The organism is Stenotrophomonas sp. LMG 10879, assembly GCF_002750935.1.
Lineage (GTDB): Bacteria > Pseudomonadota > Gammaproteobacteria > Xanthomonadales > Xanthomonadaceae > Stenotrophomonas > Stenotrophomonas lactitubi_B.
This window is the reverse complement of the sequence record NZ_PEJT01000009.1, coordinates 56,515-107,895: the sequence shown is the minus strand read 5'-3', so window position 1 is coordinate 107,895 and position 51,381 is coordinate 56,515. Positions and strand designations below refer to the sequence as shown.

The window sequence follows — 51,381 nt, the reverse complement described above, 5'->3', positions numbered from 1 at the left end:
ATGGCGAGGACGATGCCAACCCGGGCACCGAGCCGTTCCAGTCGCGCAAGCTGTACCAGGCGATCCGTGGCAATGGCGGCACCACCCGCTTGGTGATGCTGCCGAACGAGCCGCACTGGTACACCGCGCTGGAATCGAATGAACAGCTGGTCTATGAAATGCTCAACTGGTTCGACACTTACGTGAAGAACGCGAAGTAATCCGGCAAGGCCGCCCTCCGGGGCGGCCTTTCTGTTTCAGGCGTCGTGTAGCGCCCAGCGATGCCCGGTTGCTTCTACAGGATGACCGCATGCTCCACAGAACCTGCTTTCCAAGGAGCCTCATGAACGCGTGGTTTCTCGTTGTCGTGGCCCTGTGTCCCGCCGCCATGGCTACTGCAGCCGATGTGCCCATGCGCATCGATGTGGCCTACGAATGGTCCGGCTGGGGAGGTGTTTCGGAGCACTGGCGCATCGAGCGCGATGTACGTGGAATCACCACGCGTGTTCGTGTCACAGATTCGGCGGGAAACCAGGAATTGCCCAAGCAGGTATTGCCGGCCGCTGCCGTCGAAGCGTTCGAGGCGGCTATTGGTGCTGCCCCGCTGTCCAAGGAGGCCGCGATCAGTCTGATTGCCGCCCGCCTTGATCGCGCCGCGATGCTGGAGTTGGATCCGAAACTGAGGTCAGTGCCTCCAGCATCGTGCACATTCGCCGATCAGCAGGCGTGGGCCCGTCGGACGCTGACTGTCCAAGGGCTGCACCAGCGGGTGCGGCAGCACTTCAAGGGGGAAGGCGTGGCGTGGACTGACGATTATCCGGTGATGTCGGTGACAGTGCGCCGCCAAGGCAAGCCTGATGTGCTGTTCCTGTCGAGATCGCAGAAGGCGCTGATGCTGCCATGGAAGCACGTGCCAACTGGGCAGGTGAATCAGCAGACCCTGGCGCTCGCGCCGGATCAGTGGCGCCCCGCGCTGAGTGACGCGTTGACCCTATTGCTGCCAGAAGGGGAGGCAACGCGTGCCCGCTTCAGAAGCACCTGGCTGCAGCATCGCTTGAAGCAGGAGCTTGCGCTGGAGGCATTGAAGTGCACGACCGGGCCATGAACAGGGGACTTGAACTGCGATGGCACAGCCGGCGCCAGTATCCCCCTGTGGGTGTTGCGTAACCATCTGTGATGCAGGCATGGACCGGCCACAAAGCTGCGGTACGCTGCGCATCTGATGTCCGCTACGGGTTCGCTCCATGAAGGCCTTCATCCTCGCCGTATCGCTGTCGATGTCCGTTGTTCCGGTCGCTGCATTCGCCCAGCCGCTGCCGGCTGAGCTGGCAGCGTTGGGCATCACCCCCGGCATGCCCTATACCAAGGCCAAGCGACTGCTTGATGCCGCAGGGTGGCAGGCGAGCGCGCCACGCGATGCGCCCGAAGTACTGGAGGGTTTCCCGGAAGTGGGTTGCCAGAAGGGCGGCAACAACTGCAGCAGTACTTTCGCCAAGGACGGGCAGCAGGTCGCTCTGCAGGTGGGAACCACATTGGCGGGTCAGCCCTTCGTGCAGGGCGGCCGCTGAGCGAGATCCGCGCTCATCCCAGCGGCAGGTTATCCAGTGCGCGCGACATCCGATCGTGCAGGTCGCGCACGCGTTCGGCCTTGGCGTCCACACGTCGCTCATCGCCGAAGCTGCGCACATAGGCGCATGCGGCGAAACCGGCACTTTCCCTTTCGTATTCGGCAATCCAGGCCAGGCGGTCGGGGTTGCTGGCCTGCTCGGCCGACCAGGCCGCCACCGGTGGACGGATACGCGCGATGATGCCAAGCCGCCACGGCTTCGGTGTCAGCCGCGCACGGAAGCAATGCTGCAGCGTGCACATGCGTGCATACAACGTGTCGGTACCCAGAGCCTTGAAGAAGGCATGCACCTGCGCATCCTGTGGTTCGAACGTGGCATGCATCGCCAGCACGCGCAGCCCGGCCGGGGTGCGGTAGGCGCGCAGGTGCCAGTCGGGGTGGTGTTCGACGAACGCCTGCACACGCTGCAGCGCGATGCCTTCGGCGCCGCCGGACCGGGCCAGCCGGCGCTTGCGCCGCTGTGACATGATCTGGTTGACCACCACCATCGCGATGCCGCCGGACGCCAGGCCGATATTGAAATTGCCCAGGGCCCCGCCGATCAGTGCACCGGCTGCCAGCAGCCCCAGTGCGCCGAGCAGCGGCAATGCGCAGCCTGATGGAGTGGGCACGTGGTCGATGTCGGCAAACAGGACATCGGGGGTGTTCAGGCACAACGCGCCGTAGCTGTTGCGGGTGACGATGACATCATCCCTGCGCTGCACGATCTGCTCGCGGATCGGGATGCCCTCGACACCGTAGTTGGTTCGTCGCTCGCGACGCGGCACGGACTGGCCGCTGAGGATGTCATCGAGCGCTTCGCGTGCACGCGCATCGGCGTGGGCCTGTGCGGCATCCTGGTCGTCGTCGGACCAGCCGAATCGGCGTACCACCACCGGCCGGCCCTTGTACCTGTCCTGCAGGCGGGCTTCGGCCCAGTAGGCTGGAACGATCATCATCCTGTCTTCCCCTTGCGTCCATGGCAGCCGGTCGCCGCGAGTCTGGCACAGCAGGGCAGGGCGTTGCACGATACGGCAGCGCATGCGCCGCCACGGTGATAGATTGCGCGCTTCGCGTGCACTCCACCAAGGACGGAGCCATGTTCGTGTCGTTGCGTCGCCTGCTAGCCCTGGCCCTCGGCGGGGTGGTCGGCACCACCCAGGCGGCGGTGCCGGGACCTGAAATCCTGACCTCCGACGCCACCCGCTTCTACGCGCTGTACGAGGCGGCAGGTGGCAAGCCCAGCGTGGCCCAGTTGGGGCAGTATCTGGCACAGGGCACGCCGAGCCTGGCCCAGTTCGCGAAGCTGCGCCGGGTGACCGCCGAGCGCATGGCCGAGGCGATGGCGCGCGAGCCTGCGGTGTATGCCAATGGACGGGCCTGTCTGGCGGAGTTGCCGGCGGTGCGGCAGCGACTGGTGCAGGTGTTCGCCAATCTGCAGGCGATCTACCCGCAGGCGAAGTTCCCGCCCGTGGCGATCGTGGTGGGGCGCGGCAAGCCAGTAGGCATGACGTACCCGGACGGGGTGGTGATCGGCCTGGAAGCGCTGTGCGCGGCCGACTTCATGAACGCCAATGCGCAGGACCGCTTTGTGCACGTGATCGCGCACGAGTACGTGCATATCCAGCAGACCGGCGTGAGCGAGTACGAAGCGGGCGACCCGCAGGCGACGGTGCTGCGCGAGTCGCTGGGCGAGGGGATCGCCGAGTTCATCGCCGAGCTGATTTCCGGCAATGTCGGCAATGGTCGCCACGCTGGATGGACGCGGGGCAGGGAAGTGCATATCGAAAGCGCGTTCGCGCTGGATATGGACAGCACCGATCTGAAGCCCTGGTTGTACAACTACACGCCGGGTTCGCAGGAGCCCTACGACCTCGGTTACTGGGTGGGCTATCGCATCGCCAAGGCGTATTACCTGCAGGCCGACAACAAACGCGATGCTGTGCGTGCGCTGATCCAGCAGGACAGCCCGAAGGCGATCCTGCAGGCCAGTGGCTGGACGCCGGGTATGTGGATGCCGGCCAAGGTGACCGGTGTAGCGGCAAGGGCGGCTGCATCGGCAAAGTGACCCTTCGCAGACCGCGCTAGACTGCCCGTGTCGACAGCGGAGGATGCTCATGCGCAGGATGGTTTCAATGGTGTGGCTACCGGCTGGCCTGCTCATGGCAACGCTGGCCACGCCAGGGATGGTGCAGGCGGCCAGCACTCCGCTGCTGACCAGGCCGGTCGAGCAGGTGCAACCGGACGAGGTGCGTTTCATGCAGCAGCGCCTGTCCGACTGGCCACAACTGCAGAAGTACCGCGCGGCCAATGCCGCTTTACCCGCGCCACGGGCCGGCCAGTCACGCGTGGTGTTTTTTGGCGATTCGATCACCGAAGGGTGGGGCGCGGACGGCAGCAGCACCTTCTTCCCGGGCAAGGGCTACATCAATCGTGGCATCAGCGGGCAGACCACCGCGCAGATGCTGGTGCGCTTTTCGCAGGATGTGCTGGCGCTGCGCCCGAGCGTGGTGGTGATTCTGGCCGGCACCAATGACATCGCCGGCAACACCGGGCCGGCCACGCAGGCGATGATCGAGGACAACCTGCAGGCCATGCTGGACCTGGCGAAGGCGCATGGCATCGCGGTGGTGCTGGCGTCGGTGCTGCCTGTCAGCGAGTACCCGTGGATGCCGGGCATCACGCCTGCGCCCAAGGTGCGTGCATTGAATGCTGCGCTGAAGCGCCATGCCGACGCACGGGGTCTGGTCTATCTGGACTATTACGCAGCGATGACCAACCGTGCCGGTGGACTGGATGCGCAGTTGGCATCCGATGGCGTGCACCCGACGGCGAAGGGCTATGAACTGATGGCACCGCTGGCCGAGGCAGCGATCACCCATGCCCTCAAGGATGGGCAACCGAAAGCCGATAATTGAGGTCGAAAAGGTCAATTGTTGGCGTAATCGGCCTGGAGGATGATGCTTGGCCGCTACAGAATATCCAGCTTCGAATTGGTAAAAGCGATGGCCGGTGTTTCCACCACAGTGATAGAAGCAGTGGCAACCGCAGTTTTCAAACGCGGTCCTTCGCTTGTGACCGAGATTTATTCGGCACCAGGCGACAACCTTCAACGATTCGAAAGTGCTGACGAACTCTGCAGTTATGCGGAGTCACTTCGGCATGTGAGAGGAGGGACACTGTTTGTTGGTGTTCAGTACCCTGAGATGGGAGGCGTGGTCAGTACCCGGGAATATGAGCTGACCAAGGGCCCAGACAGCGGGAAGCCGCGCTCGCACGCGGGAGGTTGGGGGTTGATACATGTGCTTCTGCCCGTCAGCCGGGATGCCAGCAGCACTGCAAGGATTTACGTCATTTCCGAGCGTTCTGCCCTTGGGAGGGAGCGAGGTGGCGTGCGCTTCAGTCCGGTGAGGGATTGGAACTGGAAGGCAATTGAGTCGCACGCGCGAAGATTGAAGCGCGTTCTGAAGGAAGCTGTTTGAGGGCTTGCCACTGTGGGTGCCTGCCAGCGGGCATTATTTTTCGAATGACAGGGTGGCCAGCAGCCACTCACAGAACCGCATCACCAGCGGATCGCGGGCGCTGTCCTCGTGCAGCAACCAGCTCCAGCGCGGTCCGCGCACATAGGCCTCATCCAGCGGCTGCAGCAGACCCTGCGCGCGCGCCGGTGCGGCCAGCAGTTCGCTGACCAGTGCGATCCCCAGGCCCTGGCAGGCGGCATCCAGCAGTTGTCCTGGCTCGGAGAAATTCAGGCCTTCGCGTTGCTGGCCGACGTCGGCGCCGCCCTGCACCTGCCACTGGCTCCAGTCCATTTCGCGCTCGCCGTGAAGCGTGCTGCGCTCGGCAACAGGGAGCGCCAGCACGCTGGGGTGGCAGGCCGGATACAGCCGGTCCTGCAGCAGCACGCGATGCTCGCAATGCGCCTGTGCCTGCAGATCATCGCGAACGCTGATGTCCAGTGTCTGCGCGGTCATGTCCGGCGCCTCTTCGCTGGTCAGCAACCACAGATCGGCCTGTGGCTGCTGGCGGCGGAAGTCGCCCAGCCGCGGTACCAGCCAGTGGCGCGCGAAGGCGGGGCTGGTGTTGACGATCAGTTGATTCGGCTTGCGGTACTGATCGAGCCGACGGATGCCACTGGCCAGTTGCCGCAGCAGCGACTGCGTGGTTTCCAGCAGGTCGATGCCGGCATCAGTGAGGGTTACGCTGCGGCCCTGGCGGAAGAATAGCGGCTGTTCCAGGGAGTCCTCCAGCCCGCGGATCTGCTGGCTGATGGCCGACTGGCTCAGGTGCAGTTCCTCGGCGGCACGATGGAAGCTGCCGAGCCGGGCGGCAGCCTCGAAGCCGCGCAGGGCATTCAGCGGGGGCCAATGCTTGAGCATGATCGATAAGTCTGACTGATCGTATTTCCCCAGAATCTATCGTTTGTTCTCATCCAACAGCAAGGGCAACATGGATCTGTCGCGCATCAGCCGGTGCGCCTGAACCGATCAGCTGGACTTCTTGGTCCACCTCTGGAGCCTGTCATGTCTACCCGTCGCCATTTCATCACCCAACTCGCCGCTACCGCCGGCCTGGGCGGCCTGGCCGCGCTGGGTCTGGCCGGACTGCCCGCCCGCGCCCGTGCCGCTGCGCCGGCCGGGTGGCAGATGCCCGATGAGCACGGTCCGCAGGAGCGGGTCTTCCTGGCCTTCGCTGCACAGCCGCGGGTATGGGGCGCGCAGGCCGATGCAGTGAACAATGCCGTCGCCCGGCTGGCGCGCACCATCGCCCGCCATCAGCCGGTCAGCGTGCTGTGCCGTCCTGCACAGCGCCGGCAGGCGCAGGAACGCTGCGGCAGTGACAACATCGAATTCCTCGACGTGCCGCTGGACGATATCTGGGTGCGTGACTACGGCGGCTGTTTCGTTACCGATGGCAAGGGCGAGCTGGGCCTGGTCGACTTCAACTTCAATGGCTGGGGCGGCAAGCAGAGTGCGCGCAACGACGGTGCAGTAGCACCGTGGCTGGCGCAGATGACCGGCGCGACGCTGCTGGAAAGCGATCTGGTGGGCGAGGGCGGTGGCATCGAAGTCGATGGCCACGGCACCGCGATCCTGACCGAAAGCTGCTGGGTGAACCGCAACCGCAATCCGGGCTGGTCACGCGCGGATATCGAAGCGGAGTTGAAGCACCACCTGGGCCTGCGCAAGGTGATCTGGTTGCCCGGCATCGCTGGCGAAGACATCACCGATGCGCACGTGGATTTCTACGCACGCTTCGTGCGCCCCGGCGTGGTGATCGCCAACCTGGACAACGACACCGAATCGTACGATTACGATCTGACCCGCGAGCATCTGCAGATCCTGCGCGAGGCTACCGATGCCGACGGTCGCAGGCTGCAGGTGCATACGCTGCCGCCGCCGTTGGGCGGGCGCGACAATGTGCACACCCGCGACAATGACGATCTTGCCCGCGGCTACATCAATTACCTGCCGATCAACGGTGCGGTGATCGCACCGCAGTTTGGTGACGCGAAGGCCGATGGTTACTGCCGTGAACTGCTGGAAGACCTGTATCCCGGTCGCACCATCGAGCAGGTGGATATCGATGCGATTGCCGGCGGTGGCGGCGGCATCCACTGCGTGACCAAGAACATGCCGCGGGTGTAGTGCACCGACGCGGCGGCGCTGCGATACAGTGTCTGCCGAGCCGGCCGCGCATGGTGGCCGCCACGGACGACGAGGCAGGGAATGCAGAACGGAATCGGCAGCAGGCTGCGCTTGGCCGGCGTGGCCACGGTACTGATGCTTGCAGGTCAAGCGAGCGCCATCGCTGCACCTGCAGCGTCAGCGGTTACACGTGAAGCGGTGGATGGCGTTTCCCTGAGCGAATGGACCGCCCGTTGGTGGCGCTGGGCCAATGCGCAGAGGGTGGCGCCCTACATGGATCCCGACGGCCGCCTGTGCGAACTGGGCCAGGAGGGACCGGTCTGGAACCTGGCAGGGACCAATGGCCGCTTCCAGCCACGCAGGCAGTGCGTAGTGCCCGAGGGCAGACACCTGTTGCTGCCCATCATCAACATGGCCAGCTACCAGACCGGGGAAGACGTAACCTGCGAGGAGTTGCAGGCCGGCGCGGCGATCAATAACGACTATCTGGTCAGCGCTGTGGTGCTGCTGGACGGGCAGCCGCTGGGTGACATGCGCCTGCACCGCGTGAAGAGCGAAGGTTGCTTCCGCCTGGATCCGGACGACGACGATTCGCGATTGGCGGCAGCCGATGGCTACTGGCTGATGCTCAAGCCACTGACGCCCGGTCGGCACACCGTGAGCGTCGGCGCCAACTACGGCGCGCCCGAAGGTGGCGCGTACAGTCAGATGCGGCAGACGTTCGAGTATGTGCTGCATGTGGGCGGCCGCACGCAGATCACCCTCGTGACTCACACGATGCTGGAGGCGTCCGCTCCCTGATCTGCGCGCCCGGGGTCAATCATGGTCCTGCTTCAACGCCAGATCGGCAGCCAGCAGTGCCTCGGCTGCCGCACTCAGGGCCGGCGAGGGCGGAGCAACCACGCCGATCGATTCCATCATCTGCGGCATGCCGACGAACTGCCGGGCACGGCGGTCGTAGATGCCGGTGATCAGCAGTGCACGCGTCGCGGTTTTCTGCTCCGGGCCGATCAGCACGCGCTGCTCCATGATGCCGCGCGTGCCGACCCAGCCGACCAGCCGCGTTTCCAGGGTGAAGCGCTGGAACGGCTTCAGCTCGCGCCGGAACTGGATGGTGCCGGCGCCAACGATCGGCGCCCACTTCTCACGCAGCGCCACCTTGCCCAGCCCCATGCGCAGGATCAGGTCCAGCCGGCCCAGGTCGAAGATGTTCCAGTAGCGGCCGTTGGTCATGTGCAGGTTGCTGTCCAGGTCGTTGGGCAGCACCCGGAACGACAGGCGAGAGACCCCGAATGGCGCGTCCAGCTTCGGTCGGAACAGGCTGCACAGCAGCAGGTGGAGCAGGCGGAACCAGAGATTCATGGTTATGACGACTGTTATAGAACGGTCGATACGCTAGTCTATGACGACTGTCTTAGCAAGGAGCCTGCCGTGAGCCCGCGATCATCCGATGCCCCCCAGCGTGTGATCGATGCCGCGGCGCAGATGCTCGCGCGGGTGGGCCTCAATGCCACCAGCATCCGCGAAGTAACCAAGCTGGCCGAAGCGCCGCTGGGGTCCACCTATCACCACTTCCCGGGCGGCAAACAGGAACTGCTGGCACGGGCCACCACCATGGCCGGCGACAAGGTGGAGGCACTGCTGATCGAGCTGTTGAAGGGCGGTGCAGTACAGGGGTTGCAGCAGTTCCTGGCGCTGTGGCGCGAGCGCCTGCTGCGCACCGGTTTTCGCGCCGGCTGCCCGGTGCTGGCGGCGGCTGTCGAGGAGCCGGTGGAGGCTACGCCGAGCCAGCCGCGTGCGGCGGCCGCTGAAGTGTTCGTGCGCTGGCAGGGGCACTTGGCTGCTGCCTTCATTGCCGATGGTCACGAACCTGCTGCAGCGAACGGGCTGGCCAGCCTGGTGATCGCCAGCGTGGAAGGGGCGGTTGCGATGAGCCGCGCGATGCAGGACATCGCCCCGTTCGACCGGGTGGCGGCGCAGTTGTTGAAGGCGGCTGCACCGCCTGCTTGAGAGGCCCGCGGACTACTTGAAGAACATGTAGACCAACCCTGCAAACATGGGCACCAGCACAGCGATAGTCGATGCGACCAGCCAGCGCGCATAGCGGCTGGCCGCATCGGCACCTTGCCTTTTCAGTGCCCAAGCGTGCAGGGGCAAGACCAGTAGGGCCTGCAGGAACAAGGCCGCCACCGCGGCAAGCCAGAGCGCAAATACGCCCAGGCAGCCGTCACTCAAGCAATAAGTGCCGAACCACGAGCCCCAGCCTGCCAAGCCGATCATCGGCAGGAACATGACGCTGGCAACAGGACGGGTGAACTGGGACGCTTGCATGCCGGGGTCGTTCCATTCCGTGGCTGCCCAGAATATAGGATCCGCTCCGTGCTGCGGTTGCCGTGGAACGTGTGGGAACGCGACTGGACTTGGCCTGTAGACGTGCCCCCACGGCAGGGTAGAATCCAGCCAGCGCAGCCCGCGCGTGCTTGGCAAGGATGTCTGCATGCTGCACCACCTCTCGTTGGGTGTCCGCGATCTGGAGCGTGCAGGTCGCTTCTACGATGCCGTTCTTGCAGCACTCGGTTACCGCCGCGTTTTCGAGGACGACACCGCGATCGGCTATGGCCTGGTCGATGATGAAGACCTGCTCTGCCTGAAGCTGCGCGACGATGCGGCGGCGCCGGGACCCGGCTTCCATCTGGCGCTGGCGGCAACCACGCGCGCGGCCGTTGATGCCTTCCATCGTGCTGCGTTGGAAACCGGAGGCCAGGACAACGGACCTGCTGGCCTGCGCCCGGATTACGGTGACCACTACTACGCGGCCTTCGTGATCGATCCTGATGGCCATCGCATCGAGGCGGTGACCAAGGCGGCGACATGAGGCACGGACGCCAGCCCGTTTCGCTGCCGGGCAGCCGCGACACCGAAGCGATGCGCGCCCGTCGGCAACTGCAGCATCACGGCTGGCCACGGCTGCAGATGGCACTGATCGTCGTGCTGACCGGCGCCGCAGGATTCCTCGCCTCGCACGTGCTGCGCCTGGCGGGCATGGACGCGATGCTGCTGCGCTATCCCCTGGCCGTGCTGATGGCCTATGGCGTGTTCCTGCTGCTGATGTGGATCTGGATCCGTTGGCGCTGGGATGCGGTGGCCGACGGATTGAGTTCCGGGCCCGGCGGCGGTGGCAGCCAGGGATCACCGTGGAGTGGCAGCGGTGGGCATTCCGGCGGTGGTGGCGCGTCTGCGTCGTGGGGTGAATCCGCAGCGTCCTCCAGCACGAGCGCCGACAGCACGTCGTTGCTGGACGTAGCCGACGGCGAGGCAGGCCTGCCGCTGCTGGCCATTCTCGGCATCATCGCGCTGGTGGCTACGGTGCTCCTGGCCAGTGTCTGGGTGGTCTGGTCGGCGCCGGTGCTGATGGCCGAACTGCTAGTGGATGCGGCCATCGCCGGCGGTCTGTACAAGCGTATGCAGGGGATGCAGGAGCAGGGCTGGTGGCGGCTGTGCCTGTCCCATACGATCTGGCCGCTGCTGGGCCTGCTGGTGTTCTTCGCCGCGCTGGGCTGGCTTGCGCAGGAGCTGGCGCCCGGTGCGGTCAGTCTGATGCAGGTGTTCAAGGCCTTGTAGCGGGATCTGCCACGACGTTGAATTTCAATCACACGCAAGGAGAAGCGCATGGATGTCGCTGCACGCAGTAACAGGAAGTTCGTTCGTTGGTTGATGGTGGCGATGCTCGCCCTGTTGATGCCGTTCGCGGTGCTGGCCCAGTCCACGCCCACAGCGGCCCCGCCCACAACGGAGGCGGCCGCAGAAGAAGCCCAATGCCGCGCCTGCACCTATGAACGCATCGGGCACAAGGTCGACATCGGCCTGGTGGCCCTGGTGTCGCTGCTGGTGGTTGGCCTGCTGGTGGCCATTTCCCGCGAGTGGGGGACGACCTCGCAGCGCTGGACCTCCCGCACGATGGCCCTGCTGCTGGTGGGTATCGGCGTGGCCCTGCTGTGGTGGGCAGGCAGCATCATCTACCTCGGTTACAACCCCTGGCAGGAGGACGCCGCGCCGCTGGATGCTGCGTTGGCCGCTACGCTGCTCAGTACGTCGCCGAAGTGGCTGGCGGGGCTGTTGATGATGGGCTTCGCGCCCACGGTCTGGCGGCGCAGTGAGCGCCTGCCGTCCTGGCGCATTGCGTGATCCCAGGGGGCGCCGGGCCATGTCCGGCGCTCCCGTTAGGAATCAATCGAAGCGCCAGCGCACGCCCGCGTACACGCCGCGGCCTTCACCGGGCGTGGAGCGCGCCACGTCCTTGCCGGCATCGTTGTAACCGGGGGTGACGGTGGCGGCGTAATGGCGGTCACCGATGTTGCGCATTTCCGCCCACAGCTGCCAGCGGCCGCCCGGAGCGTCGTAACCGATGCGGCTGCCGAAGATGACGTGGCTGTCGGCCCAGTAGCTGTTGGCATAGTCCACTGCGATGCGCGAGGAATACTCGGTGTTCAGTGCTGCATACAGGCCCGAAGCGTGGTCGAAGCGCAGTTCGGCCTGGTAGGCATGGCGCGGCAGACCCGGCAGGCGGTTGCTGCCGAAGCGCGTGTCATGGCGATAGCGGAAATCGCTGAAGGTATAGGCCTGGCGCAGCAACAAACGGCCCGGTGCGGCCTGCCACAGGGTGCTGTCCAGACCGGCCTCGATGCCACGGTGTACGGTGGGGCTGGCGTTGTTCTCGGCGATGAACAGGTTCGGCACCGGCTGCAGTTCCACGCTCAGCAGTTCATGGTTCACGTGCGCGTAGTAGCCGGTCAGTTCCCAGCGGCCCAGCGCGTTGTCGCCGCGTGCACCGAGTTCCAGCGTCGTGGCGGTCTGGTTCTGCATTGGTACTGGCGCGCGCTGGCGGCCGCTGGACGGACCATTGCCCGCGCCGAAGTACTGGTTCGAGCCCCAGATCATCGACCATGGATGGGGCGCTTCCACCGAACGGCTGAGGTTGCCGAACCACTGTGTCTGCGGCGTCTGCTGCCAGGTGAAGCCCAGCCGCGGCGCGTAATCCCAATCGTGCTCGCGCAGGCGGCCACCAGTGCTCGGCCAGGTGACCTGCACATCGCGGCGGGTGTTGATCAGTGCAAACCCGGTCTGTACGCGCAGACGCTCATTCACGGCCAGGTTGTTGCCGATGTGCAGCGTGCTGTCGGTGCCGTGGTGGCGGAAGTCGCGCGTGCGGGTGCCGGCGGCATAACCGTTGTTGGCAAAGCGCAGCGACTCGCGCACATCGGCATCCAGGTCGTGGGTAACGCGCAGGCCGACGGTGGTCTCGCTGTCCAGGCCGAACAGCGTATGCCGGCGGCGGTAGTCCAGCGTCGCGTTGAGGTTGGCGTAGTCCAGCTGCTGGCGGTACAGGCTTTCGTTCAAGTCCATCGGATACTTGTGATAGACCAGCCCAGCCTGCAGCGACGAATCCTCGTCGATCTGCAGCGTGGTGACATTGCCCACCCAGGTGCTGCCCGGCTGCGGGCGGCGCGCATCGATGGCCAGGTTGGCGGGGTTCGCCGCGCGCGGATCGTTGCGGATCTGCCCACGGGTCAGGCGCCCAGGTGTTTCGTGGTTGGTTTCGCGGTAGCGAACGAAGAAGCGGGTCTGCAGGTCGGGGGTGATCTGCCAGCCGATGTTGGCCATCGCCCCCTTGCCATCGCCGGACGCGTGGCGCTGGTAGCCGTCGAGTTCGGTATCGGTGTAGGCCAGGAAGTAATCGACGTCGCCGCTGACGCCGCCCCAGCTGAGGCCGCGCTTCTGGTAGCCACGGCTGCCGGCTTCGTAGTGCAACTGCACGCCGGCCGAATCACGGCCACTGCGGCTGACGTAGTCGATGGCACCGCCGAGCGCCAGCGCGCCGCGCTCGAAACCGTTGGCCCCGCGCAGCACTTCCACGCGTGAAAGCCACAGCGGTTCCAGCAGCTCGTAGGGCGTGCCGCCAGGGCCGGTCAACGGCAGCCCGTCGATCGACACGGCGATGCCCGAGGCATGCGCGCCCGGGCCGCGGTTGATGCCCGAGCCACGGATCGAGACCTTGGTACCTTCGTTGCCCGGTGACTGCGCGCTGATACCTGGCTGGTAGGCCAGCACGTCGGCGCTGCTGGACAAGCGGCTGTCCGCCTTGGCCACGTCGATCACGTTGCTGGCGCCTGGTACGCGCTTCAGTGCCTCGCGCGCCTGCGCACTGGCATCGGCGGCGGTGACCTGCACCGCATCCAGTGTGGTGGCCTGTGGCGCGGCCTGGGCGGTAGTGGCGAGGCCGAGGGTTACGGCCAGGAACAACAGCGACGGGGTGGGGCGGTACGGCGAGAGCGGCATGCGGAAATGCTGTAAACCACGAAAGTGGCGCGCAAGTTAACAGGTCGATAGCCCCACGTCACCCTCCACCCGCGTATGGCCGCCCGCAGTGTCGCTGTAGAGCCGAGCCCACGCTCGGCTATCGCGCGCAGCGCGGGTTTTCTCCAATCGCAACGAAAAGCAGCCGAGCATGGGCTCGGCTCTACGGGGTTTACGGGGAAGGCTTCGCCAGCGCCTTCGACTTCGCATACAGCCGATCAGCGGTTTCTTTCTCTCCCAGCGCGGCATGGCACTCGGCCAGGCTGTCCCACGCGTTGGCCGACTCCGGATACAGCTCGGTGTTGAGCGTGAACACCTTCAATGCCTTGCGTGCCCCGAGGCTCTCGCGGATAGCGTAACCATCGGCATTGATCGCACGCTCCAGTTCGCCCGCGGGAACCCCATTGCTGTCGCGCAGCCAGCTACGCACCGCCTGTGTCGCATCGGTGCTTTCATCCAGCGCATAGCCGATCAGCCGCTCGGAAAGCACCGCATGCGGAAACTCCTGCGGCGCGGCCACCGCCATCGTGCTTTCCACCAGCGTGCTCGACCAGACATTGCGGGCACTGCCATTGGTCAGGTACACGAACACCCAGTAACCGCTGGCCAGCGTGCCCTTGTAGGCCAGCCGTGCGCGCACGCGGGTGCCGCCATCGTGGCCGACCTGGGTATAGCCGTCGCTGCGGATGGTGTCCCAGCCGGTGGAGAAGAAGTTGCTGCCGCCACCGGTCAGCTTCTGCGGCTGCCAGAGTCTTTCCAGTGTGGACGTCCGCACCAGCCTGCCGGTCGCCAGCGCCTGCAGGAAGCGGTTCATGTCACCCACGGTGGTCTGCAGGTCGGCATGGCCCCATCCGTAGTCCGGCCAGGGATCTTCATTGGCCGGCTGTAGCTGGCCGTCCTTGCCGATGTAGGGCACGGCCGCTCGCTGCGTCGGCACGCTGGCCGCGCCCCACGAGGTGCTGGGCATCTTCAGCGGTTGCAGGATGCGCTCGCGGGCGATGGCCGGGAAGGGCTTGCGGTAATACGCTTCCAGCAACGCGGTGAGCACCAGGTAGTTGGCCTGCGTGTACTGCACGCGGCTGCCGGTGGTGAACTGCATCGGCGCCGAGCCAGCGACCTTCAGTGCGGCGGCAAGGTCCGGCGCTACGCCGGTGTAACCCTTGCTTATCCAGCGGTTGTCCACGCGGTCGTAGTACTCGCCGATGCCCGAACTGTGGTTGAGAAAGTCGCGCACATGGATCGTCTCCCATGCGGGCGGCAGGTCCGGCACATAACGACTGGCGGGGACATCCAGATCCACCTTGCCTTGGTCCACCAACTGCATCACCAGGGTGCTGGTCAGCAGCTTGGCCATCGACTGCGCGGCGAAGATGGTATCGACGGTGGCAGGTGCGTGGGTAGCGGGATCACGTTCGCCGCTGGCGCCTTGGTAGAGCACCTGGCCGTTGTGGGCGACCAGCACGGCTTGGCCGGCGATGCCGTAGCGCTCGCGATTGGCCTGCAGCTGCGCGTCCAGCTGCGCGGTGAGGCCCCCTGGAACGTCACGCGCCGAAGCAGGCAGGGCGATGGCCAGAGTACAGAGCAATACGGCAGCAAGCGTGCGATACATCGCGGTGTTCCGTCAGCGGCGATGGCGCATCTTGGTCACGGTGGGAGAGCGGGTCAAGCAGGTAGAGCCGAGCCGATGCTCGGCTGACTTTGGGCCAGGCGTCGTGCACTCGGAAAAAATCGAGCCGAGCATGGGCTCGGCTCTACAGGTAGTTCCGGTAGCGCCGGGCCGTGCCCGGCGACGCTCGATCAGCCCAGAATCCCCGGCAGATCCAGCCCCTTCTCCTTCGCGCATTCAATCGCGATCTCATACCCTGCGTCGGCATGGCGCATCACGCCGGTCGCCGGGTCGTTCCACAGCACGCGTGCAATGCGCTTGGCTGCCGCTTCAGTGCCATCGCAGACGATCACCATGCCGGCATGCTGCGAGAAGCCCATGCCGACGCCACCACCATGGTGCAGCGACACCCACGTCGCACCGCTTGCGGTGTTGAGCAGGGCGTTCAGCAGCGGCCAGTCGGACACTGCATCGGAACCGTCGGCCATCGCTTCGGTTTCGCGGTTCGGCGAGGCCACGCTGCCGCTGTCCAGATGGTCGCGACCGATCACCACCGGCGCCTTCAGTTCACCATTGGCGACCATCTCGTTGAAGGCCAGTCCCAGGCGATCGCGATCCCCCAGGCCGACCCAGCAGATGCGCGCCGGCAGGCCCTGGAACTTGATCTTCTCGGCGGCCATGTCCAGCCAGCGGTGCAGGTGCGGGTTGTCCGGAATCAGCTCCTTCACCTTGGCGTCGGTCTTGGCGATGTCTTCCGGGTCGCCACTCAGTGCAGCCCAGCGGAACGGGCCGATGCCACGGCAGAACAGCGGTCGGATGTAGGCCGGCACGAAGCCTGGGAAATCGAACGCATCCTCGACACCTTCTTCCAGCGCCATCTGCCGCAGGTTGTTGCCGTAGTCCACGGTCGGCACGCCCAGTGAGTGGAAGCCGAGCATGGCGCGGATGTGGTTGGCCATCGACGCGCGCGCGGCCTTCTCCACTTCCTTCGGCGCGGTTACGCGCTTGGCATCCCATTCTTCCACCGTCCAGCCCTGCGGCAGGTAGCCGTTGACCGGGTCGTGTGCGGAGGTCTGGTCGGTCAGCAGGTCCGGCTTCACGCCGCGGATCAGCAGTTCGTCCAGCACGTCGGCAACATTGCCGAGCAGGCCGACCGACAGCGGCTTCTTGGCGGTGCACGATTCTTCGATCAGGCGCAGCGCCTCATCCAGGTTGTCGGTCCAGGTATCCAGGTAGCCGGTGCGCAGGCGCATCTCGATGCTGCTCTTGCGGCACTCCACCGCCAGGCAAGAGGCACCGGCCATCACGGCGGCCAGCGGCTGCGCGCCGCCCATGCCACCCAGCCCGCCGGTGAACAGCCACTTGCCGGCCAGGCTGCCGTTGTAGTGCTGGCGGCCCATTTCCACGAAGGTTTCGTAGGTGCCCTGCACGATGCCCTGCGCGCCGATGTAGATCCAGCTGCCGGCGGTCATCTGGCCATACATCGCCAGGCCTTTCTTATCCAGTTCGTTGAAATGGTCCCAGTTGGCCCAGCGCGGCACCAGGTTGGAATTGGCGATGAGCACGCGGGGTGCATCGGCATGGGTGCGGAACACGCCCACCGGCTTGCCCGACTGCACCAGCAGGGTCTGGTCGTCGTCCAGGCGCTTGAGGGTTTCGACGATGGCGTCGAAGCTCTCCCAGTCGCGTGCCGCGCGGCCGATGCCGCCGTACACCACCAGTTCCTGCGGGCGCTCGGCTACGTCGGGGTGCAGGTTGTTCATCAGCATGCGCAGCGGCGCTTCGGTCAGCCAGCTCTTGGCGGTGAGCGTGCTGCCGGTCGGGGCGGCGATGGTGCGGGACGGGTCGTTGCGGGTCATGCGGCGCTCCGGTTCGTAGCGAATTCAAGGCAGGCATTGAGCACCTGCGCCAGGGTGTGGCGCAGCGGTGCGGCGTGGTCGGGGTCGAGCGGGGTGGGCCAGCTGTGCTCGTCCACCTGGTCGGGCAGGGGCTCGTGCATGTAGCCGCGGCAAGCCAGTTCCATCTGCAGGCTGTGCACGCCACCGGCAATGCTGCTGTAGTGGCGGGTGATCCAGCCGCCCTTGAAGCGGCCGTTGCGCACGTGGCTCATGCCGCTGATCTTCAGCAGGTTGTCGACTACATCGCTCAGCGCGTTGTCGCAGGAGGTATCCGGTGCGCCGGAAGGCCCGGCAGTGCCCAGGTTGAACTGCGGCAGCTCGCCATCGAACAGGTGCGGGATGTGCGAGCGGATCGAATGCGCGTCGTACACCACCACGGTGCCGTGGCGTGCGCGCAGGCGTGCAATCTGCTTGGCGAGTGCGTCGTGGTACGGCGCGAAATAGGTGTCGCGGCGGCGGGCGATTTCTGCGTCGTCCGGCTCGCGACCCGCGTGGTACAGCGGCTGGTTGTCGAAGGTGGTCAGCGGGCACAGGCCGGTGGTGTTCTGGCCCGGGTACAGCGACACGCCGCTGGGATCGCGGTTGAGATCGATCACCGAGCGCGAGATCGCCGAGCGCACGGTGGTCGCGCCCATGCCACGTGCGAAGTCGTACAGCTCATGCACCCACCAGTCGGCATCGCGACGCGCCAGCCACGGCGAATGGAAGTTGCCGATCAGGTCATGCGGCAGTTCGCTGCCGGTGTGCGGGAAGCTGACGATCAGCGGGGCATCACCCTCGTGCACGGTCAGCCATTCGGGGTGGGCATTCATGCCTGCGGTTCCACGGTCGGCAGCAGCTCGCCCAGACCCTTGGCCAGTGCACCGCTGCGAACCAGATCGGTCGCGATCACCATGTCCGGATGGAAGTAGCGATCTTCTTCCAGCATCGGCACCTGTGCACGCAGGGTGGCGCGCACGGTTTCCAGAGCGGCGCTGGAGCGCAGCGGCGCATGGAAGTCGCAGCCCTGCGTGGCAGCCAGCAGCTCGATGCCGATCACGTTGGCCGCGTTCTCGGCCATCTGCATCAGCCGGCGTGCGCCGTGCGCGGCCATCGACACATGGTCTTCCTGGTTGGCCGACGTCGGGATCGAATCGACGCTGGCCGGGTAGGCGCGCTGCTTGTTTTCCGAGACCAGCGCAGCGGCGGTCACCTGCGGAATCATGAAGCCGGAATTCAACCCCGGGCGCGGGGTCAGGAACGCCGGCAGGCCGGACAGCGCCGGGTCGACCAGCATCGCCAGGCGGCGCTCGCTGATCGAGCCGATCTCGCACACCGCCATCGCCAGCATATCGGCGGCAAAGGCCACCGGCTCGGCGTGGAAGTTGCCGCCGGACAGCGCCTCACCGGTGTCGGTGAACACCAGTGGGTTGTCGGACACGCCATTGGCTTCGATTTCCAGCGTGGTCGCAGCCTGGCGCAGGATGTCCAGCGCCGCGCCCATCACCTGCGGCTGGCAGCGCAGGCAGTACGGATCCTGCACGCGCACGTCGTTGTCGCGGTGCGATTCGCGGATACCCGAGTCCTGCATCAGCGTACGCAGGGTGGCAGCGGTGGCGATCTGCCCACGTTGGCCACGCAGCGCATGGATGCGCGGATCGAACGGCGTGTCCGAGCCCTTGGCCGCTTCCACCGACAGCGCGCCGGTGACCAGCGCGGCCTGGAACACGGTTTCGATCTCGAACAGGCCGGCCAGTGCGTACGCGGTGGAGAACTGGGTGCCGTTGAGCAGGGCCAGGCCTTCCTTCGCGCCCAGTTCCACCGGCTGCAGGCCGGCACGCGCCAGTGCGTCCACGGCGGGCAGGCGCTCATCGCCAACGAAGGCCTCGCCGACGCCGATCATCACGCTGGCCAGGTGCGAGAGCGGTGCCAGGTCACCCGAAGCACCGACCGAGCCCTGCGCCGGCACCACCGGCAGCACGCCTTTCACCAGCATGGCTTCCAGCAGCAGCAGCGTTTCCTCGCGCACGCCGGAAGCACCCTGGGCCAGACTGACCAGCTTCAACGCCATCATCAGCCGCACCACATTCGCCGGCATCGGCTCGCCCACGCCTGCGGCATGCGAAAGCACGATGTTCCGCTGCAGGGTGGCCAGGTCCTCGCGTTCGATGCGCACGCTGGCCAGCTTGCCGAAACCGGTGTTGATGCCATACACCGGTGCGCCCTTGGCGACGATGGCAGCCACCGTCGCAGCGCTGGCGCGCACCGCCGGCAACGCGGCCGGGTCGAGCGACAGCGGCGCACCGCGATACGCCTGCCGCCACTGGGCGAGGGTGACATGGCCGGGGCGAAGAACCAGGGTGTTGCTCATGTGTTGCTCCAGGAGGCAGGCAGGTCGGGCTGTCCGCGCACCACGCGCGCGTGCAGCGGGTTGAATCCAATGCGATAGACCAGGTCGGCGGGCGCGTCGATGTCCCAGATCGCCAGGTCGCAGTCCATGCCGACGGCCAGGCGGCCGATGCGCTCGCCATGGCCCAGCGCGCGCGCCGCTTCACGGGTGAAGCCGGCGATGCATTCGTCCACGGTCAGGCGGAACAGGGTGGCGCCCATGTTCATCGCCAGCAGCGGGCTGGTCAGCGGCGAGGTGCCCGGGTTGCTGTCGGTGGCCAGCGCCAGCGGTACGCCGGCCGCGCGCAGCGCAGCGATCGGCGGCAGGGTGGTATCGCGGGTGAAATAGAACGCGCCGGGCAGCAGCACGGCGACGGTGCCGGCGGCGGCCATCGCGGCAATGCCGGCGTCGTCCAGGTGTTCGATATGGTCGGCCGACAGCGCACCGAAACCGGCCGCCAGTTCGGCGCCATGCTGGTTGCTCAGCTGTTCGGCATGGATCTTGATCGCCAGCCCGTGCGCGCGCGCGGCTTCGAAGACCTGGCGTGCCTGTGCCGGCGAGAACGCGATGTTCTCGCAGAAGATGTCCACGGCTTCGGCCAGGCCTTCGGCAGCGATGGCGGGGATCATCACCTGGCACACCTCGTCGGTGTATTCCTGCGCCTCGCGGCCCGGCGGCACCGCGTGCGCACCGAGGAAGGTCGGCACCACGTTCACCCGGCATTCTTCGCCCAGCGCGCGGGCCACCTGCAGCTGCTTGCGCTCGTCCTGCAGGGTCAGGCCGTAGCCGGACTTGATCTCGATGGTGGTCACGCCTTCGGCGCGCATCGCCAGCAGCCGCGGGCGGCTTTCGCGCGCCAGCTGTTCTGGAGTGGCGGCGCGGGTGGCGCGCACGGTGGAGACAATGCCGCCACCCGCACGGGCGATCTCGGCATAGCTCACACCCTGCAGGCGCTGCTCGAATTCGTTGGCACGGTTGCCGGCGTAGACCAGGTGGGTGTGGCAGTCGATCAGCCCGGGCGACACCCAGCGGCCTTCGCCGTCGATGCGGGTGGTCGGCTGCAGGTGGGCATCGCTGCCGGCGGGGCCGACATGCACGATGCGGCCATCGGTGGCGGCCAGTACTGCATCGCGAATGACACCCAGCCCCTCGCCATCGAGGGTCATCAGGTGGACGTTGGACCAGAGGGTATCGACGTGCATGGCATCCACAACGCGGCTGTGCTTATATGTCTATACAATATAGGCGTCCAATTCGGGTTGTCCAGCCATGTCCGATTCGCGTTCCCCGCACTCCTTCCATGCCGCCCACGCCCTGCTGGCCGACGGCTGGGCCGCCGATGTCCGCCTGCAGGTGCAGGAGGGGCGCATCGCGGCGGTCACGCGCGGGCAGGCAGCGCAGGACGGCGATACCCGCGTGGGCATCCTGGTGCCGGGCCTGCCCAACCTGCACAGCCACGCCTTCCAGCGCGGCATGGCGGGGCTGACCGAGATCGGTGGCGGCGACGGTGACAGCTTCTGGAGTTGGCGCGAACTGATGTACCGCTTCCTGGCCCATCTGCGTCCGGACGCAGTGCAGGCCATCGCTGCCCAGGCCTACATGGAGATGCTGGAAAGCGGCTTCACCCGCGTCGGCGAATTCCACTACCTGCACCACGATGCCGATGGTCGCCCCTACGCCAATCGCGCCGAGATGAGCGTGCAGATTGCTGCTGCGGCCGCGCAGACTGGCATCGGCCTGACCCTGCTGCCGGTGTTCTATGCCCACGCCGATTTCGGTGGGGCGCCGCCGAACCCTGCACAACGCCGCCTCATCCATGACGTAGACGGGTTCGCACAGCTGCTCGATGGTGCCCGCACCGCGCTGGCCACGCTGCCCGATGCGGTGCTCGGCATCGCCCCGCACAGCCTGCGCGCGGTGACCGGCGACGAGCTGAGCGCGTTGCTGCCGCTGACCGATGGCCCGGTACACATCCATATCGCCGAGCAGGTGCGCGAGGTCGAGGCCTGCCTGGCATGGAGTGGCCGGCGTCCGGTGCAGTGGCTGTACGAGCATGCCCCGGTCGATGCGCGCTGGTGCCTGGTGCACGCCACCCACATCACCGACGACGAGCGTTCGCAGATGGTCGCCAGCAAGGCCGTGGCCGGCCTGTGCCCGATCACCGAGGCCAACCTGGGCGACGGCCTGTTCCCGATGCAGGCTTTCGCGCGCGAGGGCGGGCGCTTCGGGGTCGGCTCCGATTCCAACGTGCTGATCGATGCCGCAGAAGAGCTGCGCCTGCTGGAATACGGCCAGCGCCTGACCCTGCGGGGTCGCAACGTGTTGGCCCCGGATGCCGGCCGCAGCACCGGGCGCTTCCTGTTTGAAGGGGCGCTGCAGGGCGGTGCACAGGCGCTGGGCGTGGCTGCCGGCCTGCAGGTGGGTGCCAGCGCAGACATGGTTGAACTGGATGCCGCGCACCCCGCGTTGCAGGCGCGACACGGTGACGCATGGCTTGACAGCTGGGTGTTCGCCGCACGTAATGGCGCGCTGCGATCGGTCTGGCGCCATGGCCGCCAGTGCGTGGCCGACGGCCGCCACCTGCAGCGCGAGGCCATCACCAGCGCCTTCGCCGCTGCCCTGCGTGGCGTGCTGGGCTGATCGCCTCCCACCATCGAGACCCCACTACGTGAAGGCCAGCAAGTCCGCCACGCTCAACCAGCGCATCCGCAGCGACCTGGAAAGCCGCATCCTCAGCGGGGAGTGGGTGCCGGGCTTCCGTATTCCGTACGAGCACGAGCTGATGGAGCAGTACGGTTGCTCGCGGATGACGGTGAACAAGGTGCTGACCGCGCTGGCCGAGAGCGGCATGATCGAGCGCCGTCGCCGGGCGGGTTCGTTCGTGGCCCGGCAGCCACCGCACCTGGAGCAGGTGGCGCTGGAGATCCCGGACATCGCGATGGAGGTCGGCTCGCGCGGGCATCAGTACGGCTACCGCCTGCTGCAGCGCGAACTGCGCCTGGCCGAGGCAGCCAATGCTGGTGAGGTGGAACTGGCCGGCAGTGAGCAGTTGCTGGCGATGCGCTGCCTGCACCTGGCCGATGGCCGGCCGCTGGCGCTGGAGCATCGTCTGATCAGCCCGGTCGGCGTGCCCGAGGTGCTGGAGGTGGACTTCAGTACCACCGCGCCGGGCAGCTGGCTGCTGCAGAACGTGTCGTGGACGCGCGCCCAGCACCGCATCAGCGCCTGGGGCGCCGACGCGCCCACTGCCAAGCTGCTGGACGTGAAGCCCGGCACCGCCTGCCTGGTGATCGAGCGCCTGACCTGGCGCGGCGAACAGCCGATCACCCGCGTGCGTCAGATGTTCCTGGGCGATGCCTGGGATCTGGTTGCCCGCTTCGCGCCAGGGGCGCGGTAGGGGAGGACTCACCGTTCTCCGCGGCGGTGCAGGCGCTGTCGTCTTGCGCTCTGTCGTCGCGTGTGTACGATGTGTATGGTTCCTGCATGAAGAGCGGGGACCTTATCCGGGAGCTGGAAGCGGCGGGCTGGTCCTGTCGCCGGATCCGCGGATCCCATCATGTGTTCGTGCATCCGCACCAGCCTCACATCATCACCGTTCCGCATCCCAAAAAGGATCTGGGAAAAGGGGCGGTACAGGCATTGCGGAAGCTTGCGGGACTGACGTAGGAAGCCCTCATGCGATATCCAGTCTTGATCGAGGCCGGTGATGAACGTACCGCGTGGAGCGTGATCGTTCCGGATCTGCCCGGCTGCTTCTCGGCTGCCGACACGCTCGACGCTGCGTTGACGTCTGCTGAGGAGGCGGCACTGGGATGGATCGATGCCGCGCTGGATGCAGGCCGCCCGATTCCGCGCCCTTCGTCGGCGCAGAAGGTGGTTGCCGAGGCCGATGAAGCAACCGCGTGGATCCTCGCTTACATCTGCATCGATCCTTCCGTGCTGGATGACACCATCGAGCGGGTCAATATCAGCCTGCCGCGCCGCATCCTTGCGCGCCTGGATGCGCAGGCCAAGGCGGCCGGCGAGTCGCGCTCAAGTTACATCGCGCACCTGGCGGCACAGGGCTGACGACGCGGTGGCCGAACAAGCCCGGTCCCATACCCCTCAGCCCATCAATACGTCGCGCACTGCCGCCAGCGCACCGGCTCATCCACGCCGGGGCGGGCGTTGAGCTGCACGCGCACGTTGCGCAGGGCGGGGTAGCGCAGCACTTCCTGGCACACGCGAGGCCACACTGTTTCCAGTTCGCCGGTGCGGTTGATCGCCAGCGTCTGCCGGGTCAGCCAGACACCGCTGGCGATGCCGGATTGCCCCGCCAGGGCGCGGGCCAGTTCGGCCTGGTAGCGGTCCAGCGTGGCAGCGTCGGGGTTGGGATTGCTGCGCGCGTCGTCGGCGTTCTGCAGTGCCGGCGCGGCTGCTGCAGTCGACTGGGCAGGTGCATCCGCAACCTTGTCCGGCGCGGCGGGCGTCGGCAGCGGCTGTGCGGCCGGGGGCGCGACAGGCGCGACGGCGGGTGCGGGAGTCGGATCCGCCTGTTCGGTGCGCAGGCCCTGCAGGCCAAGCCCGACCAGCAGGCCCAGCGTCACTGAAGCCAGCGCAGCGATGGCGATGCGGCGCAGCGCTTCATGGCGGGCGATCGCGCGCACGCGGGTGTCAACATCGGCCGGCAGGTAGGGCTGCAGCAGCGGCCACAGGCGCGGACCATCGATTACTTCCACCGCCTGCTTCTCCGCAGCGCCCAGGCCATCGCGTTCAACCCGGCCTTCGGTGATCAGCATGCCGCCCTTGGCGCCCGCCAGTCGCGCGGCAGCGCCCAGTTCGTTCACCGCAGCGGTGCCGATGCGATAGGCCAGACCGTGCTTGCACGACACCCGCCAGGTGTTCGGGCCGTCGCTGAGCAGGAAATCGCTGCTCGGCTCGCGGCTTTCCTCGCTCGGGTCCTGCAGTTCACGCAGGCCGCGCTGCTCGCGCAGCATGCGCTTGATCAGGGTGGAAAACTCGCGCCAGTGCATGCCAGCCAGGGCCTGCAGGCCCAGTTGCATTTCGGTACGTCGGCGCTTGAACCACCAGAGATAGACGGTGGCCAGGGTGCAGGTAAGCAGGGCCGACAGCAGGGCCAGAATCCAGGGAAGCATGCAGGGCGACGACGGAAGGGGCGAAAACGGAAGCCCACAGTGTAAAGGGCCGACCGGTTGATTGCGTCAGGGTGACCCCGACAGCAAGCGTGATGCAGCCCGCAGATCCGCACGCGCCAGACACGAAAAACCCGCCAACCCTGAAGCCGTGAGGGGAGGGAACAAACGGCAGCCGAAGCGATTGGCCGGTTCTACGCGATTGTCAATGAAAATTTATTGCGTTGCAACAAAGGCGGTTCAGGGCGTGCTGCCCGGTGACTGGTGGCTGCCCGGTGAGGGGGCATCGACGTCGGCGGAGGCGCGGTGTTCCAGCTTGGCCAGGCGCGCGGTCAGCGCGTCGATGCGTGCTTCCAGCGCGGTCACCTGATCGGCGGTCGGCACGTGCAGACGCTTGAGCACGCCCTGCACCTGGTCATCGAACGCCTTGTTGACCTTGTCCCAGGTTCCAGAGGCCTTCTCGCGGGCTTCGTCCAGCGAGTGCTCGACGTTGTCACGCCAGCCCGGTTCCTGCTCGCCGCTACGCTCACGGCGGCGGGCTTCCCAGGCTTCGCCTTCCTTCACCAGGCCATCGAAGAAACGGCCCCCTTCTGCCTGCGCGCGCCCCAGGGCGCCCAGACCAGCCAGCCAGACCTGCTGTGCCGAATCGCTCAGCTTGCGCGAAAAGCGTTCTGCCTGGTCGCCGAAGCCGGCATCGTCGTCGCGGCGGTCGTCATTCTCGTAACGGTTCATCGCATTCCCCGGGGGAGTTGGGCCTACCCCCGAGAGTAGCGCGCGCCGACGTTGCTGGGCCGTGATGGCCGCAGCGCAGGTTCAGCCCAGCTTTTCCTTCAACACACGCTGGATCTCGCTTTCGACCATGCCCTTCATCGCCGACAGCAGGAAGCCCAGCTTGGCCGTCACCCGCACCGCGCCCGGCTGTAGTTCGATCGCACCGTCCACGCCGCTGCCGGAGAAGTTCAACACGTCGGCGGCCCACGACGACTTCAGGCCGAAGCGTTCGCCCAGCTTGGCGGCAACCTGTTCGATCGCCTCGCGCGCCTGGGTGTCGGGCAGGGTATGGGCGTGGCGGACATCGATGGTGGACATGCGGGCTCCTGGCGCAGGGCGGGGATCAGTGAGAGGGCGAGCATTGTGCGCATCGACAGCGCCCACGCCAAGCGCTCATCGCAGGTTCTTCTTCGTGGGCGGCCAACCTGCTAGTCTGCGCCGCGTGCAGAACCTGCTAGTTCACTTCAGTCAACAACAACAGCCCGACCAGCCGCTACGGCCCGGGGTGCAGCGCATCGTGCGCCAGGCAAACGGCAGCGTGCGCCTCGGTGATGCCGGCAACGGCGCGCTGCTGCTCGCGCAGTTCTGCATGGACGATCGCGGCCTATGGCTGCAGGTCGGCAACGGGATCCGCGGCATCCATGTGAATGGTCGCCCGGTACGGCGCATGGCCCTGCTGCGCGCCGGCGACGCGGTATACGTGGACGGCGTGGAAATGGTCCTGCAGGGCGAGGTCGACACCCTGCTGCAGGCACCGGCGCCGGCCTCCAGCATTGAAGGCAACGGTGACGAGCAGCGCCTGCTGCGCGGTGTCGGTGGCCTGCATCACGGCCGCAGCTACCCCCTGTCGCGCACGCGGGTGATCGGTCGTGGCAGCGATGTCGACATCGAGATCGATGAGCCTGCCTTCGCCGAACAGCACGCGCGGGTGGAAGTACACGGCGAGCGGGTATTGCTGCGTGACCTGGGCAGTGCCGATGGCACCCGGGTCAACGGTGTTGCCGTCCGCCACTGCTGGCTGCAGGCTGGCGACCAGGTGGTGTTCGATGGCCAGCACCGGTTCGTGCTGGAAGTGCCGCACGACCCGCGCCGCCGCCCGCCGCTGGCCGATGACGAAGGCAGCGACGAAGCCGAACAGGCGCCCGTGGTGCCTGCGGCCCCGCGTCGGGTGCGCCGCTGGCCGTGGCTGCTGGGCAGTGCGTTGCTGCTGGCGGCGGTGCTCAGCCTGCTGCTCTGGTTCGGCGCGCGCTGAACCGCATCCGCGGGGCATGGCCCGGCGCTACCGGCCTTCGCTCTGGTAGATGCCAACCTTGGTTGGCACGTTCCCTCCGCACCCATGACGCCTGCCGGCGTACGCCAACCAAGGTTGGCGGCTACCAAGACCATGCACGGCCCCGCACCGCGCGCGGCCAATGGATACGGATGCAACCAAATTTCCCTTGCGCCACAAGGCCGCAAGGCTGGTGCAGTGCGGCATACTAGGGGTCTTGCCCCACAGGTGTGCCATGACGCGCGCGTTCAACTTCAGTGCCGGCCCTGCAACGTTGCCGGAATCGGTCCTGCGCCAGGCGCAGGCGGAAATGCTGGACTGGCACGGTAGCGGTGCCTCCATCGTGGAAATGAGCCATCGCGGACCGGAATTCATGTCCGTGGCGGCCGAGGCCGAGGCCGACCTGCGTCGCCTGCTCGACATCCCCGAGGACTATGCGGTGCTGTTCCTGCCCGGTGGCGCCACCACCCAGCAGGCCTTGATCCCGCTCAACTTCGCCAGCCCCGGCCAGCGTGCCGACTACGTGGTCACCGGCCACTGGGGCAAGACCGCAGTCAAGCAGGCCAGCCCCTACGTGGACGTCAACATCGCCGCCAGCAGCGAGGCCGAAGGCTATCGCCAGCTGCCCGAGCGCGCCGGCTGGCAGCTGTCGCCCGATGCTGCCTACGTGCACATCACCGCCAATGAGACCATCCACGGTGTCGAGTTCCGTGATGTGCCCGAGACCGGCAACGTGCCGCTGGTGGCCGATTTCAGCTCGTCCATCGCCAGCGAGCCGCTGGATGTACGCCGCTACGGCGTCATCTATGCGGGTGCGCAGAAGAACCTTGGCCCCGTCGGCATCGCGGTGACGATCATCCGACGCGACCTGCTGGAGCGCAGTGGCCAGCCGCGTGCGGACATCTTCGATTACCGCTCGCACGTCGCCCGCGATTCCATGCTCAACACGCCGCCGACCTGGAACTGGTACCTGGCCGGCCTGGTGTTCAAGTGGATGCTCGCCGAAGGCGGCGTGGTCGAGTTCGCCAAGCGCAACGCCGCCAAGGCCGCGCTGGTGTACGGCGCCATCGATGCCTCCGGCGGTTTCTATCGCAACGAGGTCGCGCATTCGGCGCGCTCGCGGATGAACATCCCGTTCTTCCTGCCCAACACCGATCTCGATGCACGCTTCGTCGCCGAAGCCAAGGCCGCCGGCCTGCTGGCGTTGAAGGGTCACAAGGTGGTCGGTGGCATCCGTGCTTCGCTCTACAACGCCATGCCGCTGGCCGGGGCCGAGGCGCTGGTCGCCTTCATGGCTGATTTCCAGCAGCGTCACGGCTGAGCAATGAACGGCGCGCATCGTCGGGTGCGCGCCCCGCAACAAGGAATTCCGATGGCAAGCAAACCCAGCAAGAAGGCGTCGAAGAAGGCAGATCCGGCCAAGGACAGCGCCACCTCCAAGCCCAAGGGCAAGTCGAAGGCAACCGCAGTGCCCACACTGGCGCCACTGGCGCTGGCCGATGTGCGTTCGAAGATCGACCAGATCGACCGTGACATCCAGAGCCTGATCGCCGAGCGCGCACAGTTCGCCCACCAGGTCGGCAAGGCCAAGGGCAAGCTCGCCGCCGCCGTCGATTACTACCGCCCCGAGCGCGAAGCGCAGGTGCTGCGCATGGTGGTGGACCGCAACGAAGGCCCGCTCAGCGATGAACTGCTGGTGCACGTCTACCGCGAAATCATGTCGGCCTGCCTGGCCCAACAGGAGCCGTTGAAGATCGGTTACCTCGGCCCGGAAGGTACCTTCAGCCAGCAGGCCGTGCTCAAGCACTTCGGCCGTTCGGCGCTGGGCCTGCCGATGGCCAGCATCGAAGAAGTGTTCCAGGAAGTGGAAGCGGGCAACGCCGATTTCGGCGTGGTGCCGGTGGAGAACTCGGGGCAGGGCACCATCCAGATCACCCTGGACATGTTCCTCACCTCCAACCTGAAGATCTGCGGCGAAGTGGAACTGCGCGTGCAGCAGTACCTGATGTCGCGCAGCGGCCGCATCGAAGACATCGAACGCGTCTACGGCCATCCGCAGTCGTTCATGCAGACCTCGGCATGGATGCGCGCCAACCTGCCCAAGGCCGAGAAGATCCCGGTGGCCAGCAACGCCGAAGGCGCGCGCCGTGCGCGCAATACCGACGACGCTGCAGCCATTGGCGGCGAGAGCGCCGGCCACGTGTACGGCCTGAAGAAGGTCGTCACCAAGCCGATCCAGAACGATGCCGACAACACCACCCGTTTCCTGGTGGTGGGCCGCAACATCTTCCCGACCTCCGGCCACGACCGTACCTCGGTGCTGGTGTTCATCCATGACAAGCCTGGCGCGCTGTTCGATGTGCTCAGCCCGTTCGCGCGCCATGGCATCAGCATGAACCGCATCGAGTCGCGTCCCTCGCACCACGGCAAGTGGGAATACGGCTTCTTCATCGACCTGGCCGGCCACATCGACGACGCACCGATGCAGGCCGCACTGGCCGAACTGGAAGCGCACTCGGCGCAGATCAAGGTGCTTGGCTCCTATCCGGTGGCCGTGCCCTGATCCCTGCTGCGGCGGCTGCGGCCGCCGCCCCTGATGCACCGCCGGCGACCCGGCGTTTACGGAACCATTCAACGATGAGCAACGCGCAGCACTGGATCGCCCGCAAGGGCCAGCCCCTGCAGGGCAGCCTGACCATTCCCGGCGACAAGTCGGTCTCGCACCGCTCGGTGATGTTCGCCGCGCTGGCCGATGGCACCTCGCATATCGAAGGCTTCCTGGAAGGCGAAGACACCCGCGCCACCGCGCGCATCTTCAGCCAGCTGGGCGTGCGCATCGAAACTCCGAGTGCGTCGCAGCGGATCGTGCACGGCGTCGGCATCGATGGCCTGCAGGCACCCAGCGCGCCGCTGGACTGCGGCAATGCCGGCACCGGCATGCGTCTGCTCGCCGGCCTGCTGGCCGGTCAGGCATTCGACTGCACGCTGGTCGGCGACGAATCGCTGTCCGGCCGTCCGATGCGCCGCGTCACCGGTCCGCTGTCGCAGATGGGCGCGAAGATCGACACCGAGGCGGACGGCACGCCGCCGCTGCACGTGCATGGCGGGCAGACGCTGCACGGCATCGACTTTGCCTCGCCGGTGGCCAGCGCGCAGATCAAGTCCGCCGTGCTGCTGGCGGGCCTGTACGCGCATGGCGAGACCAGCGTGACCGAACCGCACCCGACCCGCGACTACACCGAGCGCATGTTGTCCGCGTTCGGCGTGGACATCGCGTTCTCGCCGGGCAAGGCGCGCCTGCGTGGCGGCCAGCGCCTGCGCGCGACCGACATCGTGGTGCCGGCCGACTTCTCCTCGGCTGCGTTTTTCCTGGTCGCGGCCAGCATCGTTCCCGGTTCCGAACTGCGCCTGAAGCAGGTCGGCCTCAATCCGCGCCGTACCGGCCTGCTGCACGCGCTGCGCCTGATGGGTGCGGACATCACCGAAGAGAACCCGGCAGAGCAGGGCGGCGAGCCGGTGGCCGATCTGGTGGTGCGCTACGCGCCGCTGAAGGGCGCGCGCATTCCGGAGGAACTGGTGCCGGACATGATCGACGAGTTCCCGGCATTGTTCGTGGCTGCTGCTGCCGCTGAAGGGCAGACCGTGGTGACCGGCGCCGCCGAACTGCGGGTGAAGGAGTCCGATCGTCTGGCGGCGATGGCGACCGGCCTGCGCGCGCTGGGCATGCAGGTGGACGAGACCGAGGATGGCGCCACCCTGCACGGCGGCGTAGTGCTGGGCAGCGGCACCATTGAAAGCCACGGCGATCATCGGATCGCCATGGCCTTCGCCATTGCCGGCCAGATCAGCCATGGCGAAGTGCGCATCAACGACATCGCCAACGTCGCGACGTCCTTCCCGGACTTCGACGGCCTGGCCCGCAGCGCCGGCTTCAACCTGGCCTGATCGGCACCGCATCCGCCGGGCGTGGTTTGGCGGATCACATGGCCTGATAGGTGCCAACCTTGGTTGGCACGCTTCTGCGCACAAAAAAACGGAGGCCGAAGCCTCCGTTTTCATTTCAGATGCTACCGACGATCAACGCTCGGTACGGAAATCCACCGGTACGCGCACCACGCTGGCCACGGCATGGCCCTGCTGCACGGCCGGCTCGAACTTCCAAGCCTGCACGGTGTTCAACACGGCGCGGTCCAGGTCGCGGCTGCGTTCACCGCTGCGCGACACGATCGCTGCTTCGGTCACGTTGCCGCGCGTATCCACGTTCAAGCTGGCAACCACGCTGCCCTGCACGCCACTGCGCAGTGCAGCGGCCGGATAGCTGGGCTTGCTGTTGCTGGCCAGCGGACGCGCCTCACGGTTGCGTACGGCCGCAGCCGCCTTGCGCTCGCTCTGCGCGGGCGCGGCGTGGCGCGTCGCGGGGGCAGGCGTGGTGGCGACCGGCGTTTCGGTGGCCGGCAGCATGCGCTCGCTTACCGGCGCTGGCGCAACCTCGTCATGGTTGGCGAAGCGCAGCCAGACCAGCGCGGCGGCGAACATCGCCACGATCAGGGCCAGCCACAGCCAAGGAGAGGCCGAGCGGGGCGCAAGCGCGCCATCCTGCTGCAGCTGCGGGGAATGAAGGTTTTCGTGGGTGGTGGCAGTCATCGCAAACTCCTCGCGTCAGTAACGACGCCCAGAGTTTTGCCCGAGGGGGCGTCGCAGCGTGTCAGCATTGCGTCAACGCAACCTGCAAGGTTCAGCTTTTCTGCGGGGAAGCGTTCATTTACTGCGGCTTGAAGTCGAACGGCACTTCAATGCTGCCCGGCACCGGCTGGCCATTGCTCACTGCCGGGCTGAAGCGCCAGCGACGCACCGCGTCCGTTGCCGCACGGTCCAGTTCGCGCGAACCGCTGCGCTGGATCAACGTCACGTTGTTCGGGTATCCGGTGGCGTCCACCTCCACCCGCACCACCACGCTGCCCGCTTCACCGCGTCGCAGGGCGGCGGCCGGGTAGGCCGGCGGCGGCGACTGGCCGGCAATCGGCATCGGCTGCGCATTGGCGGTTGCCGGCGCCGCAGTGCCCGGCGCGGCCGGGGCTGGCTCAACCGTGGCCGGCGGCGGGGGCGGGGCGGTTTCCACCAGCTTCGGCGCATCTTCTTCGTCCGGCACCGGGACCGGCCTGGCGTCGGGCATGTCGCTGGAACCCGCCGCCGCGGCCAGTGGCTCGGGCAGCGGTTCCACCTGCGCGGTTTCCTGCGGCGTCTGTGCGGCCGGGTCGGCGCGGAAGAATTCCTTGTCGCGACCGGTCAGCCAGACCAGCACGAACAGCAGGATGCCCACGCCGAAGGCGATGCCGGCGATCTTCAGGGCGTTGCGCGGGATATGCACGGTGAACGACTTGGCAGGCGACGGACGGGGAGCAGACATGGACCAGACCAGTACGGAATGCCTCGATTCTGCCACGGCCGGAATGAACCGGGCGGCAGAATTCCGTATAACAGGCGATAATCCCGTTCCTGTTACCCACCACGACGCCCGCCATGCTTGATCCAGCCCTGCTCCGCCACCAGCCCGCCGACCTCGCCGAACGCCTGCGCACCAGCCGCGGCTTCGAGCTCGACGTGTCTGCCCTGGAGTCACTGGAGGCGGATCGCAAGCGCATCCAGGTGCGTACCCAGGAGCTGCAGAGCCTGCGCAACAGCCGCTCCAAGGCCATCGGCCAGGCCAAGGCCAAGGGCGAGGACGTTTCGGCCATCATGGCCGAGGTGGCCGCCTTCGCCGATGAGCTGAAGGCCTCGGAAGTGGCCCTGGACGAGCTGCGCGAGAAGATCGACACGATCTCGATGGGCATCCCGAACATCCCCGCCGATGACGTGCCGGCCGGCGCGGACGAGAGCGAGAACGTCGAGCAGTCGCGCTGGGGTACCCCGCGCCAGTTCGATTTCAAGGTGCTCGACCACGTTGAACTGGGCGCGCGCAACAAGTGGCTGGACGGCGAGACCGCGGCCAAGCTGTCCGGCTCGCGCTTCACCGTGCTGCGTGGCCCGATCGCGCGCCTGCACCGTGCCCTGGCCCAGTTCATGCTCGACCTGCACAGCGGCGAGCACGCGTACCAGGAAACCAACGTGCCGGTGATCGTCAACGCCGACAGCCTGTACGGCACCGGCCAGCTGCCCAAGTTCGAAGAGGACATGTTCATCACCCAGCTGGGTGAGCAGAAGCGTTATCTGATCTCGACCTCGGAAATCTCGCTGACCAACATCGCCCGCGACGAGATCCTCGACGCGGAGCGCCTGCCGCTGCGCATGACCGCCCACTCGCTGTGCTTCCGTTCCGAAGCCGGCAGCGGCGGCCGCGACGTGCGCGGCATGATCCGCCAGCACCAGTTCGAGAAGGTCGAGCTGGTCTCGATCTGCCGCCCGGAAGACAGCGACGCCGAGCACCAGCGCATGACCCGCTGCGCCGAAGTGGTGCTGGAAAAGCTGGGCCTGCCGTACCGCAAGGTGCTGCTGTGCACCGGCGACATGGGCTTCTCGGCCATCAAGACCTACGACCTGGAAGTCTGGCTGCCGTCGCAGGAGACCTACCGCGAGATTTCCTCGTGCTCGAACTGTGGCGACTTCCAGGCCCGCCGCATGCAGGCCCGCTGGCGCAACCCGGCCACCGGCAAGCCGGAGCTGGCACATACGCTGAATGGCTCGGGTGTGGCCGTGGGCCGCGCGATGATCGCGGTGATGGAGAACTATCAGAACGCCGACGGCAGCATCACCGTGCCGGAAGCGCTGCGCCCGTACATGGGCGGTATCGACACCATCGGTTGATCAACCGGTAGCGCCGGGCCATGCCCGGCGGCGTTCTGATGGGGGCCGGCCATGTCGGCACCTCATCCACGCATGGCGTGGATCTACTGAGGCGGTGCGACATCCACGCATGGCGTGGATCTACTGAGGCGGTGCGACATCCACGCATGGCGTGGATCAACTGGGCGGTGCTGCATCCATGCGCTGGGGGCCCGAGGCTTTGCAGTAGATCCACGCCATGCGTGGATAGCGCAATCCATCAACCCACTACGCGCAGCTTCTCCAGCGGCACCCAGCCCGCCTCCCCACTCTCCGGCACACACCACGCCCACCCATTGAGCGTGCGCACACCCCGCAACGGTTGCCCCGGGTCCACATCCAGCTCCCGCGCGCAGTAGTCCTCCGTGGCAAACGCGCCGCCCTGCGCATCACGACCGATCACCGGCGCCGGAACGAACCCGGGCTGCTGCCCCTCGGCCTCGCACAGAAACCAGTCTTCCCAGCCCTCGGGCCCTTCATAACGCTCACCCACCACCAGCGCCTGCCCACGGTGCAGGGTGATGGGGTGCGGAAACTCGCTGCGATGCGCAGCCGTCACGATGTAGTTCATCGCGCCATGGTGGCAAAAAAAGACGGCCCCGCAAGAGCAGGGCCGCCAGGGTAGGGTGGGCCGGGATGGGGGAGGGAATCCCGGCCCGCGTTCAGCGCCCAGACGAGGGAGAGAGGCGCCGAACGCTGGAACGCATTACGCCGCCGCCACTTCCGCCGCCTCGTGCGACGGCAGCGATGCCAGCGCACCGGCAATCGCGTCTTCGCGGTGCTGCGGCGAATAGGCAATGCCCTCGGCACGCACGAACTCGATGTCGTTGATGCCCCAGAAGGCGAACGTCTGGCGCAGGAAGGGCTCCTGGAAGTCGGCCGGCGAATCGGTGTAGATGCCGCCACGGCTGCTGACCACGATCACCCGCTTGCCACCGGCCAGGCCCACCGGGCCGTTCTCGGTGTACTTGAAGGTGCGCCCGGCCACCGCCACGCGGTCGATCCAGGCTTTCAGGGTGGAGGGCACGCTGAAGTTGTACATCGGCGCGCCGATCACCACGATGTCGGCAGCCAGGAACTGCTCGAGCACCTGTTCAGCATCGGCGGCCTCGGCCGGATCGGTCTTGGCCAGCGAACCGCTGCGCAGATGCGGTACCGGATTGGCGTCAAGATCGCGATAATCAACCTGCAGGCCGTCGATCTGTTGCTTGAACTGGGCCACCACGGCGGCGGTCAGGTGGCGGGAGACGGAGTTGTCGCCAAGCACGCTGGCGTCGATGTGCAGAAGCTTCATGGCAGTACCTATGTTCGGGAGAGGTGGCGGGCTTGCCGCCGACGGAGAGAACAATAGGTTGTTGCAAGAGCGGGATAAAGGTGGTTGAATGCCACGTATTGTTCTACTAATGGAACTCGGGTATGCATGACCTGAATGATCTGTACTACTTCGCGATGGTGGTCGACCACGGCGGTTTCGCCGCCGCTGAGCGCGCACTGGGCATCCCCAAGTCGCGCCTGAGCCGCCGTATCAGCCAGCTGGAAACCGACCTGGGCGTGCGCCTGCTGCAGCGCTCCACGCGCCGCTTTGCCGTCACCGACGTCGGTACCAGCGTGCACCGCCACGCCCAGACCATGCTGGCCGAGGCGCAGGCCGCGCGCGAGGTGGTGGACCGCCTCAGCGCCGAGCCACGTGGCCTGGTGCGCGCCAGCGTGCCGGTATCGCTGGCGCAGATGCAGCTGCCCAAGCTGCTGCCCAAGTTCCTCGAGCAGTACCCGAAGGTGCGGCTGCAGCTGAACATCAGCAACCGCCGCGTGGACATCATCAATGAAGGTTACGACGTGGCCCTGCGGGTGCGTTCGCGCCTGGACGACGACGGCAGCCTGGTGATGCGCAGCTTCGGCCAGGTGCAGGAACTGCTGGTGGCCAGCCCGAGGTACCTGGACCGCGCCGGTCGCCCGAAGGACCCGGAAGAGCTGGCCAACCACGTCACCCTGAGCATCAGTGAAGACGAAGCGCGCCAGCGCTGGGAACTGCACGGACCGGAAGGCGCGGTGCGCCGGGTGGACCTGCAGCCGCGCGTGGCCGGTTTCGACTTCCCGCTGCTGCAGAGCATGGTGAAGGACGGTTTCGGCATCACCATGCTGCCGGAAACGGTCTGCGCCGATGCCGTGCGCAATGGCGAGCTGGAAGTGGTGCTGCCGGACTGGTCGCTGCCGCAGGGTGTGTGCCACGCCGTGTTCGCCTCGCGCCGCGGCCTGCTGCCGGCGGTGCGGGTGTTCATCGACTTCCTGGCCGAGCACCTGCCGCCGCAGCTGGAGGCCTCGCGCCTGGATTGCGGTGGCGCCTGCGAGAAAGCCAAGGAGCGGATCAAGGCCAGTGCGCTGGGTGCGTTGGCGGTGGACGCGGGCTGAAGAACAAGCCCGACGGAACGACGGTCTTGGGCAAATCGCTCGGCCGTGCGAGAATGCGTGCCCGGCCAGCAGGCTGGGCCGATACGGAGAGATGGCCGAGCGGTTTAAGGCACCGGTCTTGAAAACCGGCGAAGGGTCAAACCTTCCGTGGGTTCGAATCCCACTCTCTCCGCCAGTCTTTGCAAAAAGCTCCTAGAAATAGGGGCTTTTTCGTTTCTACAGCCCTCGCTACCCGCCCGCTTACCCATCCACCTGCAGAGGTCGATTCTGCGCGATCTGCTGCCGAACCCAGCCTTGCACCTCGGATTGTATCCAGAGTGCGCGGCGACCGATGCGGATAGAGCGAGGGAAGCGACCGGCCTTGATCTCTCCGTAGATGAAGGTGGTCCCCATGCCGGTCATCTGGCGCACGCGATCGAGCGATAGCAGTTCTTCCAGTCTTTCAGCCGCGCCCATGATGACCTCCGATGCGGCGGGCCTTTGGCGTGCGTTCGGTCAGGCCAAGCTGGAACTGCAGTACGTTGTCGATCGGCATATCAACCGATGCGGGACGCGCGCTGCGCGCCGGGCGATTCAGTCTGCGCCATGCTGCGATGGCCTTGTCGGGATCGGCATGCTTGCTGGTCGACCTGCAGGCGCACTCGACCAGGTGGCCACCGCCGGCGGAGGCGCAGCGCTTGTCGTGGATGTGGCGCGCGCGGTGGCCGGCGGCACAGTTCGGCAACCCTTCCGGGTGGCTGATATGTTCCTGGGTCATGGCTTGTTGCACTCCTCGATGTGGGCTTCGAGCTGTTCGATCAGGAAGGCGGCTTCGGTGGCCCTGCGGCGGCGCTCGTGCGTGCTGACCGGCATGGGGCCGGCGTCCCGGATCCACTTCAGCGGTTCAAGGAACCAGGCCGGTTCGACGGGCAGCCGGGTGCGTGGGTCGACTTTCTTGTCCGGCGGGAAGCAATCCGGCCCGGCCCAGTCCTGGCTTTCCCCGCAGCGCACACAGACGTTGCGCTGGAAGTCGTGGACCTTTTCGGGTTGGACCACTCGCGGGGTCTCGAATAGGGCGCGCACGACCCAACCCCGTTTGGCGGCGTGGTAGAGATGCTCAGAAGTGGCGCTCACCCAGCAGCCTGGACCCGAGTCGCTTTTGTTTCGGTACTCCCAGTGCACAGGCGGCTGGGAATACAGCTCCTTCAGCAGGGCGTCGCCCCATTCGCGGACTTGGTCGGCGGAGACGAGCACGCCGGTGGCGCCCATTTTGCGCATGGTGGTGAGGACCGCGGCGACGGGCGAGGAAGCAAAGGCGACGACAGATGCGGGGGGGGGCAGGAAAGGATTCTCTTTGTTCATCTTTTAGTTGCGACTTAGTTGTCTGCGCCGTCATTTCCGCGCTAAGTTCCGGTCAATCCTCACTACCCTCCGGATACCGCTATGCCCTCTGAAAAGCTCCGCCACCGCGAAGCGGCACTTTTTGCTGCGAATCGGCGTTTCTACGCATCGCTGTCTACCGCAGACACCGGTGCCGTCCACGTCGGCGAGATCCGCATGGAAAGCGGCGAAGTCTTGCCTGGGCATCGCGTGGGATACCTCAGCGAAGAACAGGCCATGCAAGCTGCACGTGAATCGGTCCAGGAATGGGTGAGTTCCAACGCCTAGGCTCATGCTGCAACTGCCATGTCGAAGGACTCCCGGTCGAGATTGGCCTCGGCCAGAGCACGCAGTGACGGTGGGCTGACGCTGTTGCTGACCATGCGCACGGCGGCGCTGGTGCTGAGCGGGGTGCCGTTGGCCGTGCGATCGACGATGTGGCCGGCGGGGAAGCCCTGCGCACGGTAAAGCTCGTGCGGCTTGAGCATTCGCAGACCGATATCCACTATCACGTAGGGCGTGCCTTTGATGACCACGGTGACCAGCGCCAAGCGATCACGGGTGATGACGGTATCCACCGGCTCGTACGCCTCGGCCATCAGGGCGACGAGGCGCTCCTGCCATTCCAGCGGCATGGACTGGAGCGTTCTGCGAGGAACGACCAGGTATGCGGCGCGGGTCAGACCGAAGGCATTCCACACGGGGCCATCGGAGTAGTCGGACTGGATCGGCTCGGCTTGATCCATTGCAGCGGTGAGCAGCTGGTCAACCATGGCCTATCTCCGTGCGGCGTAGCGTCATGGCAAAATGCCGAGAAGCCAGCAAAGGACTAAGGCAATGAGCGTGGTGGTCGAAATTGGAAGGGCAGCTAGCTGGAACTGGGACGCAATTTCTGCGGTTGCCACCGCGGCTGCTGTCATCGTCGCCCTCTTTGTCGGCATTGCTCCAGTAAAAAGGGAGCGCAGGCGAAGAAAGAAGCAGACTTTGGTATACGCGAAGATTGTGGCCGACGGTCTTACTCTTCAAGAAGTGTATCTTCGAACCGCAATGCGAATTCCAGGCAAGGCTACCGGCGAGGCGTCTGCTTGGGAGTTTGAAGAGATCTGCGAACTTATGAAGGTACTGGACGCTAAACCGGTAGCCGAATTGGTCGCGTTCAGTTCGGACCTTCCAGGGTACGTTGGCGATGCAATCGCAGAATGTGCTGCTCACCTCAGCTATGCGCAGTTGAGAAGACCGCATATCTCGCAGATGGATGTGCGTCAGGTGTATGACGTTGGCTCCGAAGTGGATTGGTATGGAGAGGTGGCGGACAAGATTCTCAGCCTGAGGAAGGTCCTTCACTTGTGGATCGGCAGTGAGCCACAAGACATTTCGAAGCACATTGATCGATATGTTGTTGATGGACGCTCTCGCGCCAGTCGGAATCAGCGAGTTTGGTTGAGAGAACAGATCGAGCGGTCGACCATGTCCAACGAGAAGACCTAGCTGCCTCATTCACCCACCGCCTGGCTGTCGATCAGGGCGCGAAACTCGGCGATGACGTCGGCGGCGATACGCTCGACGTAGACGCGCTCATGCTTCTTCACGTGTTCATGCCGGCCGCTGAGCATGTTGCCGGCCACGTAGTCGGCAGCGCAGGCAGCAACGAACTGCATCACGGTGCGGTCGCCCATGGCACCCCAGAACCCGCACCATGCCTGTCCGTAGCATGTGACCACGATGCGGCCACGGCCCAGCTCGTAGTCCTGCACGAACACGTTGATTGGATCGAGGTTGTTGCGACGAGGAATCTCGATGAGCCGGATGCCATGGGGCAACTGCGCCAGGTCCACGGCCTGCGCGGGCGGGGCGGCGTAGAGCGGCTTGGTGAACTGTCCGTCGCGCGTGAGGCGTGCCGGCAAGTAGGCGCCGCCGTCTCCAGGCACGCGGTCCTTGTGAGCCGCCAGCTGGCCGGGACTGACCCAGATCGCCGGCTGCCCCACCGGCTGGCGGGCGGCAAGGGCTGCTTCCAGTGCGGCATAAGTGGCCTCCGAAATCTCGCCGTGGTAGTCGCCGCTATCAACGTCGCTCAGCACGCGGCGCGCAGCATCAGCCAGCGCATTCTGACCACCCGGGGAGGGCTGAGCGGAGAGGGCGGCTTGCCAGACCTGCCATGCCGTTCCTGCCATGAGACCCATGAAAGGGTTGCCCCTGAGAAACGCATCAAATCGCGCGCGCTCCGACGTGGGCAACTGCACGGATCCGCCGTGCTTCACAGTCGCCAGGGTGGCGGGGGTCTTGTCGGTGGTCATGCGTGGTGCTCCTTGCGTTCGGTGATGGCGCGAACGCTGTGCGCGGCCAGGCTTTCCCAGCGCTCGGCTTCGCCAAGGTAGTGCGCTGCGCGGGACTGCCGCTCGGCTTCGGTGAACTGCACGTCGTGCAGCGCGTGGTCTGCGGCCGCGCGGTTGGCGGCGGCCATTCGGGCTGGGTCGTGATCGAAGATGTCGAGCTGGTTACGCATGGCAAGCGTCCGGCTGCATGGTCATGGCAGAATGCCGGCCAGTCCACAGGGGGATTAGGGAATGAGCTGGTGGAATGCCTTCAGCACATGCTGGACGCCTGGTCAGCACGGGTGCGTGGTCTGGTGGGAAGCTTGGGCTGTGGTGGTAGCTTTTACGGCCGTTGTCGCAACCGTTTTCCTCGGTTTGATGACCTTGGGTCTCGGATTGGCTGCAAACAAGGGCAGTGCTGCGGCTCTCCGAATCGCTTCCGAGGAAGCAAAATCGCGCGAAATCATTGCCATAGACGAACGACACATGCTGCTCATGTGGATAGGCAGCGAGATCACGCTGGTAGACGAGCAGTTGCTTTACTTGACTAACAAGATGGCAGAGCCCTTTGCCAAGGCCCATTTCGGAATGGATGTGCCATTCCGTATGACCATTGCGGACGGCATAGATGCTATTGAGTTCGTTACCACCAAGTCCCGCGATGAGCGACTGCATGTACTTGGCCATCCCCTGGCTGGTCGACTTGCCCGTGCGATTGGTCTGTGTGAGTTGATCAAAAGCGGATGCCGCCACGCTTGCCTTACCACGCCTGAGGCAGCCGCTGACGCCTGGGAAAAGTTGGATCGAGTAATACCGATGCTGCGATCCGACATTGAGTTCGTGAAGTTGGCTTGCTTCCAAGCAGCTAAGGAAATTGGGATTACGGGTAACGCCTTTGATCCAGCTACTCTGAAAGAAGGGACGTACATCGCCACTTGAGGCGTCCATTGCAAAGAGGCGCAAGGCGGACGCACGACTGTTCGTCCCTTGCCCCAGGGAGGCCAGGAATTGCGGGCTGCGGCAGGGAGGATCGTCTCGGTTCGCAGTTTGATTGAAGTTGTCGAGCTGGCTACGCACGCTGGACTCCTGGGATGAATTGCCGCCTGGTGGAACCCGGCCGGCGCGGGTTCCCTGCGCTACAGGTGGAGAGCGCAGGGCAGGGGATCAGTGGGTGTCGTCTGCGGGCATCGGCGCGCGCTGTCGCTCTTCCGCGCGCTGCCGCATTTCCTCGCAGAAGGCGGGCCAGTTGCGTACCAGGTCGCGCACGCCGCACCAAGCGAAGTAGGCGATGCCTGCTGCGCACGGTAGGAGGAACGAAGCGGCGCCGGTGTAGATGGCGCGCGCGAGCAGCGCCAGCAGCAGTGCGACGATGACGGCGCAGTAGAAGGGCAGGGCCAGGTGGCGCATCAGGCTGCTCCGCCTTGGGCGCGCGCTGCGTTGCGGACGGCGGCGACGGCGCCTGCAGCGCTCTGGCCGTGCCGCAGGACGGCATTGGCGGCGATGCTGGCAGCGACGACGACTTGGTAGGGGAGAAGGCCCCAGCGGCGCCCAGCTCGGGCGACGATGCCTGCGGCGGCAGCGGCGCGCTGTGCCTGGGAGTGGTTGGCGATGACGGCGATCATGCGGTGGCGTCCTGGCCTTCGCCGCGCAGCTGCTGGGCAGCGGCGATCAGGGCGCGCGCTGCAGCGGTTGCCTCGTCGGCGGTGTAGTAGATCCGGGCGGCGCCGAAGTTCTGGACGACCTTCCCGCTGACCGTGTCAGCCTTGGCGGTGCCGGGGGCGGTTTCGGTGTTTAGGGCCAGAGTGGCCATAGTTGATCTCCTGCGCGGCCCCGAATTGGGTGCAATGAAAGCGCGACCAAAGATTAGGACTAGCTAATATTTTGGGCAATAGGAGAGGCTAACTTGTTTATGAACGGACCGGTCGATCCGTTCATGTACCACGGTGGAAGAAGTCGTGAGCTTTTGCTACAACAGATCCGTGGCCAAACAAACCTTGCCGACAATTGAAAGTAAACGTGCGCTGTAGCGGTGGTCTCTGACACTCCTCATTAGGTAGTGGCGGACCAGCCGCCGCCCCCGCGCCTCTGTCAAGAGGTGCCACTACCAATGATTAGGGCTATACCAATGGAACCACCAATTGATTTCTACGCACCATATCAACTGCCCAACGGCTCTCTTGTCTACGGCGCGGCGGCTGCAGCCTGCCGGATGAGAGACGCAGGCGGCTACAACCAGTTCGCCTACGAAATGGTGATGGCCGGTATCAAGATTGGCTACGCAAACGCGTTGCGCCGGGCCCGCTAGCGCGGGTCACTCCAAGTGGGCGCGCTTTTGCGCGCCCGCTTTCTCGCGCAGGGTCTGTCCGGAGCGAGGGTTAGAAGTTCAATTTGCTACGGAATTGTTAGAACTTCCGTAACCCGGCGTGGATTAATGCCTTGCCAAGTATGCTCAAGTCGCCAACGTCTGGTCGGTAGGCCGGGAAATCGGTGTTGACGCTTACCACATACAAGCCATCGCCTCGTTTTTGCAGCATCTTGATCTGCGTCTCTCCGCCGATGTTGATCAGGTAGTAGTCGTCGCCGTCGAAGTAGTCGCAGCTTGCATCGATCCAGACGATGTCCCCGTCCTCCAGCTTGGGCCGCATCGATGGCCCGCGGCCGGTGATGATCTGTATCCGACCAGGCTGGGGCAGGTAGCCGAGCTTCCTGCGCACTTCCCATTCGGCGACCTCGATGGTCTTTACTACCTCCGGGTAGTCGTGGTTGACCATCCCTGTACCCATCCCCGCGCCCCCTTCAAACAAGTCGAAGCGAACATAGCCGGGAGGCGTCTCAATCTCTCGGATTGAGGACCATTCTTCTGGATCCGTGCCCGACAGCATCTGTCCTTTGCCCGTAGCCAGCCAAGCCTCGCTTACGCCCAGCGCCTTGGCCGCCGCTAAGAGATTCTCCCCTCTTAGAAACTTAGCTTTGCCACTGAACCAGCCGTTGACGCTGGGGGCAGAAATGCCGACCCGGCGGGCAAGCTCCGCTTTGGTGATTTTGGCGCGCTCGATAGCGAGCGTGAGACGTTCGGCGAGGGTGGTCATTAGGAAAGGCTAACCGATAATAAGTTAGGACTGGCTATTGACGCGGTAATTAGCTAGTCCTAACATTCGCTGGATGGAGAACCTTACTGCTTCCGAGATCATTGATCGCTTGGGCGGCACGGCCGAGGTGGCGCGAATTTGCCATATCAAGCCCCCTTCCGTGAGCGAATTGCGTTCCAGCGGGATCCCGCCTGCTCGCAGGCAGTTTCTTGAGCTGCTCAGCCCGGAAGCCTTCGTCACTTCGAGCGAAGCTGTCGACGGGCACGTTTCGGACAAACGCATAAGCAAGCGCGCGCTGCGTACCAAGCTGGGCCTGAGCACCGACAAGCAGCTGGCCAAGGTGCTGCAGCTGCCGGTGGAGCAGGTGAGCGCTTGGGCAGATGAGGGCATGGTCCCAGCCTTGCCACAGGTGATGAAGCTGCTTGGGCTTACCGAGCAGCAGGAGCCGGCCAAGCCGGCAAACGACGACCCCGATGCAGACCGCATCGCCCCAATTGAGGTGGCCTGAAATGCTCGTGTCCGACAAGTGGAACCCTCGGCTCTGGCTGAGGGCTTGGCTCTTGGCTCCGTCAAAGACTGAGGCCGTGCAGGCAGCACGAATCCGCGCCGGAGTCGAGGCTGCCTGCGCGGCTTGGCAATCAAAACGCGGCGCTATCAGTTCTCGGGTGCGTCTGACTGACGAAAGTTCGCGATGAACTCTTCGATCTCCCCGAGCTCCTCCAGCGCGATCTCCAGACCTGCCTTGAATTTCAAGCGCGTCGGGTCCTCCGCACTCACGTCGTCTGGCGTGCGCGCATTCCCTAGCACCGTCATCAAATCCCGTGCGCGATTTGCGACCAGCGCTGCGTGGATCCCTCGAACGTACTTCTCCATGTCGCCCTCCTTGCGGGCTGTGTTGTTGGCACATCCAGCGTAGCGCAAGGAGGGCGACGCCCGTCGTCCGTGAGTTGTTGATCTCCATGGCGCCCATCGTGCGCCGCCCCTGAGAGCCTGTCATGAAGCCCAAGCCCCATTTCCTGCCCAAGCGCCAGACGGTGATCTACGGATTTACCGAGCAGATGCTGCGCGATACCGGCTCCAGGCCGGCCGCTGGGCGCGCGAGTCGTGCCGGGGTCGGGAGTCGGCTCCGCGCTAGGAGATAGGCCAGGACGGTGTGAGGCGCCGCCGGCGCTGGCAGGCCGGATGGGACAGGCGGGACCAGGAGCTGAGCGCGGGACGGCGCACCACGACGAGGAAGAAGCGCTGATGTGGTCGAAGGCCCCGCCGCCGACGAAGGAAGAGTCGATCCGGATCGAGCTGGCAAAGACCGGGCCGTGCATGGCCTGCCTGGCACTGCTGGAGCAGCAACTGCTGGAAGCGGAGCTGGTGATTTACGGCTGCGACTACAACCACGCCAAAAGCGGCAACCGGCGGCGCGGCCACTTCTTCGGCTTCGCGCTCTGTGTATGGCACCACCGCCGCATACCGATGGAGGGGAACACCTTCGCATCGATGCGGCAGATCTACGGCCCGAGCCTGATGGATGGCTCGCGCACCTTCCACGAGACGTACGGCTCCGACGACGAGCTGATTGCAAACCAGACCTACATCAACGAACTGAGGGCGGCAGCATGAAGACAACGAAGAAAATGGCGCCGAAGTTGAACCCTCAAGTCGCGCCGAGGGAACGGCGGATTGACCACAGCACGGTGTCCCGGCCCAAACGATCGAAGGGCAGGACAGTCGCCCATGGCGCTGCCGAAACGTTGGAGCAGTTCATGGCGCGCGGCGGGCAGGTGCAGCGCTTGACGGCCATTTGGGAGAAGGGATATGCAGCTTGATACGTTTGGAGTCTACGTGCGCGCCGAGCTCGAACACTGGGGGCGGGAGTTCGCTCTCCATCGGGACCGCGATTACCTCGGTCACCATTCGAGGAACATTCTACAGGTCCTGATTGAGCACAATGGCGATCTCGCCGGAAGGCCCAAAGGCAACAAGCCAATCGAGACTGATGCACGCGCGCAAAGGATAGAGGACATCATCACCTCAATTGGTCGAGACAGCATCGCCATCGCGTGTTGTCTGCGCGCATATCACTGTGGTGTAGGTAGACGCAAGGTGGAACGCTTCGAAACAGCACTTGAACTTCTAGCAAACTGCTCCCAAAAGGCTGTATCGAATCGCCAGTATCTAATCTTGGTCGAACTAGGCTTTCAACGGGTGCGAGGGCGCTTGGAAGGCCACGCCCTCGCAGCTTGAAAGATCTCTCTACTTCAGTTCGCGCGAAATGGAGTTCAAGGCACCAATGGTCTGACTGAAAAGATCCTGCGCTTCTTCAAGGGTGTAGAATATTTCAGGGTGCTGGGTCGGATTGCGGAAATTCCTTCGCATCCCATCCAGTAGATCGAGCAACTTGTCCGATGGCTTGGGCTTTCGCTTATCTCTAAGCTCTTTGATCATAGGACCCCACATCGGCTTATCAAGTCGCTTAGTTTTCTTGAAGAAGAAGTACAGCGACTTGACTTGGGCCTCAAGCGCTCGCATTAAATGGAATGCTGCTGCGGTGGACTGAGACAAAGCAATTTGCCTGGCCGCGAGCTTGAAATCCCTCCTTGACGTGGCTGAAAGAGATTCCCATGTGCCTGTACTTAGCAGCCGCTGCGGTGACTCCAAGAGATCATTAATGGCGAAATTCTTCTTGGTCAGAAGGAACGCCTCTCGAAGCTTTAACTCAGCATCAAGGGTTCGGTCCAGCCCATTTATCTCTTTCTTAATTCGTTTTTCCAAGTCGGCACTGATCTCGCCCTCAACCTTCCTGAGTTCTTCTAGAAGTGGCTTCAGATCTTCGGCGGCCTTGAGGGTCACGCTCAATTCCAGTTCAGCTGCTTTTTCGAGGAATTCCTTCAAGGTCTCAATTAAAGCAAGGCGATCACCGTCGCGATAATCGGTGTTCTGGAGATAGTAAAAATTGTATCCAAAGGCATAGTATTGGTAGACGTAGGTTCTAAGCATGGTTCTTCCTTGAGTGTTTCCCTAATCCTAACGGGTTGGTAATTTTCTTTAAACAAGCTTGACCGGTGCACACCTCGGCTGTATATTTTCAGTCACGATGACATAGAAGCCTCCGGTTCCGACCGGGGGTTTTTTTTTGCCCGCTTCCCATCCCGGATCGACCCTTGCCCCCAACCGGTGGCCGGGTAGGGATCCTCAGAGTACAAGCCAATGGCTCGAATCACCCCCCAACAGGCTGGCGGCGTGAACGTCGTGGCCTTCCTCGACATGCTGGCGTGGTCCGAAGGGACGGACAACGGCAAGCAGCCAACCAAAGACCGTGGGTATGACGTCATCGTCGGTGGCCAGTGCTTCACGGGCTACGCCGATCATCCGCGAGTCCTGGTGCCTTTGCCGAAACTGGGTATCCAGTCCACCGCCGCAGGCCGCTACCAGCTGCTGCGCCGCTACTACGACGCCTACCGGAAGACGCTGGGCTTGAAGGACTTCTCGCCGCTGAGCCAAGACTTGATCGCGCTGCAGCAGATCCGAGAGCGCCGCGCGCTGCCGCTGATCCAAGCGGGCAAGATCTCCGAGGCAATCAAAGAGGTGCGCAACATCTGGGCGAGCCTGCCCGGCGCTGGCTACGGCCAGCACGAGCACAAGCTGGCGGATCTGGTGGCGGTGTACCGAAAAGCCGGCGGAACGGTGGCGCCGTGACCGAGCCCGTGAGCACCATGAAAATCATCGTCGGGACCTTCACGGCGGCCGTAGTGGCGCCCGCGACTGCTGATGCGCTGCGTGAGGCCGAGCGCGTCATCCTCGGCGTGCCGCAGTCAGTGCTGTTGGTGGCCATGGCCGGCGCCCTGATCGGTGTCCTGCTGTTGCCGGAGAAAGACGCGGAACGGGTTGCCGCAGACGCCAGCCGCCGGCGCGGTCACCGGCTCCTACAGACCGCCGCGCGCTGGGCCGCCCTCGCTGTTGCGGTCGTGGCCTACGCCATCGTGGCCGCATGGGTCATCGCTGTTGCCGCGTCCATCTGGCCGGCGCTGGCGGGCGCCCCCCAGCTGCCGCTGGCCTTCCTGTCCGGCGTGCTGATCCGCCGGCTGCTGCCCGGCTACGTGCGCATGGCCGCTCGCATCGATGGCAGCACAGACGCTCGCATTGATCGACTGGTCGGGATCATGGAGCAGCAGGGCAAGCAGCTCGCCGAACTGGTGACGCATGTCGGCATGTTGGTGCAGGCGGTCGCGCTCCTGTTGGGAGAGGAGGCGGGTACACCAGTGCAGGACGAAAGCGCTGAGCCCGAGCGTGTCGACTTGGACGGGAACCCGTACTGATGGCAGCAGCGCCTATCAGCGACGGCTGGGGGGTTGCCACGATCGACACCAGCGCCCACACCAGGACGAAGGGCGGGCAGGTCAATACGGTGCCTGGCGCGCTGTACCGCAGGCTGACCTGCAACCTGTCCGGCCGGGCCACGGACGTCGTGCGCGGCGGCGGCTTGAACGGAACGGACTGGGAGACGATCGGCGCGGCGCTGGCAGGCCGTCGCCGCTCCTGTGTTGTTCCGCAGTACCGGGATATTGCGACAAAGGCATTCGATCCGCTGCTGGCGGCCCGGTCAGCGCTCTACGGCTACCCGACGCAGCTACCCACTGCCGAAAACATCAGCCGGCAGTACTTCACTGGCTATATGGAATTTGAAGAAATCCCGCATTGAGCCGATAGCATTGAAATGGCCATCAACAGGGAGCTTTACATGAATGAATCAAATCACCGAGATCTGGTTGCTAGACATCGAATTTGGTCGCGCTATGAGCTCTATTGGAAGAAGTGGCGGCTGTTGATGATACTGGTGGGGTGGTTCCTGTTTTATCTGCTGCTGGTGCTTATCGGACTTTTATCCCCTGGAGCGCGGCGGCTGGCTGAGAGCGTCGCCACAGGTATAATTTCGTATGCCGTAACCTACTTTTCGGTTTTTTTGCTATTGCTATTGGTGATTGGCTCTATGCTCCTCCCTCCTGAAAGGGCGAGCAAAGTTGGAGGCTTTCTGCGATGGGCAGCAAATGGTGCCGCTTTCTCCGCGCTCGGAATGGTCGCCTTTGCGACTGTAGAGGTTCTGGGATCCATAGTGTCCAGCGGGATGGCATGCGTAAGCTTTGTCGGTATTGTCTGGCTATTGCTTATGCCGCTACTGCTGCTTGCGTTTGCGACTCTATCAGTTGTGTTTTTTCCCGCAGCTCGGCGAGTTGGTGCGGGTAACCTGCGCTCCGATTCAGCGCCGCGAATTGCCGCTTGGGTCTTGCTGATTTTAAGTTTTATCTCATTCTTCCTGGCCGGAAATCCGTACGAGATTGCTGGCGTGGATGGCTACAACGATGCGCTGCGATCTCTGGATTGTTTGCCAAAGTAATCGTCGTTCTATTAAGAAAGGGCCCCGCCAGAAGCGGGGCTTTTTCTTTTTTTGGAGAAGCTATGTCGCTTTACACACTCACCGTCGATCTTCTGCTTAAGTCGGGATCGTTCGAACGCGACAGCGGGAAAGCCTCCCGCGTTGTGCGACGTGACATGGCCGCGATCCAGTCGTCCATGTCCGACGCGGCGCGGCGCGGCGCCGATGAGGTCGCGTCCGGCTTTCGTCGCGCTGCGTTCGAGGCTGCAGGACTTACGTCTGCCTTGATGGCTGTCAGGGCCGCAGTTGGCAAGGCCGACGAATGGACGAACCTTAACAACAGGTTGCGGTTGGTTACTCAGGGCCAGACACAGTTCGCTGCCGCGCAGGCTGACGTGATCCGGATCGCAGGGGCTGCGCGACAGCCGTTGGGTGCAACAGCAGAGCTGTATCAGCGCATTGCGATGAATCAGGAGGCGCTGGGCTTGTCCGGCAAGGGCTTGGCCCGGGTAGTCGAAACGATCAGCAAGTCGATGGTGATCAGCGGAAGCACCACCGCAGGAGCTGATGCCGCTCTTGTGCAGCTGGGGCAGGCGTTTGCGTCTGGGACACTTCGAGGGGAAGAGCTGAACTCGGTCATGGAACAGGCGCCCGCGCTGGCTCAGGCTATCGCGAAGGGCTTGAACGTGCCGATCGGTAAGCTCCGGGACTTGGGCGCCGCCGGCCAGTTGTCATCTCAGCAGGTGATCGGTGCACTTCAAAGCCAAGCTGGTGCTGTCGATGAGGCGTTTGGAAAGATGAGCTCCACCGTTGGACAGGCGACGACGCTGTTCAACAACAATTTGCAGGTGATGATTGGCAGGGCTGATGAAGCCACTGGCGCATCAAAGGCGCTCGCGGCGGGCATTGGCGCACTCGGCAGCAACCTTCAGATGGTCGCTGTCGCAGGCGCCGCAGTCGCTGCCGGTCCGCTCACAAAGGCCCTTCTTGCTCGAGTCAGCGCGTCCAACGCAGCGATGGCAGCAGATCGCGCAGCTGCTGCTCAGAATCTTGCCGCTGCGCAGGCGCTGGAACTCCGTACTCGGGCAGCGATGCTCGATACGCAGTCCGAGGTGCGCCGAGCGGCAGTGATCGGAGGAAGCGTATCGATCAGTGCCAAGGCCGCGGCGGCAACGCTTGACCATCGCCAGGCAACGCTGTTGCTGGCGCAGGCGCAAGCTCAGTCGGCGGCCGCCAGTGCGAGCTGGGCCGCGAGGGCTGGAGCATCCACTTTGGCCATGCTGGGCGGCCCCGCCGGCATCGCTACGATGCTGGCAACCGCTGCCGCAGGCTGGCTGATTTTCCGCGACAACACCAACACCGCCTCTGCAGCCCTGATCGACTTCGGCGGTGCTGCAGACACGGCTATCGAGAAGTTCCGGGAGCTTAATCGACAGCAGCAGGCAGGCGAGATCCTGCGTCTGCAGAAGGAGATCGACGCCAACTATCGGACCATCTGCCCAGTTCTTCCTCCGCATCTATGAGTTGGCCCTTCAGGCAAGCTTCCGCGCGGACTTCACGATGGAGCAACTCTCCAGCGAGCTGGGTCTAGTGATTGACCAGCTGTGGCCGAACTACGAGAACGCTGTAGCCGAGGCGGGTCTTCCGCGCGAGCAGCTAGGGACCGAGTTGGTACTTGGGGGCTGGTCGCCCAAGAACGGCCGGATGATGGCCACGGCGTATGCCAAGAGCGACAGTCAGCGCTTAACCGTGGTCCAGCCGATCGTGGGGCAGCTGGCATCGCCTGGCGAGCCGCTGCGAGCCGCTACTCCGAGCATGGTGCAGGCGGATCTGATCGCCCATGCGCGGTTGCAGGCCGGCTACCTCAATGAGCAGATGGGACGGCAAGTGGCTGGAGGGCGGTTGCTGGTGGGGTTCCTGCAGAAGAGCCAAGCCGTCGTGAAGGATCTTGGGGCGATATGAGCCAGCGTCCCCGCTCGCGCGGGGACAATAAAACTAAGTACTAGGTGGCCGACTACTGGCAAACGTACTCGGTAGAGCTTTCAAAGAACCTGTCGTAGTAGTCGTTTGGATTATCGCCAGAGCCGAAGTACACAAGCTCTGCACGGTAGTAGTTGGTGACCCCGTAAAGTCCCGGTGTGCTACACGTCGCCGGTATCGAACCCTGGTACTTCTGACCTGCGAAAACGTGGTGATACTCCTCGCAGGAATAGCCGCCGCCAACGGCGTGAGGATCTGGCCTACAGGTGCCGCCACCGTACTTCATGTTGTCAAAACCGGTGGATGCGTCGGTCGGGCATGAGCCCAGCCCTTCCGGACCCCAGTCACCGTACGTGTAGACGCCGTTGGGCCCGTCCACGCCGCCCTGGCAGAAGTTCGTATAGGCCACCGGATAAGGCTGAATGGTTTCCGAGTCCACCCATAGCAGGCGGCCCGTTGGCACCCACTGACCGGCGAACGCGCTCTGAGTGAAGCCGACCGATAGCAAAGCAAGTGACATGCCCAACATCAGGCGGCGAGGGGTCGAGCGGGCAGTCCTGCAATCGTTTTGCATTGAGTTCACTTCCATCTCTCCGTGAGTAGGGTAGTGCTGCACTGCCCGCGCACGGTCGCAACACCCCGGCATCGGTGCAATCGGAGAACCGCCCGGGACGGTGTAGGTAAAGCCCCACGGCGGCGAGCTATGTGACCCGTGTCGAAGTGTGAGCGATTCAGGCAGGTGGCCGGCGCGTTCGCAGGATCTGCGACGCCCGGTCGTATCCTCCCCGGCATGCTCCCCTCGCACGGTTACCAAGGCTTCCGCTCAGCACCGCCACCCTCTGGCTGGGTCCAGATGGGGGAGGGCTGGGTGCTGTGGTGGAATGGCCGGCAGATCGCCCATGTCACGTCGGCAAAGGATGGCGGGGTTCGGGTGCACCTTGATGCCCGAAAGATGTGGGACACCAAGAACGTAAGGGCGGCCAGCATCCAGCAGGGCAAGCGTTACGTCGAGCGGTGGTGCGCAGCCAGGCTCTACCCCGAACTGAGGCTGCGGGAAGCGGTAGCTCGGCTGTTGGACAGCACGCCCACCGAACTGCCGCCGCCGATGCCCGGATTGCCACACACCCCAGAGCAGCTGCAGCAGGCCCGGCGCCTGGCCGAGGCGGGGACGAAGGAGCTGGAGCGGGTCAAGGAAGCGCTGGAGCCGCGCTTCTCCAGCCACGAGCAACTGTCACCGGCGCTTCGGCATCGGTAGTGGCACCTCTATGATCGGCAATTGTGGAGGGCTGCTGTGCCCTACGCACATATTCGCGACGTTCCGGATCAGAATTTCCCTTGTTTCTTGTCTTCTTTGAACTGCTCGGCAATATCGCTCACCTTAGCCTCCAGTTGACGCCCAACGTTTGCCATGTATTG

General features: G+C 65.0%; 66 protein-coding genes, 1 tRNA gene and 1 pseudogene (2 of these 68 cut by a window edge). 37 read left to right on the top strand and 31 right to left on the bottom strand.

Features of this window, described 5'->3' with window-relative positions:
• The 3 genes from CR919_RS15300 to CR919_RS15290 form a co-directional block, all read left to right on the top strand.
• Positions 1 to 200, top strand: partial view of a prolyl oligopeptidase family serine peptidase gene (locus CR919_RS15300; RefSeq protein ID WP_099820745.1) — the final stretch only. 2,263 nt of this gene lie to the left of the window's left edge; the window shows 200 of its 2,463 coding nt (coding positions 2,264–2,463); its start codon lies off the left edge, out of view; its stop codon occupies positions 198 to 200.
• Between the two features lie 122 nt (positions 201 to 322).
• Positions 323 to 1,084, top strand: coding sequence for a hypothetical protein (locus tag CR919_RS15295; protein WP_099820800.1), 762 nt, complete (start codon positions 323 to 325; stop codon positions 1,082 to 1,084).
• Between the two features lie 139 nt (positions 1,085 to 1,223).
• The gene (locus CR919_RS15290; protein ID WP_099820744.1) at positions 1,224 to 1,547 is read left to right on the top strand and encodes a hypothetical protein; all 324 of its coding nucleotides are present in this window, start codon (positions 1,224 to 1,226) and stop codon (positions 1,545 to 1,547) included.
• Between the two features lie 13 nt (positions 1,548 to 1,560).
• Here CR919_RS15290 and CR919_RS15285 read toward each other — a convergent pair whose 3' ends face one another.
• On the bottom strand, positions 1,561 to 2,544 hold the full coding sequence (locus CR919_RS15285; RefSeq protein WP_099820743.1) for a hypothetical protein: 984 nt from the start codon (positions 2,542 to 2,544) through the stop codon (positions 1,561 to 1,563).
• A 140-nt stretch (positions 2,545 to 2,684) separates the two neighbouring features.
• On the opposite strand from CR919_RS15285, the gene CR919_RS15280 reads away from it, so the two are divergent.
• The 3 genes from CR919_RS15280 to CR919_RS21085 all read left to right on the top strand — a co-directional run bounded on the left by CR919_RS15280 (position 2,685) and on the right by CR919_RS21085 (position 5,067).
• The gene (locus tag CR919_RS15280) at positions 2,685 to 3,653 is read left to right on the top strand and encodes a DUF2268 domain-containing putative Zn-dependent protease (protein WP_099820742.1); all 969 of its coding nucleotides are present in this window, start codon (positions 2,685 to 2,687) and stop codon (positions 3,651 to 3,653) included.
• Between the two features lie 94 nt (positions 3,654 to 3,747).
• Positions 3,748 to 4,503 carry an SGNH/GDSL hydrolase family protein gene (locus tag CR919_RS15275; RefSeq protein WP_243380239.1) on the top strand — a complete coding sequence of 252 codons (756 nt, stop codon included), beginning with the start codon at positions 3,748 to 3,750 and terminating at the stop codon, positions 4,501 to 4,503.
• A gap of 42 nt (positions 4,504 to 4,545) precedes the next feature.
• Positions 4,546 to 5,067, top strand: a complete 522-nt coding sequence (locus CR919_RS21085) for a hypothetical protein (protein ID WP_133119626.1) — start codon at positions 4,546 to 4,548, stop codon at positions 5,065 to 5,067.
• A 33-nt stretch (positions 5,068 to 5,100) separates the two neighbouring features.
• On the opposite strand, the gene CR919_RS15270 is transcribed toward CR919_RS21085, so the two are convergent.
• Positions 5,101 to 5,964, bottom strand: a complete 864-nt coding sequence (locus CR919_RS15270; RefSeq protein WP_099820740.1) for a LysR family transcriptional regulator — start codon at positions 5,962 to 5,964, stop codon at positions 5,101 to 5,103.
• 144 nt (positions 5,965 to 6,108) lie between these two features.
• Between CR919_RS15270 and CR919_RS15265 the strand changes: the two genes are divergently transcribed.
• On the top strand, positions 6,109 to 7,233 hold the full coding sequence (locus tag CR919_RS15265; protein WP_099820739.1) for an agmatine deiminase family protein: 1,125 nt from the start codon (positions 6,109 to 6,111) through the stop codon (positions 7,231 to 7,233).
• An 81-nt stretch (positions 7,234 to 7,314) separates the two neighbouring features.
• Positions 7,315 to 8,034, top strand: coding sequence for a hypothetical protein (locus CR919_RS15260; RefSeq protein WP_243380231.1), 720 nt, complete (start codon positions 7,315 to 7,317; stop codon positions 8,032 to 8,034).
• A 15-nt stretch (positions 8,035 to 8,049) separates the two neighbouring features.
• Here the strand turns inward: CR919_RS15260 and CR919_RS15255 are convergent, their stop codons facing one another.
• On the bottom strand, positions 8,050 to 8,595 hold the full coding sequence (locus CR919_RS15255; protein ID WP_099820738.1) for a thioesterase family protein: 546 nt from the start codon (positions 8,593 to 8,595) through the stop codon (positions 8,050 to 8,052).
• Positions 8,596 to 8,664: 69 nt separating this feature from the next.
• Between CR919_RS15255 and CR919_RS15250 the strand changes: the two genes are divergently transcribed.
• Positions 8,665 to 9,243, top strand: coding sequence for a TetR/AcrR family transcriptional regulator (locus tag CR919_RS15250; RefSeq protein ID WP_099820737.1), 579 nt, complete (start codon positions 8,665 to 8,667; stop codon positions 9,241 to 9,243).
• Between the two features lie 12 nt (positions 9,244 to 9,255).
• On the opposite strand, the gene CR919_RS15245 is transcribed toward CR919_RS15250, so the two are convergent.
• Positions 9,256 to 9,564 (bottom strand): hypothetical protein, encoded by a 309-nt coding sequence (locus CR919_RS15245; protein ID WP_099820736.1) that lies wholly within the window; start codon positions 9,562 to 9,564, stop codon positions 9,256 to 9,258.
• A 166-nt stretch (positions 9,565 to 9,730) separates the two neighbouring features.
• Here CR919_RS15245 and CR919_RS15240 point away from each other — a divergent pair, with 166 nt between their 5' ends.
• From CR919_RS15240 to CR919_RS15230, 3 genes are read left to right on the top strand one after another with little or no spacing between them, the layout of a single operon-like run.
• Positions 9,731 to 10,108: a VOC family protein gene (locus tag CR919_RS15240; protein WP_099820735.1), complete on the top strand. Its 378-nt coding sequence runs from the start codon at positions 9,731 to 9,733 to the stop codon at positions 10,106 to 10,108.
• Positions 10,105 to 10,854: a hypothetical protein gene (locus tag CR919_RS15235; RefSeq protein WP_099820734.1), complete on the top strand. Its 750-nt coding sequence runs from the start codon at positions 10,105 to 10,107 to the stop codon at positions 10,852 to 10,854. Before CR919_RS15240 ends, CR919_RS15235 begins: the two co-directional genes overlap by 4 nt.
• A 48-nt stretch (positions 10,855 to 10,902) precedes the next feature.
• Positions 10,903 to 11,418, top strand: coding sequence for a hypothetical protein (locus CR919_RS15230; protein ID WP_099820733.1), 516 nt, complete (start codon positions 10,903 to 10,905; stop codon positions 11,416 to 11,418).
• A 42-nt stretch (positions 11,419 to 11,460) separates the two neighbouring features.
• On the opposite strand, the gene CR919_RS15225 is transcribed toward CR919_RS15230, so the two are convergent.
• From CR919_RS15225 to hutI, 6 genes are all read right to left on the bottom strand, one after another.
• On the bottom strand, positions 11,461 to 13,569 hold the full coding sequence (locus CR919_RS15225) for a TonB-dependent receptor (protein WP_099820732.1): 2,109 nt from the start codon (positions 13,567 to 13,569) through the stop codon (positions 11,461 to 11,463).
• 190 nt (positions 13,570 to 13,759) lie between these two features.
• On the bottom strand, positions 13,760 to 15,196 hold the full coding sequence (locus CR919_RS15220) for a serine hydrolase domain-containing protein (RefSeq protein ID WP_099820731.1): 1,437 nt from the start codon (positions 15,194 to 15,196) through the stop codon (positions 13,760 to 13,762).
• Between the two features lie 188 nt (positions 15,197 to 15,384).
• Positions 15,385 to 17,052, bottom strand: coding sequence for a urocanate hydratase (hutU, locus tag CR919_RS15215; RefSeq protein ID WP_099820730.1), 1,668 nt, complete (start codon positions 17,050 to 17,052; stop codon positions 15,385 to 15,387).
• The gene (gene hutG, locus CR919_RS15210; RefSeq protein WP_099820729.1) at positions 17,049 to 17,903 is read right to left on the bottom strand and encodes an N-formylglutamate deformylase; all 855 of its coding nucleotides are present in this window, start codon (positions 17,901 to 17,903) and stop codon (positions 17,049 to 17,051) included. Before hutG ends, hutU begins: the two co-directional genes overlap by 4 nt.
• Entirely contained in the window at positions 17,900 to 19,441 is a 1,542-nt protein-coding gene (gene hutH, locus CR919_RS15205) for a histidine ammonia-lyase (RefSeq protein WP_099820728.1), read from the bottom strand. The genes hutG and hutH overlap by 4 nt, the downstream gene beginning before the upstream one ends.
• Positions 19,438 to 20,661 carry an imidazolonepropionase gene (hutI, locus tag CR919_RS15200; protein WP_099820798.1) on the bottom strand — a complete coding sequence of 408 codons (1,224 nt, stop codon included), beginning with the start codon at positions 20,659 to 20,661 and terminating at the stop codon, positions 19,438 to 19,440. The genes hutH and hutI overlap by 4 nt, the downstream gene beginning before the upstream one ends.
• Positions 20,662 to 20,728: 67 nt before the next feature.
• On the opposite strand from hutI, the gene CR919_RS15195 reads away from it, so the two are divergent.
• The 4 genes from CR919_RS15195 to CR919_RS15180 all read left to right on the top strand — a co-directional run bounded on the left by CR919_RS15195 (position 20,729) and on the right by CR919_RS15180 (position 23,527).
• Positions 20,729 to 22,099 carry a formimidoylglutamate deiminase gene (locus CR919_RS15195; protein ID WP_099820727.1) on the top strand — a complete coding sequence of 457 codons (1,371 nt, stop codon included), beginning with the start codon at positions 20,729 to 20,731 and terminating at the stop codon, positions 22,097 to 22,099.
• A 28-nt stretch (positions 22,100 to 22,127) separates the two neighbouring features.
• Positions 22,128 to 22,856 (top strand): histidine utilization repressor, encoded by a 729-nt coding sequence (hutC, locus tag CR919_RS15190; protein WP_099820726.1) that lies wholly within the window; start codon positions 22,128 to 22,130, stop codon positions 22,854 to 22,856.
• Between the two features lie 86 nt (positions 22,857 to 22,942).
• On the top strand, positions 22,943 to 23,125 hold the full coding sequence (locus CR919_RS15185) for a type II toxin-antitoxin system HicA family toxin (protein WP_099820725.1): 183 nt from the start codon (positions 22,943 to 22,945) through the stop codon (positions 23,123 to 23,125).
• 9 nt (positions 23,126 to 23,134) lie between these two features.
• Positions 23,135 to 23,527: a type II toxin-antitoxin system HicB family antitoxin gene (locus CR919_RS15180; protein ID WP_099820724.1), complete on the top strand. Its 393-nt coding sequence runs from the start codon at positions 23,135 to 23,137 to the stop codon at positions 23,525 to 23,527.
• A 44-nt stretch (positions 23,528 to 23,571) separates the two neighbouring features.
• Here the strand turns inward: CR919_RS15180 and CR919_RS15175 are convergent, their stop codons facing one another.
• From CR919_RS15175 to CR919_RS15165, 3 genes are all read right to left on the bottom strand, one after another.
• Positions 23,572 to 24,594, bottom strand: a complete 1,023-nt coding sequence (locus CR919_RS15175; protein ID WP_099820723.1) for a restriction endonuclease — start codon at positions 24,592 to 24,594, stop codon at positions 23,572 to 23,574.
• A gap of 237 nt (positions 24,595 to 24,831) precedes the next feature.
• Positions 24,832 to 25,323, bottom strand: a complete 492-nt coding sequence (locus CR919_RS15170; RefSeq protein ID WP_099820722.1) for a phasin family protein — start codon at positions 25,321 to 25,323, stop codon at positions 24,832 to 24,834.
• An 81-nt stretch (positions 25,324 to 25,404) separates the two neighbouring features.
• On the bottom strand, positions 25,405 to 25,680 hold the full coding sequence (locus CR919_RS15165) for a polyhydroxyalkanoic acid system family protein (RefSeq protein ID WP_025876985.1): 276 nt from the start codon (positions 25,678 to 25,680) through the stop codon (positions 25,405 to 25,407).
• A gap of 124 nt (positions 25,681 to 25,804) precedes the next feature.
• Between CR919_RS15165 and CR919_RS15160 the strand changes: the two genes are divergently transcribed.
• The 4 genes from CR919_RS15160 to aroA all read left to right on the top strand — a co-directional run bounded on the left by CR919_RS15160 (position 25,805) and on the right by aroA (position 30,577).
• A complete protein-coding gene (locus CR919_RS15160; RefSeq protein WP_099820721.1) occupies positions 25,805 to 26,614 on the top strand; it encodes an FHA domain-containing protein in 810 nt (269 codons plus the stop codon).
• A gap of 253 nt (positions 26,615 to 26,867) precedes the next feature.
• Complete coding sequence (gene serC / locus CR919_RS15155) at positions 26,868 to 27,953, top strand: 3-phosphoserine/phosphohydroxythreonine transaminase (RefSeq protein ID WP_099820720.1); 1,086 nt, start codon at positions 26,868 to 26,870, stop codon at positions 27,951 to 27,953.
• A gap of 51 nt (positions 27,954 to 28,004) precedes the next feature.
• Positions 28,005 to 29,195 carry a prephenate dehydratase gene (gene pheA / locus CR919_RS15150; RefSeq protein ID WP_099820719.1) on the top strand — a complete coding sequence of 397 codons (1,191 nt, stop codon included), beginning with the start codon at positions 28,005 to 28,007 and terminating at the stop codon, positions 29,193 to 29,195.
• A 74-nt stretch (positions 29,196 to 29,269) separates the two neighbouring features.
• On the top strand, positions 29,270 to 30,577 hold the full coding sequence (gene aroA / locus CR919_RS15145) for a 3-phosphoshikimate 1-carboxyvinyltransferase (RefSeq protein ID WP_099820718.1): 1,308 nt from the start codon (positions 29,270 to 29,272) through the stop codon (positions 30,575 to 30,577).
• 132 nt (positions 30,578 to 30,709) lie between these two features.
• Here aroA and CR919_RS15140 read toward each other — a convergent pair whose 3' ends face one another.
• Entirely contained in the window at positions 30,710 to 31,276 is a 567-nt protein-coding gene (locus tag CR919_RS15140) for an energy transducer TonB (protein ID WP_099820717.1), read from the bottom strand.
• Positions 31,277 to 31,394: 118 nt separating this feature from the next.
• Complete coding sequence (locus CR919_RS15135) at positions 31,395 to 32,039, bottom strand: energy transducer TonB (RefSeq protein WP_099820716.1); 645 nt, start codon at positions 32,037 to 32,039, stop codon at positions 31,395 to 31,397.
• Positions 32,040 to 32,152: 113 nt separating this feature from the next.
• Between CR919_RS15135 and serS the strand changes: the two genes are divergently transcribed.
• Positions 32,153 to 33,433: a serine--tRNA ligase gene (serS, locus tag CR919_RS15130; protein ID WP_099820715.1), complete on the top strand. Its 1,281-nt coding sequence runs from the start codon at positions 32,153 to 32,155 to the stop codon at positions 33,431 to 33,433.
• Between the two features lie 238 nt (positions 33,434 to 33,671).
• Here the strand turns inward: serS and CR919_RS15125 are convergent, their stop codons facing one another.
• Positions 33,672 to 34,022 (bottom strand): ligand-binding protein SH3, encoded by a 351-nt coding sequence (locus CR919_RS15125; protein WP_099820714.1) that lies wholly within the window; start codon positions 34,020 to 34,022, stop codon positions 33,672 to 33,674.
• Between the two features lie 135 nt (positions 34,023 to 34,157).
• Positions 34,158 to 34,745: an NAD(P)H-dependent oxidoreductase gene (locus tag CR919_RS15120; RefSeq protein ID WP_099820713.1), complete on the bottom strand. Its 588-nt coding sequence runs from the start codon at positions 34,743 to 34,745 to the stop codon at positions 34,158 to 34,160.
• Positions 34,746 to 34,867: 122 nt separating this feature from the next.
• Between CR919_RS15120 and CR919_RS15115 the strand changes: the two genes are divergently transcribed.
• Positions 34,868 to 35,860 (top strand): LysR family transcriptional regulator, encoded by a 993-nt coding sequence (locus CR919_RS15115; RefSeq protein WP_099820712.1) that lies wholly within the window; start codon positions 34,868 to 34,870, stop codon positions 35,858 to 35,860.
• An 85-nt stretch (positions 35,861 to 35,945) separates the two neighbouring features.
• Positions 35,946 to 36,035, top strand: a tRNA-Ser gene (locus CR919_RS15110).
• Between the two features lie 65 nt (positions 36,036 to 36,100).
• Here the strand turns inward: CR919_RS15110 and CR919_RS15105 are convergent.
• The 3 genes from CR919_RS15105 to CR919_RS15095 are packed head-to-tail and all read right to left on the bottom strand — an operon-like array spanning position 36,101 to position 37,201.
• A complete protein-coding gene (locus CR919_RS15105) occupies positions 36,101 to 36,316 on the bottom strand; it encodes an AlpA family phage regulatory protein (protein WP_010480570.1) in 216 nt (71 codons plus the stop codon).
• Positions 36,303 to 36,617: a hypothetical protein gene (locus tag CR919_RS15100; protein ID WP_010480572.1), complete on the bottom strand. Its 315-nt coding sequence runs from the start codon at positions 36,615 to 36,617 to the stop codon at positions 36,303 to 36,305. The genes CR919_RS15105 and CR919_RS15100 overlap by 14 nt, the downstream gene beginning before the upstream one ends.
• Complete coding sequence (locus tag CR919_RS15095) at positions 36,614 to 37,201, bottom strand: hypothetical protein (RefSeq protein ID WP_099820711.1); 588 nt, start codon at positions 37,199 to 37,201, stop codon at positions 36,614 to 36,616. The genes CR919_RS15100 and CR919_RS15095 overlap by 4 nt, the downstream gene beginning before the upstream one ends.
• A gap of 81 nt (positions 37,202 to 37,282) precedes the next feature.
• Between CR919_RS15095 and CR919_RS15090 the strand changes: the two genes are divergently transcribed.
• Complete coding sequence (locus CR919_RS15090) at positions 37,283 to 37,507, top strand: hypothetical protein (protein WP_099820710.1); 225 nt, start codon at positions 37,283 to 37,285, stop codon at positions 37,505 to 37,507.
• Positions 37,508 to 37,509: 2 nt separating this feature from the next.
• On the opposite strand, the gene CR919_RS21380 is transcribed toward CR919_RS15090, so the two are convergent.
• Positions 37,510 to 37,992 (bottom strand): hypothetical protein, encoded by a 483-nt coding sequence (locus CR919_RS21380; RefSeq protein WP_165787276.1) that lies wholly within the window; start codon positions 37,990 to 37,992, stop codon positions 37,510 to 37,512.
• A 64-nt stretch (positions 37,993 to 38,056) separates the two neighbouring features.
• On the opposite strand from CR919_RS21380, the gene CR919_RS15080 reads away from it, so the two are divergent.
• Complete coding sequence (locus tag CR919_RS15080; RefSeq protein ID WP_099820709.1) at positions 38,057 to 38,707, top strand: hypothetical protein; 651 nt, start codon at positions 38,057 to 38,059, stop codon at positions 38,705 to 38,707.
• A gap of 5 nt (positions 38,708 to 38,712) precedes the next feature.
• On the opposite strand, the gene CR919_RS15075 is transcribed toward CR919_RS15080, so the two are convergent.
• Complete coding sequence (locus tag CR919_RS15075; protein WP_099820708.1) at positions 38,713 to 39,513, bottom strand: hypothetical protein; 801 nt, start codon at positions 39,511 to 39,513, stop codon at positions 38,713 to 38,715.
• On the bottom strand, positions 39,510 to 39,722 hold the full coding sequence (locus tag CR919_RS15070; protein WP_099820707.1) for a hypothetical protein: 213 nt from the start codon (positions 39,720 to 39,722) through the stop codon (positions 39,510 to 39,512). The genes CR919_RS15075 and CR919_RS15070 overlap by 4 nt, the downstream gene beginning before the upstream one ends.
• Positions 39,723 to 39,783: 61 nt before the next feature.
• On the opposite strand from CR919_RS15070, the gene CR919_RS15065 reads away from it, so the two are divergent.
• On the top strand, positions 39,784 to 40,470 hold the full coding sequence (locus CR919_RS15065; RefSeq protein WP_099820706.1) for a hypothetical protein: 687 nt from the start codon (positions 39,784 to 39,786) through the stop codon (positions 40,468 to 40,470).
• A 225-nt stretch (positions 40,471 to 40,695) separates the two neighbouring features.
• Here the strand turns inward: CR919_RS15065 and CR919_RS15060 are convergent, their stop codons facing one another.
• The 4 genes from CR919_RS15060 to CR919_RS15045 all read right to left on the bottom strand — a co-directional run bounded on the left by CR919_RS15060 (position 40,696) and on the right by CR919_RS15045 (position 42,620).
• Positions 40,696 to 40,938 carry a hypothetical protein gene (locus tag CR919_RS15060; protein WP_099820705.1) on the bottom strand — a complete coding sequence of 81 codons (243 nt, stop codon included), beginning with the start codon at positions 40,936 to 40,938 and terminating at the stop codon, positions 40,696 to 40,698.
• Positions 40,938 to 41,153, bottom strand: coding sequence for a hypothetical protein (locus tag CR919_RS15055; protein ID WP_099820704.1), 216 nt, complete (start codon positions 41,151 to 41,153; stop codon positions 40,938 to 40,940). The genes CR919_RS15060 and CR919_RS15055 overlap by 1 nt, the downstream gene beginning before the upstream one ends.
• Complete coding sequence (locus CR919_RS15050) at positions 41,150 to 41,341, bottom strand: hypothetical protein (protein ID WP_099820703.1); 192 nt, start codon at positions 41,339 to 41,341, stop codon at positions 41,150 to 41,152. The genes CR919_RS15055 and CR919_RS15050 overlap by 4 nt, the downstream gene beginning before the upstream one ends.
• Before the next feature lie 592 nt (positions 41,342 to 41,933).
• A complete protein-coding gene (locus CR919_RS15045) occupies positions 41,934 to 42,620 on the bottom strand; it encodes a S24 family peptidase (RefSeq protein WP_099820702.1) in 687 nt (228 codons plus the stop codon).
• A 73-nt stretch (positions 42,621 to 42,693) separates the two neighbouring features.
• Here CR919_RS15045 and CR919_RS15040 point away from each other — a divergent pair, with 73 nt between their 5' ends.
• A complete protein-coding gene (locus CR919_RS15040; RefSeq protein WP_099820701.1) occupies positions 42,694 to 43,128 on the top strand; it encodes a hypothetical protein in 435 nt (144 codons plus the stop codon).
• A gap of 146 nt (positions 43,129 to 43,274) precedes the next feature.
• On the opposite strand, the gene CR919_RS15035 is transcribed toward CR919_RS15040, so the two are convergent.
• Positions 43,275 to 43,493 carry a hypothetical protein gene (locus tag CR919_RS15035; protein WP_099820700.1) on the bottom strand — a complete coding sequence of 73 codons (219 nt, stop codon included), beginning with the start codon at positions 43,491 to 43,493 and terminating at the stop codon, positions 43,275 to 43,277.
• 372 nt (positions 43,494 to 43,865) lie between these two features.
• Between CR919_RS15035 and CR919_RS15030 the strand changes: the two genes are divergently transcribed.
• Genes CR919_RS15030 through CR919_RS15020 form a run of 3 tightly spaced genes read left to right on the top strand, consistent with a single transcriptional unit; the run spans position 43,866 to position 44,858 of the window.
• Positions 43,866 to 44,234 (top strand): Ref family recombination enhancement nuclease, encoded by a 369-nt coding sequence (locus CR919_RS15030; protein ID WP_099820699.1) that lies wholly within the window; start codon positions 43,866 to 43,868, stop codon positions 44,232 to 44,234.
• Positions 44,231 to 44,440, top strand: coding sequence for a hypothetical protein (locus tag CR919_RS21220; RefSeq protein WP_099820698.1), 210 nt, complete (start codon positions 44,231 to 44,233; stop codon positions 44,438 to 44,440). Before CR919_RS15030 ends, CR919_RS21220 begins: the two co-directional genes overlap by 4 nt.
• Entirely contained in the window at positions 44,430 to 44,858 is a 429-nt protein-coding gene (locus CR919_RS15020) for a hypothetical protein (protein ID WP_099820697.1), read from the top strand. The genes CR919_RS21220 and CR919_RS15020 overlap by 11 nt, the downstream gene beginning before the upstream one ends.
• A gap of 9 nt (positions 44,859 to 44,867) precedes the next feature.
• On the opposite strand, the gene CR919_RS15015 is transcribed toward CR919_RS15020, so the two are convergent.
• On the bottom strand, positions 44,868 to 45,611 hold the full coding sequence (locus CR919_RS15015; protein WP_099820696.1) for a HEPN domain-containing protein: 744 nt from the start codon (positions 45,609 to 45,611) through the stop codon (positions 44,868 to 44,870).
• 210 nt (positions 45,612 to 45,821) lie between these two features.
• Between CR919_RS15015 and CR919_RS15010 the strand changes: the two genes are divergently transcribed.
• The 6 genes from CR919_RS15010 (at position 45,822) to CR919_RS14985 (ending at position 49,947) form a co-directional block, all read left to right on the top strand.
• Positions 45,822 to 46,310 (top strand): glycoside hydrolase family 104 protein, encoded by a 489-nt coding sequence (locus CR919_RS15010; RefSeq protein WP_099820695.1) that lies wholly within the window; start codon positions 45,822 to 45,824, stop codon positions 46,308 to 46,310.
• 17 nt (positions 46,311 to 46,327) lie between these two features.
• Entirely contained in the window at positions 46,328 to 46,930 is a 603-nt protein-coding gene (locus CR919_RS21375; protein ID WP_243380229.1) for a hypothetical protein, read from the top strand.
• Entirely contained in the window at positions 46,930 to 47,313 is a 384-nt protein-coding gene (locus tag CR919_RS15000; RefSeq protein WP_243380227.1) for a hypothetical protein, read from the top strand. The genes CR919_RS21375 and CR919_RS15000 overlap by 1 nt, the downstream gene beginning before the upstream one ends.
• Before the next feature lie 39 nt (positions 47,314 to 47,352).
• Positions 47,353 to 48,006 (top strand): hypothetical protein, encoded by a 654-nt coding sequence (locus CR919_RS14995; RefSeq protein WP_133119625.1) that lies wholly within the window; start codon positions 47,353 to 47,355, stop codon positions 48,004 to 48,006.
• A 62-nt stretch (positions 48,007 to 48,068) separates the two neighbouring features.
• Positions 48,069 to 49,508, top strand: a complete 1,440-nt coding sequence (locus CR919_RS14990) for a tape measure protein (RefSeq protein WP_243380225.1) — start codon at positions 48,069 to 48,071, stop codon at positions 49,506 to 49,508.
• Positions 49,509 to 49,545: 37 nt separating this feature from the next.
• Positions 49,546 to 49,947 carry a hypothetical protein gene (locus tag CR919_RS14985; RefSeq protein ID WP_133119624.1) on the top strand — a complete coding sequence of 134 codons (402 nt, stop codon included), beginning with the start codon at positions 49,546 to 49,548 and terminating at the stop codon, positions 49,945 to 49,947.
• A 52-nt stretch (positions 49,948 to 49,999) separates the two neighbouring features.
• On the opposite strand, the gene CR919_RS14980 is transcribed toward CR919_RS14985, so the two are convergent.
• Positions 50,000 to 50,485, bottom strand: a complete 486-nt coding sequence (locus tag CR919_RS14980; RefSeq protein ID WP_243380222.1) for a hypothetical protein — start codon at positions 50,483 to 50,485, stop codon at positions 50,000 to 50,002.
• Positions 50,486 to 50,755: 270 nt separating this feature from the next.
• On the opposite strand from CR919_RS14980, the pseudogene CR919_RS14975 reads away from it, so the two are divergent.
• Positions 50,756 to 51,172: pseudogene (locus tag CR919_RS14975) on the top strand (hypothetical protein); the annotation flags it as partial.
• A gap of 116 nt (positions 51,173 to 51,288) precedes the next feature.
• Here the strand turns inward: CR919_RS14975 and CR919_RS14970 are convergent.
• Positions 51,289 to 51,381: the 3' portion of a hypothetical protein gene (locus CR919_RS14970; protein WP_099820689.1), read on the bottom strand. 519 nt of this gene lie beyond the right edge of the window; 93 of the gene's 612 nt are visible here — the last part of the coding sequence; the start codon falls outside the window, past its right edge — the gene reads right to left on this strand; its stop codon occupies positions 51,289 to 51,291.

Excerpts from the sequence above, each read along its gene's own strand:
- CR919_RS15295 (WP_099820800.1), top strand. The coding sequence starts at position 323 with ATGAACGCGTGGTTTCTCGTTGTCGTGGCCCTGTGTCCCGCCGCCATG.
- CR919_RS15290 (WP_099820744.1), top strand. The coding sequence starts at position 1,224 with ATGAAGGCCTTCATCCTCGCCGTATCGCTGTCGATGTCCGTTGTTCCG.
- CR919_RS15285 (WP_099820743.1), bottom strand. The coding sequence starts at position 2,544 with ATGATGATCGTTCCAGCCTACTGGGCCGAAGCCCGCCTGCAGGACAGG.
- CR919_RS15280 (WP_099820742.1), top strand. The coding sequence starts at position 2,685 with ATGTTCGTGTCGTTGCGTCGCCTGCTAGCCCTGGCCCTCGGCGGGGTG.
- CR919_RS15275 (WP_243380239.1), top strand. The coding sequence starts at position 3,748 with ATGGCAACGCTGGCCACGCCAGGGATGGTGCAGGCGGCCAGCACTCCG.
- CR919_RS21085 (WP_133119626.1), top strand. The coding sequence starts at position 4,546 with ATGCTTGGCCGCTACAGAATATCCAGCTTCGAATTGGTAAAAGCGATG.
- CR919_RS15270 (WP_099820740.1), bottom strand. The coding sequence starts at position 5,964 with ATGCTCAAGCATTGGCCCCCGCTGAATGCCCTGCGCGGCTTCGAGGCT.
- CR919_RS15265 (WP_099820739.1), top strand. The coding sequence starts at position 6,109 with ATGTCTACCCGTCGCCATTTCATCACCCAACTCGCCGCTACCGCCGGC.
- CR919_RS15260 (WP_243380231.1), top strand. The coding sequence starts at position 7,315 with ATGCAGAACGGAATCGGCAGCAGGCTGCGCTTGGCCGGCGTGGCCACG.
- CR919_RS15255 (WP_099820738.1), bottom strand. The coding sequence starts at position 8,595 with ATGAATCTCTGGTTCCGCCTGCTCCACCTGCTGCTGTGCAGCCTGTTC.
- CR919_RS15245 (WP_099820736.1), bottom strand. The coding sequence starts at position 9,564 with ATGCAAGCGTCCCAGTTCACCCGTCCTGTTGCCAGCGTCATGTTCCTG.
- CR919_RS15240 (WP_099820735.1), top strand. The coding sequence starts at position 9,731 with ATGCTGCACCACCTCTCGTTGGGTGTCCGCGATCTGGAGCGTGCAGGT.
- CR919_RS15235 (WP_099820734.1), top strand. The coding sequence starts at position 10,105 with ATGAGGCACGGACGCCAGCCCGTTTCGCTGCCGGGCAGCCGCGACACC.
- CR919_RS15230 (WP_099820733.1), top strand. The coding sequence starts at position 10,903 with ATGGATGTCGCTGCACGCAGTAACAGGAAGTTCGTTCGTTGGTTGATG.
- CR919_RS15225 (WP_099820732.1), bottom strand. The coding sequence starts at position 13,569 with ATGCCGCTCTCGCCGTACCGCCCCACCCCGTCGCTGTTGTTCCTGGCC.
- CR919_RS15220 (WP_099820731.1), bottom strand. The coding sequence starts at position 15,196 with ATGTATCGCACGCTTGCTGCCGTATTGCTCTGTACTCTGGCCATCGCC.
- hutU (WP_099820730.1), bottom strand. The coding sequence starts at position 17,052 with ATGACCCGCAACGACCCGTCCCGCACCATCGCCGCCCCGACCGGCAGC.
- hutG (WP_099820729.1), bottom strand. The coding sequence starts at position 17,903 with ATGAATGCCCACCCCGAATGGCTGACCGTGCACGAGGGTGATGCCCCG.
- hutH (WP_099820728.1), bottom strand. The coding sequence starts at position 19,441 with ATGAGCAACACCCTGGTTCTTCGCCCCGGCCATGTCACCCTCGCCCAG.
- hutI (WP_099820798.1), bottom strand. The coding sequence starts at position 20,661 with ATGCACGTCGATACCCTCTGGTCCAACGTCCACCTGATGACCCTCGAT.
- CR919_RS15195 (WP_099820727.1), top strand. The coding sequence starts at position 20,729 with ATGTCCGATTCGCGTTCCCCGCACTCCTTCCATGCCGCCCACGCCCTG.
- CR919_RS15185 (WP_099820725.1), top strand. The coding sequence starts at position 22,943 with ATGAAGAGCGGGGACCTTATCCGGGAGCTGGAAGCGGCGGGCTGGTCC.
- CR919_RS15180 (WP_099820724.1), top strand. The coding sequence starts at position 23,135 with ATGCGATATCCAGTCTTGATCGAGGCCGGTGATGAACGTACCGCGTGG.
- CR919_RS15175 (WP_099820723.1), bottom strand. The coding sequence starts at position 24,594 with ATGCTTCCCTGGATTCTGGCCCTGCTGTCGGCCCTGCTTACCTGCACC.
- CR919_RS15170 (WP_099820722.1), bottom strand. The coding sequence starts at position 25,323 with ATGAACCGTTACGAGAATGACGACCGCCGCGACGACGATGCCGGCTTC.
- CR919_RS15165 (WP_025876985.1), bottom strand. The coding sequence starts at position 25,680 with ATGTCCACCATCGATGTCCGCCACGCCCATACCCTGCCCGACACCCAG.
- serC (WP_099820720.1), top strand. The coding sequence starts at position 26,868 with ATGACGCGCGCGTTCAACTTCAGTGCCGGCCCTGCAACGTTGCCGGAA.
- pheA (WP_099820719.1), top strand. The coding sequence starts at position 28,005 with ATGGCAAGCAAACCCAGCAAGAAGGCGTCGAAGAAGGCAGATCCGGCC.
- aroA (WP_099820718.1), top strand. The coding sequence starts at position 29,270 with ATGAGCAACGCGCAGCACTGGATCGCCCGCAAGGGCCAGCCCCTGCAG.
- CR919_RS15140 (WP_099820717.1), bottom strand. The coding sequence starts at position 31,276 with ATGACTGCCACCACCCACGAAAACCTTCATTCCCCGCAGCTGCAGCAG.
- CR919_RS15135 (WP_099820716.1), bottom strand. The coding sequence starts at position 32,039 with ATGTCTGCTCCCCGTCCGTCGCCTGCCAAGTCGTTCACCGTGCATATC.
- serS (WP_099820715.1), top strand. The coding sequence starts at position 32,153 with ATGCTTGATCCAGCCCTGCTCCGCCACCAGCCCGCCGACCTCGCCGAA.
- CR919_RS15125 (WP_099820714.1), bottom strand. The coding sequence starts at position 34,022 with ATGAACTACATCGTGACGGCTGCGCATCGCAGCGAGTTTCCGCACCCC.
- CR919_RS15120 (WP_099820713.1), bottom strand. The coding sequence starts at position 34,745 with ATGAAGCTTCTGCACATCGACGCCAGCGTGCTTGGCGACAACTCCGTC.
- CR919_RS15115 (WP_099820712.1), top strand. The coding sequence starts at position 34,868 with ATGCATGACCTGAATGATCTGTACTACTTCGCGATGGTGGTCGACCAC.
- CR919_RS15105 (WP_010480570.1), bottom strand. The coding sequence starts at position 36,316 with ATGGGCGCGGCTGAAAGACTGGAAGAACTGCTATCGCTCGATCGCGTG.
- CR919_RS15100 (WP_010480572.1), bottom strand. The coding sequence starts at position 36,617 with ATGACCCAGGAACATATCAGCCACCCGGAAGGGTTGCCGAACTGTGCC.
- CR919_RS15095 (WP_099820711.1), bottom strand. The coding sequence starts at position 37,201 with ATGAACAAAGAGAATCCTTTCCTGCCCCCCCCCGCATCTGTCGTCGCC.
- CR919_RS15090 (WP_099820710.1), top strand. The coding sequence starts at position 37,283 with ATGCCCTCTGAAAAGCTCCGCCACCGCGAAGCGGCACTTTTTGCTGCG.
- CR919_RS21380 (WP_165787276.1), bottom strand. The coding sequence starts at position 37,992 with ATGGTTGACCAGCTGCTCACCGCTGCAATGGATCAAGCCGAGCCGATC.
- CR919_RS15080 (WP_099820709.1), top strand. The coding sequence starts at position 38,057 with ATGAGCGTGGTGGTCGAAATTGGAAGGGCAGCTAGCTGGAACTGGGAC.
- CR919_RS15075 (WP_099820708.1), bottom strand. The coding sequence starts at position 39,513 with ATGACCACCGACAAGACCCCCGCCACCCTGGCGACTGTGAAGCACGGC.
- CR919_RS15070 (WP_099820707.1), bottom strand. The coding sequence starts at position 39,722 with ATGCGTAACCAGCTCGACATCTTCGATCACGACCCAGCCCGAATGGCC.
- CR919_RS15065 (WP_099820706.1), top strand. The coding sequence starts at position 39,784 with ATGAGCTGGTGGAATGCCTTCAGCACATGCTGGACGCCTGGTCAGCAC.
- CR919_RS15060 (WP_099820705.1), bottom strand. The coding sequence starts at position 40,938 with ATGCGCCACCTGGCCCTGCCCTTCTACTGCGCCGTCATCGTCGCACTG.
- CR919_RS15055 (WP_099820704.1), bottom strand. The coding sequence starts at position 41,153 with ATGATCGCCGTCATCGCCAACCACTCCCAGGCACAGCGCGCCGCTGCC.
- CR919_RS15050 (WP_099820703.1), bottom strand. The coding sequence starts at position 41,341 with ATGGCCACTCTGGCCCTAAACACCGAAACCGCCCCCGGCACCGCCAAG.
- CR919_RS15045 (WP_099820702.1), bottom strand. The coding sequence starts at position 42,620 with ATGACCACCCTCGCCGAACGTCTCACGCTCGCTATCGAGCGCGCCAAA.
- CR919_RS15040 (WP_099820701.1), top strand. The coding sequence starts at position 42,694 with ATGGAGAACCTTACTGCTTCCGAGATCATTGATCGCTTGGGCGGCACG.
- CR919_RS15035 (WP_099820700.1), bottom strand. The coding sequence starts at position 43,493 with ATGGAGAAGTACGTTCGAGGGATCCACGCAGCGCTGGTCGCAAATCGC.
- CR919_RS15030 (WP_099820699.1), top strand. The coding sequence starts at position 43,866 with ATGTGGTCGAAGGCCCCGCCGCCGACGAAGGAAGAGTCGATCCGGATC.
- CR919_RS21220 (WP_099820698.1), top strand. The coding sequence starts at position 44,231 with ATGAAGACAACGAAGAAAATGGCGCCGAAGTTGAACCCTCAAGTCGCG.
- CR919_RS15020 (WP_099820697.1), top strand. The coding sequence starts at position 44,430 with ATGCAGCTTGATACGTTTGGAGTCTACGTGCGCGCCGAGCTCGAACAC.
- CR919_RS15015 (WP_099820696.1), bottom strand. The coding sequence starts at position 45,611 with ATGCTTAGAACCTACGTCTACCAATACTATGCCTTTGGATACAATTTT.
- CR919_RS15010 (WP_099820695.1), top strand. The coding sequence starts at position 45,822 with ATGGCTCGAATCACCCCCCAACAGGCTGGCGGCGTGAACGTCGTGGCC.
- CR919_RS21375 (WP_243380229.1), top strand. The coding sequence starts at position 46,328 with ATGAAAATCATCGTCGGGACCTTCACGGCGGCCGTAGTGGCGCCCGCG.
- CR919_RS15000 (WP_243380227.1), top strand. The coding sequence starts at position 46,930 with ATGGCAGCAGCGCCTATCAGCGACGGCTGGGGGGTTGCCACGATCGAC.
- CR919_RS14995 (WP_133119625.1), top strand. The coding sequence starts at position 47,353 with ATGAATGAATCAAATCACCGAGATCTGGTTGCTAGACATCGAATTTGG.
- CR919_RS14990 (WP_243380225.1), top strand. The coding sequence starts at position 48,069 with ATGTCGCTTTACACACTCACCGTCGATCTTCTGCTTAAGTCGGGATCG.
- CR919_RS14985 (WP_133119624.1), top strand. The coding sequence starts at position 49,546 with ATGGAGCAACTCTCCAGCGAGCTGGGTCTAGTGATTGACCAGCTGTGG.
- CR919_RS14980 (WP_243380222.1), bottom strand. The coding sequence starts at position 50,485 with ATGTCACTTGCTTTGCTATCGGTCGGCTTCACTCAGAGCGCGTTCGCC.